Consider the following 43,339-nt stretch of genomic DNA (forward strand, 5'->3'; position numbering starts at 1 on the left):
GGAGCGCGAGCGGGAGGTCGCCGGCGAGCATCGCGACGAACCCCCTGTTGTGCAGGCACATCGCCGCCCGCCCCGGCTCGCCGATGGCCAGCAGCACCGTCTGCGCGGCCAGGAAGTCGGCCTCCGCCCTGGCGAGCTGACCGGCGTTGCAGCGGGCGATCCCGCGTCCGACCAGCGCGTTCGCCAGCCACCGCTCGTCGCCGTACCTCTTGAGCTCCCTGATCACCGCCGTCAGTTCCGCGATCGCCAGCCGCGGCTCGGCCGCCAGGTGCAGCCCACGCAGGCACCGGGCCCTGGACAGCTCCCGGCCGCGCAGGTGCGGCGTGGCCAGGTCGAGGTGCCGCAGACTCTGCTCGCGCCGCCCGCGGTCGAGCTCGATCCACGCGAGCGTGAGGTGGAACCGCGCCTGCCCGACGAGCCGCAACCCGCGCCGCGCGAGCCGGGCGGCGACGTCGAGGTGGCCGAGCTCGACGTGGGCGATGCTGAGGTCGTGCAACGCGTCCGCACGCTGGGCTTTCGTGCCGCGGACCTCGGTCAGGGAGATGGTGGCGCGCGGGTCGGCGCTGGCGCTCACGCGACGAACCACCCCGTCGTCAGGCCGAGCCCGGGCACGGTCACGCACACCGGTCCGGGCGGGACCTCGGCGCGGAACCAGCCCTCGGCGTCCGGCTGGAGCGACCGGGTCGAGCTCGGGGTGCGGACCTCGACGGGGACGACCTCGTCCAGCAGCCCGGTCAGGTGCGGGGAGTCGAGCTGGAGGTGGAGGCGGCCGGCGCCGACGTGGAAGACGAGCTGGCGGGACGGACCGCGCACCGGTTCTTGGACCGGCTCCATGGCAGCGAATCCGGTGGGGCGCGGGGTGAGGACGGGCGGCGGGGCGTCGGTGTGGAACAGGTCGGCGAGCTCGTCGAGCAACGGGTCCCTCATCGCAGCGCCTCCACCTTCCGGCGCAGCTCCGCCAGGCACCGGCTGCGGGTCGACCCGACGTTCCCCACCTTCATCCCCAGGGCGTCGGCAACCTGTGCATAACTCAGTTCCGGGCTGTGGGCAGCTATGCGCAGGAGCCGCTGGCAACGTTCGTTCAACGTCATCAGCGCGCTCCACAGCCGGCGCTGCCGATCGGTGGTGACGGCCACCTCGTCCGGGGTGGGCAGCGTCGACTCCGGCTCCCACAGGTCGTACGACACCTCGCGACCTCGGGTGCGCAGCACGGCGATCGACTGACGGGTGGCGGTACGGACCAGCCACACGCCCAGCGCCTCCGGCTGCCGGATGCGGGAGAGGTGTTCGGCCAGGCTGAGCCACGTGCACTGGTAGACGTCGGCCGCGTCCGCGTGGCTCAGGCGGAACGATCTGGGCACCGACCAGACCAGTCTGGAATAGCGCTCGACCAGGACGTCCCAGCCGCACGAGCCGGACCGCCAGCCGACGAGAACCTCTGTGTTCGAGTCCATGCCATTTGGAGTCGAACCCCGGCTCAGCCGCTCCCGCGCTCACCCGAAAGTGGTTTGTCCACAGGTGTGGAGGAACTCGTCCACACTTGTGGACAACTACAGCTTGTGGAGGCGCTCCACGGCCTCGTCGATCACCGCGTCCTGCTTGCAGAACGCGAACCGGATCAGGTGCTTCCAGTCGTCCGGGTGGTCCGTGAACACCTGGACGGGCACCGCGGTGACGCCGATCTTGGCGGGCAGGTCGCGGCACAACGCCAGTCCGTCCGTGTAGCCCAACGGCCGGACGTCGGCACAGATGAAGTACGTGCCCTCCGACGACCGGACCTCGAAACCAGCCGCACGAAGCCCCTCGGCCAGACGCGCGCGCTTCGACGCGAGGGAGTCGCGCAACGACGACACCCAGTCCAGCTCGGCGGTCAGGGCGTGCGCGACGGCGGGCTGGAACGGAGCCCCGCCCACGAAGGTCATGAACTGCTTGGCCGCGCGCACCGCGCCGACCAGCTCGGCCGGCCCGCACACCCAGCCGATCTTCCAGCCGGTGCAGTTGAACGTCTTGCCGGCGCCGGAGATCGACAGCGTGCGCTGCGCCATCCCCGGCAGCGAGGCCAGCGGGATGTGCACGAGCCCGTCGAACACCAGGTGCTCGTAGACCTCGTCGGTGATCGCCAGCAGGTCGTGCTCGACGCACAGCGCCGCGATCGCTTGGAGCTCCTCCAAGCGGAAGACGGTCCCGGTCGGGTTGTGCGGCGAGTTCACCAGGATCGCCCGCGTCCTGGGCGTCACGGCGGCGCGCAACGCGTCGACGTCCAACGCCAGCCGCCCCGACGCGTCCTCGCGCAGCCCGACGGACACCCGCGAGGCCCCGGCCATCGCCACCGAGGCGGCGTAGGAGTCGTAGTACGGCTCGATGAGGATGACCTCGTCACCGGCCTCGACCAGCGCCAGCAACGAGGCCGCGATGGCCTCGGTGGCACCGACCGTGACCAGCACCTCGGTGTCCGGGTCGTGGGAGAGCCCGTAGCGCGACCGGTGGGCGGCGACGGCCCGGCGCAGCACCGGCATGCCGGGACCGGGCGGGTACTGGTTGACCCCCGATCCGATCGCGGACTGGGCCGCCGCGAGCATCGACTCCGGACCGTCGGTGTCGGGGAAGCCCTGACCGAGGTTGACGGCGTCGTGCTGCACGGCCAGCGCCGTCATCTCCGCGAAGATGGTCGACGTGAACGGCTGCAACCGGGGAACTAGCGCTGGTACCCGCACAACTCAGGATCTTCACGGACAATGGTCGTGTGGAGCAACTGACCGCCGCTGACCAGCAGAAGCGCACGGACCTGCGCAAGATGAAGCTCGTCGCCACGAGCTTCCTCGTGGGCGCGACGGTCATCTTCTTCGGCACGCACGCCTTCGAAGGTGCCTGGGTCGGGTACGTGCGGGCCGCCGCCGAGGCCGGCATGGTCGGCGCCCTCGCCGACTGGTTCGCCGTGACGGCCCTGTTCAGGCGCCCTCTCGGCCTGCCGATCCCGCACACCGCGATCATCCCCGAGCGCAAGAACATGTTCGGCAAGACGCTCGGCGACTTCGTAGGCGTCAACTTCCTCAGCCCCGAGGTCGTGCAGGACAAGCTGCGCCGGGCGGGGATCGCCGAACGCGCTGGGGCGTGGCTCAAGCAGCCGGAGAACGCCGAGCGGGTCACCACCGAGATGGCCAACGTCCTCAAGGGCGCGATCACCGTGCTCAAGGACGACGTGGTCCAGGCCGTCGTCGAGCAGGCGATCGTCAAGCGGGTCACCGCGAAGCCGTGGGGGCCGCCGCTGGGCAAGCTGCTCAACCAGGTGCTCACCGACGGCGCGCACCACAAGCTCGTCGACCTCATGTGCGACCGCGCGTACGAGTGGGTGCGCGACAACCACGACAAGGTCAGCCTCATCGTCTCCGACCGCGCGCCCACGTGGTCGCCCAAGTTCGTCGACTCGCTGCTCGGCGACAAGGTCTACACCGAGCTCGTCAACTTCGCGTGGGCGGTGAAGACCGATGTCAACCACCCGATGCGGCTCGCCGTGGACCAGTTCCTGATCGAGTTCTCGAGCGACATGCAGACCGACCCGTCGACCATGCAGAAGGCCGAGCAGGTCAAGCAGCAGGTGATCAACCACCCGGACGTGCAGAAGCTGATCAGCAGCGCGTGGGGCACGGCCAAGAAGATGCTCATCGACGCCGCCGAGGACCCGTCCAGCGAGCTGCGCAGGCGCGTCACGCAGGGCCTGGTCACGCTCGGCACGAACCTGACCGACGACCCGAAGCTGCGCGCCAAGGTCGACGGGTGGCTGGAGCAGGCCGCCGGGTACGTCGTGAGCAACTACCGCGGGGAGATCACCACGCTCATCACCGACACGGTCGAGCGCTGGGACGCCGAGGAGACCTCGCGCAAGATCGAGCTGCAGGTCGGCAGGGACCTGCAGTTCATCCGAATCAACGGGACCGTGGTCGGCGCGCTCGCCGGCCTGGTGATCTACACCGTGGCCAACGTGCTGTTCTGAGACGACGCGCGGCTTCGTTTTCGGAACGTCCGCGCCTTCTCGCGGTTGCCGCACACCCGCATCGAGCACCAGGTGCGCGAGCGGTTGCGCGAACGGTCGAAGAACGCGCGCCCGCAGTCCTCGGCGGGACAGATCTTGAAGCGTTCCCAGGAGCCCAGTACCGCGAGCCGGGCCGAGGCGGCCAGCACCGCGCCCAGCGCGTCCGAGCTCGACAGCACCGGGACGCCGTCGGTGAGCTCGATGTGCACCACGCCGGCGGCCGTCTGCGGTCCCGACGACCCCTCGATGGACGACCTCAGGGCCGCACGGGCCGCGCGCGCCTGCTCGATCTCGCTGCTCCGCCCGAGGCCGCGCTCGGTCACCCACGCGCGCCAGGAGGCTTCACTGTCCAGTACGTGTCGAGTGTTCAGGAAGTCGAGCAGCAGCTCGACGTCGTGATCCCAGCCGACAGTCAGACCAGTCACCCCACCACTGTAGGCGCCACGGCGGTTGCCCGTCAGCGCGTTCGAGGAATACACCCGGTGTATACCTCGTGTGTATAGTGCTCGCCATGTCGATCGGACACGCACTGTTGGGGCTGCTCGAGGGCGGTCCACGGCACGGTTACGACCTCAAGCGCGCCTACGACGAACGCTTCGGTCAGGACCGGCCCCTGCACTACGGGCAGGTGTACTCGACCCTGTCGCGACTGCTGAAGAACGGCTTCGTCACCGAGGCGGGCGTGGAGGCCGGCGACGGCCCGGAACGCAAGCGCTACGCCATCACCGATGCCGGGGTCACTGATGTGGAACGCTGGCTCGGCACGCCGGAGAAGCCCGAGCCGTACCTGCAGAACACGCTGTACGCGAAGGTCGTGCTGGCCCTGCTCTCCGGCCGCAGCGCCACCGAGGTGCTCGACGCGCAACGGTCGGCGCACCTCGCCACGATGCGCGGGCTGACCAGGCGCAAGGTCGACGGAGACCTCGCCGACCAGCTCATCTGCGACTTCGCCCTGTTCCACCTCGAAGCCGACCTGCGGTGGCTCGAACTGACCGCCGCCCGCCTGGACCAGCTGGCCGTGGAGGTCACGCGATGAGCCTGTTGAGGGCCGAGGGCCTGACCAAGTCGTTCGGCAAGACCCGCGCGCTCGACGGCGCCGGCATCTCCGTCCGCGAGGGCGAGGTGGTCGCGGTGATGGGACCGTCGGGCTCCGGCAAGTCCACGCTGCTGCACTGCCTCGCGGGCATCCTCCCGCCGGACGAGGGCACGGTGCACTACGGCGACCGGGACCTGACGGCGATGAACGACGGCGCCCGCAGCGAGCTGCGGCGCACCGAGTTCGGGTTCGTCTTCCAGTTCGGCCAGCTCGTGCCGGAGCTGACCTGCCTGGAGAACGTCGCGTTGCCGCTGCGCCTGAGCGGTTTGAAGCGCAAGGACGCCGAACTGGCCGCGACGGACTGGCTCACCCGGCTGGAGGTCGACGGAGTCGCCGACCAGCGCCCCGGCGAGACGTCCGGAGGTCAGGGGCAACGCGTCGCGGTCGCCCGCGCCCTGGTCACCGCGCCGAAGGTGATCTTCGCCGACGAACCGACCGGCGCGCTCGACTCGCTCAACGGCGAACGCGTCATGCACCTGCTCACGACCGCGGCCCGCGAGACGGGTGCCGCCGTCGTGCTCGTCACCCACGAACCGCGCGTCGCCGCCTACTCCGACCGTGAGGTCGTCGTGCGCGATGGGCGTTCACGGGACGTGGAGTTCGCACGGTGAACCGCACGATCGCAGACCTCGCGCTCGGGGTCCGGCTGGCCGTCGGGGGCAGCCGGAAGTCGTGGGTGAGGCTCCTGCTCCAGGGCCTGGGCATCGGGCTGGGCGTGGCGTTGCTGCTGTTCGCGGCCGCGGTGCCGAGCGTGGTCGAGGCGCAGGACGTCCGGGAAGACGCGCGGAACCCGGTGTCCGAGGGCAGCGGACCGGTGCTGCTGCTGGCGGACCGGCAGGGGCACGCGTTCCGCAACGACTACATCCTCGGCTCGTACCTCAAGGCGCTCACGCCGGACGCGCCCCCGCCGCCCGGGATTCCCAGGGTGCCGGGGAACGGCGAGATCTTCGTGTCGCCCGCGCTCGCCGACCTGCTGGCGGCACCCGGCGTGGAGCTGCTGAAGCCGCGCTTCCCGCAGCGGGTCGTCGGCACGATCGGCCAGGCGGGCCTGCTCAACCCCGGCGAGCTGCTGTTCTACGCCGGCGACGACTCGCTCGTGGCGGACGAGGAGACCAACGTCGTCCGGAGCTGGGGCGTCACGCTCAACAGCGGGTCGGTCGACCCGCTGATGTGGATGCTCAGCGTCGTCGGCCTGGTGGTGCTGCTGTTCCCGGTGCTCGTGTTCGTCGGCGTCGCCACCCGGCTGTCGGCGGCGCAGCGCGACCGCAGGCTGGCCGCGCTGCGCCTGGTGGGAGCGGCGGCGAGCCGCGTGCGGCTGATCGCGTCCGGTGAGGCGCTGGCCGGTGCGGCCGCCGGGCTGGTCGTCGGCTTCGGGGTGTTCTTCGCGATCCGGCCGGCGGTCGACCGGATCAGCATCCGGCAGCTGTCCGCGTTCCCGTCCGACGTCACGCCGACGGTCGCGCTGACGCTCACGGTGGTGCTCGCCGTGCCGGTCCTCGCGGTGGTCACGTCGCTCTTCGCGATGCGCCGGACGATCATCGAACCGCTGGGCGTGGTGCGGGACCAGAAACCGGTGCGGCGCCGGATCTGGTGGCGCCTCGTGCCGGTCGCGGCCGGGGTGGTGCTGCTGGGCAGCCAGGTCGGCAGGCTCACCTCGACCACCAAGCCCGGCACGATGCCGGTGGTGGCCGGCGTGGTGCTGCTCATGCTCGGCATCCCGATGGTGCTGCCGTGGCTGGTCGAACGCGTCGTCTTTCGGATGCGCGGCCGCACGCCGGCGCTGCAGCTCGCCGTGCGCCGACTGCAGCTCGACAGCGGCACGGCGGCCCGTGTCGTCGGCGGTGTCGCCGTCGTGCTCGCGGGCACCGTGACGCTGCAGATGATGCTGGCCGGAGTCGAGCAGGAGGTGCGGGCCGAGCAGAAGCAGGAAGCGAACTACCGCTACCTCAACGTCTCCCCGAACCCGCTGGCGGACGTGGACCCCGGCGCTCTCGTCGCGACCCTGGAGAAGAGCACCGGCGTGACCCGCGTCCACCGGATCGACGAGGTCACCGGGCAGATCGGCGACGACCCGTACGTCCCGGTCGTCATCGGTTCGTGCGCGGCGCTGGCCGTCCAGTCGATCGTCCCGGACTGCACCGACGGCAAGGCCTACGTCGTCCCGTTCGCGGGCGGCAACCGGAACCCGCGGCAGGGCGACGTCCTGACCGTGCGGAAGTCCGGCGAGAAGTGGACCGTGCCCGCGGTGGAGACGATCAGGGGTTCCCGGCAGGGCCTGGTGCTGACCCCGGCGGCGGCCCGCGGTCTCACGCCGGCGCGGACCGAGTACCTCGCCGAGATCGACCGCGAGCTGCCCGACGCCGCCGAGCACGCGCGCAACGCCCTGGCGGGCTACGGCTGGCGGGTGAGCAGCTACTTCACGGGCCAGGACGGCACCTCGGAGGCGGAGCAGGCGTTCGGCGTGGTCCGCCGCGCGCTGCTCGCCGGTGCGTTCCTGACGCTGCTCGTCGCGGCCGGGTCGTTGCTGGTCGTGGCGCTCGAGCAGGTGCGGGAACGGCGCAGGCCGCTCGCGGTGATGGCGGCGAGCGGGGTGCCGCGCGGCACGCTCGCGAGGTCGTTGCTCTGGCAGAACGCCCTGCCGCTCGCGCTCGCGACGGTCGTGTCGCTCGCCACCGGCATCGGGCTCGGCGTGCTGGTGATGCGGGTCTTCGGGTCCGAGATCGCGTTCGACTGGGCGGGGATCGGCCTCATGACGGCGGTCATGACCGGCCTGACCCTCGCGGTCACCGCTCTGACGCTGCCCTCGCTGAGAAGGGCGACCGGAGCGCTGGGCCTGCGGACCGAGTAGTCCTGCTCGTCACCTCGTGCTCTGCCAGGCGGTCCTGCACCAGCCCGTGCCGGAACTGGTAGCAGGCCCCCGCCCGGCAGAGCACGCCGAGCTTGCGCGAGTCCTCCAGGAACACCATCAGCTCCCAGGGCAGCTTCCCGCGCAGCGCCAGCCAGATCCGCGCGACGGTGAACCACCACCAGCGCAGGTGCAGCACGGCGAGCGCGAACCCGAGCATCAGCCCCGACGCGAGCCCGAGCCCGACCATCCCGGTCTGGCCGGGGCCGAACACCAGTGCCGCCGCGGAACCGAAGACCACCGCCAGCACCAGGGACCCGGTCCACACCGCGATCCGGTCGCGCGCCATCGTCCACAGAGGACTGGAGGCCTGCGAGAGCTCGGCGGCGCTCGTCAACGCGAACCGCAGCGCGATCGCCACGGCGAGGCCGAGTCCGACGACGAGCCCGGCCGCGAGTCCGTACAGGGCACCGAAAACCAGTCCGCCGGCCAGTCCCACGACGCCGGGGACGAGCAGCAGACTGCGCCAGATCCCCAGTCGTGACTTGGCTTTGCGCTCGTGCGAGGCAGTCAGGGCGGCCGCGCCGACGGCGACGCCGGCGACCAGACCCGTGATGGGCGCGAGCTTCGGCGTGATCGAGTAGGCCATCAGCCAGGCGACGCCGAACCCGCCGATCGCGCCCAGCACGACGGCGCCGAGCACCGCGAGCCACGTGCTGCCGACCGACCGGCGCAGCTCCCACCAGGCCAGTTCGCGGATGCCGCGGTCGCGCATCTCGTGGGCGAGGAACTCGAGCCACTTGCGCGCCTTGTCCCGCGGCCACACCTGCGAGGCACCGGCGTGGTGCGCGAACGCCCTGTTGCCGAACGCCCGCGAGACCAGCTCGTCGCAGAGGTGGTCGGAGATCGCCCGCGCGTCGGGGAAGCGGCCGCGGTCGAGCAGTTCCGTCGGTTCGGCCTCGCTGTCGGCGTAGACCATGCTGGCGAGCCACATCGTGAGCGGCGTGGACAACGCCTCCGCGAGCCGGCCGTCCGGTTCCTCGCGCAGCTGGATGAACACCGGCTCCCACCGCGCCGCGCCCCGGCTGTCGGCGGTGGAGCGCAGGTGGGCGGCGACCTCCTCCAGGTCGAGCGGTGCCAGTTCGACGACGTCCGCGCCCGGCACGGCACCGGCGGCGTGGACCGCCTGCGCGAACTCGGCCGTGCGGCAGGTCAGCACCAGCGGCCGGTTCGCGGGGAACGCCTTGACGATGCGGGCCAGCGCGTCCGCGCGCTGGTGGCCTGGCAGGTCGTCCAGGCCGTCGAGCACCGGCAGCACGAGGCGTTGCTCGACCAGCAGGTCGCCGGCGTAGCTGCCGTACAGCTCGGTGTTGCGCAGCGCCGGGTGGTCCTCGTACAGCCGCCGGGTGAGCCACGTGCGGATGTCCTCGACCGCGGGGTTCCACGTCGACAGCGGCAGCAGGACGGGCACCATGCCGCCGTCGTAGCGGTCGAGCAGGCCGCACGTCAGCAGCATCGCGACGGTCGACTTGCCGGTGCCCGCGTCGCCGATGACCACCAGGCGGTGGTTGGGCTGCCGTTCGAACGCGCCGACGACCGCGTCGCTGCGTCCCGGCGGGGCGGTGCGCCCGTCGCTCACGTCCAGCTCGGGGGCCGTCCAGTGCAGGTCGAGCAGGTCGGGTTCGACGAGGCCGCGCGACCGCACCTCCTCGTTCCACTGCGACTGCAGACCGACGGCGAGCGCACGGCACGCGGCGTCGAGGTGCTCGTCCGTGCTCAGCGCGGCGTTGTGCCTGCGCCGGAGCCACGGGTCGAGCAGCGCCAGCAGACCCAGGAACGCCAGCGCGAGCGCGATCAGCCACAGGTGCGGGTCGATGCCGTGGTCGGTGACGAACAGACCCGCCGCGGTGAGCAGCGCGGTCAGCACGCAGCCGGTCAGCAACGCCTGCTGACGGAATCGGGACATGCGTCGAATCATGACGCACCGCTTGCACCCCGGGTCGATTCAGTGACCCGTGTCGTGACGTTCAGTTGTTGATCACAGATGCCAGTGCAGATCACCGAAAGTCAGGAACTGGCCGTCGTGCCGGATGCTGACCCCGAAGTCCTGCCGACGAGGTTCGCCCAGGTCACGCCACTGCTCGACGGCCGCTTCGGCCGCGTCCCACAGCCGGCGCGGACCGCCCTGGTCGACGTGCGAGCCGTGGTGGTACACCCAGGACCCGTCCGAATGGGCCAACCGGTCCTGGCCCGCGACGACGCCGGACAGCGCGATCCCGGCGAAGAACTCGAACGGACTGGCCGGGTCGGTCGCGGTCGCGAAAGGGAGCGTCGTCCTGCGGCGGTCGAACTCGCCCTCGCCGGCGAACTCGCCCTCGCCGGCGAGCGCGGGTGGGTGGGCGTGTGCGCGCAGCGGCATGAAACGCCCGTCCTCGGCCAGGACGCGGCCCTCGCCGGTGCCGTCGCCGTTCGACGAGACCAGCACGAGCCCGGCGCCGATCGGGCGGTGCAGCGTCGTGACGACCAGGCCGCCGGGCCGGGTCTGCTCCAGCCAGGCGGACGGGATCGCCGAGACGGAGCACGTCGCCAGCACGCGGTCGTACGGTGCGCGCCCCGGATGGCCGAGAGCGCCGTCGCCCGTGACGCACGTCGGCTCGAAACCGTTGCGGTGCAGTCGTTCGCGCGCCCGTCGCGAGAGGTTCGAGTCGACGTCGACCGTCGTCACGTTCGCGGAACCCGCCACGTGGCACAGCAGTGCCGCGTTGTAGCCCGTGCCGGTGCCGACCTCCAGCACCGACTGTCCTCTGTGGACGTCGAGCGCCGCCAGCATGATCGCCATGATCGTCGGCATGCTGGACGAGCACGTCGGTGTGCCTCCGGTCACCGTGTCGTCGCCGTCGAACTGGGTAACCCAGACCCGGTCGGCGTAGACCAGTTCCAACCAGTCCGGGTGTGCCGCGGTGACGCGTTCCCAGTCGCCGTCGTGGAGCTGGCGGTAGAAGTGCGGCAGGAACTCGTGCCGGGGAACGGCGCGGAAAGCCTTGAGCCACCGGGAGTCGTGCAGCACGCCGTCGCCGAGCAGGTGGTCCGCCAGCTCGGCCCGCAGGGCTCCGGCGTCGTCCATGTCACCCGTCACGGTAGTCCTGTGGCGGAGCCCACGCAGCTGCTGCTAGCAGAGTGCTTGCAACTGCTAGCACCCCTCGCTAACGTGGTCGGTGGCAGAGGAACGGGAGCGGGAACAGTGGACAAGTCCATCGACAAAGCAGTCGCGGACCTCGGCCGCAACATCGGTGAGTACATCCGCGAGCAGCGCAACACCGCCAAGATCTCCTTGCGGGAGCTGGCGAAGCAGGCGGGTGTCTCCAACCCCTACTTGAGCCAGATCGAGCGAGGACTGCGCAAGCCCAGCGCGGAGATCCTCCAGCAGATCGCCAAGGGGCTGCGCATCTCGGCGGAGGCGCTCTACGTCGAAGCCGGGATCCTCCAGCAGCGCGAAGGCGGTGCGCTGGCGGACGCCATCGTCGCCGCGACCGATCTGACCGAGCGGCAGAAGCAGGTGCTGCTCGACGTCTACGAATCTTTCAGGCGGGAGAACGCCGCCAAGAACTCAGAGGAGTGATCTCCATGCCGAAGCTCACCCAGGACGACGTCCGCAAGGCCGCCGAGCAGGGCGCCCACGCCGCGCGCCAGGCCCTTCTCGCCGCGCTCGGCGCCGGTGACCTCGCCGCCAAGGCCGTGGTCGAGGCCCTGACCAAGGCCAAGGAGCGCGCCGACGAGGCCCGCACCCAGGCCAAGGACCTGCCCGCCGAGCTGGACGGCCTGCGCGAGAAGCTGCAGCCGGCCGAGCTGAAGAAGCTCGTCGACGCCTACACCGCGTCCGCGGTGAACCTGTACACCTACCTCGCGGAGCAGGGCGAGCAGACGCTGGAGCAGATCAAGGCCCAGCCGCAGGTCAAGCAGGCCGTGGAGCAGGTCGAGCAGGCCGTCGGTGTCGCGCAGAAGCGCGCCGAGACCGCCGCCGCCGACGCAAAGGTGCTCGCCGACGACGTCCTCGGCAAGGTGACCCGCCGCACCCGTTCGGTCGGCGAGAAGGTCGCCAACCAGGTCGAGGACGGCGCCGAGAGGCTGGCCGAGGAGATCGTCGAGGTCGGTGGCGAGGCCGCGCACGAGGTGCGCAGCACGACCCGCAAGGCCGCGAACCGCACCGCGCCGCGCAAGCCGGCCACCACGACCCGCAGCACCACCACCGCTGCGAAGAAGACCACGCCGAACACCACCAAGTGATTCGGGTCTGAGGTTTTCCTCCGAGAGGGGAGCGGTCCGAACGGACCGCTCCCCTCTCGCCGTACCGGCACGTAGTCTGGGTGCGTGTTCGTAATCCCGCCCTTCAGCATCTGGTACCTCGACGGCTTCGTGTACTTCGTGCTCGACCTCGGGTTCACCGTCCTGGGGTTGTTCGCGTTCTTCCACGCGCTGACCCAGAAGGTGGACGCCTACACCGCGATCGAGCGCATGACCAAGCCCGCCTGGCTGGGCATCACCGGTGGTGGGACGGCGGCGATGCTGTTGTTCTCACCGGGTGGCATCGGGTCGATCTTCTGGCTGGCCGGCCTGGTCGCCGTGCTCGTGTACATGGTGGACGTGCGCCCCAAGCTGATCGAGGTGCAGCGCGGCGGCCCCCGCTGGTGATCACGCGGTCCTACGGCTCCGGCTCGCCGGTGACCCTGGTCGCCCACGGGCTCGGCGCCACGCCCGGCGAGGCGCGCATCCCCGCCTCCGGGCTGCCGGGAACGCGCGTCGTCGTGACGCTGCCGTCGCACGGGGACGCCCCCGACGCGCCGCCCGGCTACTGGGACTACGGCCGGATCGCGGCGGATCTGACGTCCGTTCCCGCTGACCAGGCCGTCGGTGTCTCGCTGGGAGCCGGGGCGTTGGTCAGGGTGCTGTCCGCCGAACCCGATCGTTTTCACCGCGTGGCCCTGCTGCTGCCCGCGGTTCTGGACCGGCCGCGTCCGTCGTTCACGTTGCAGCAGCTCTCCGACCTGACGGTCGGACCTCCCGCCTACGTCGCCGAACGCCGTGCCGCGTTGTCCCGCCTGGAGGCCGCGGCCTCGCAGCTGCCGGGCCAGGTCGCCGTCGCGGACGCGTCGGTGCTGAGCGCCGTGACGGTTCCAGTGCTGGTCATCGGGGCGGTCGGCGACCCGCTGCACCCCGAGGACGTGGCGGAGGAGACCGCCGCCGCGTTCCCCGCCGGTGAGCTGTGGCTGGTCGACTCGCCCGCGCCGATGATCACCCACCGCACGGAGATCCGCCACAGGTTGACGTCGTTCTTCGGCGGGTAGCCGGAGTGCATGGCTGAACAGAAGAAGATCGCGTTCCTGGTGGACATGGAGGGCATCGAGCAGGTCGAGCTCACCGACCCGTGGCAGCACGTCGAGAAGGCCGGTGGCGTTCCCCGCCTGCTCGCGCCGAAGCTCGGCGAGGTGAAGGGCTTCCACCACCTCACGCCCGCGGACTCGTTCCCCGTGGACGGCACCTTCGCCGACGCGTCCGCCGACGACTACGACGGCGCCGTCATTCCAGGCGGCGTGGCCAATGCCGACTTCCTCAGGATGGACTCCGACGCCGTGGCGCTGGTGAAGGCCCTGGTGGCGGCGGGCAAGCCGGTCGCGTCGATCTGCCACGGCCCGTGGCTGCTGGTCGAGGCGGACGTGGTGCGCGGCAAGATGCTGACTTCGTTCCCGAGCCTGCAGACCGACGTCCGCAACGCGGGCGGCGACTGGGCCGACCAGGAGGTCCGGGTCTGCGACATGAACGGGTGGACGCTCGTGACCTCCCGCAACCCCGACGACCTGCCGGCGTTCAACCGCGAGGCCCTGAAGGCGTTCGGTCTCTCCGAGTAACCGGGATCTGCAGCTCCCGGCACCGTTCTCTCCTAGAGGCGCGTCCGGGCGTAGTGCTTCATGGCGTCACGGGTCCACTCGGCCATGTTGCCGCCGCCTTCGACCTCGAAGTTGGCCCGGAACTCGTCCGAGTCGACGTAGAGGTCGCCCAGCCCCGAGTAGGACTCCCGGTTGGGCGTCCAGCTCAGGCAGATCCAGCGGTAGTGGCGGTCGATCTGCTCCTGCGTCTCGGGAGCGTCGACCGCCGAACCCGCGGTGTACAGGCCGCCGAGCTTCTCGGCGATGTCGCGCCACTCGGCCATGAACCGGTCCGCGTCGGCCCGCTTCCAGCCCTGCATCTTCTGGCGGCTCTCGGCGATGTGCTCCCTCGCACCCTCGCCGTAGCGTTCGACGAGCTCCGCCTCGTGCCGCTCCTGCTCCTTGGCGTCGAAGCCGTCGAACAGCTCCTCCATCTTCACCTCGTCCCCTCCTTCCAGTTCGGCGATGGTCCGCGCGACGGTGTTGGCGAGCCGGTCCAGCCGCTGCTTCTCGTCCTGCAGCCACCGGTGGTGGTCGCGCAGGACCGTGAGCTGGTCCGTGCCGTTCAACATCCGTGCCACCACGTCGAGGCCCAGGCCCAGGTCGCGCAGCAGCAGGATCTGCTGCAGGCGGTGGACCTGCTCCTTCTCGTAGTAGCGGTAGCCGTTGTCACCGATCCAGGCCGGTGGCAGCAGCCCGATCGAGTCGTAGTGCCGCAGCGTCCTGGACGTCACCTTGGACATCCGGGCCACCTGGGCGATCGACCAGGCCATGTCGGCTCCCTTCGCGCTCTGGAAACGACGGTAGGGGTTGACGCAGCGTCAAAGTCAAAGCGAGTTTGAGAGTATGGATCCCGTGTGGACCATCGCCGGGTCGTTGGACCCCCAACCAGTGCTTTCTCGCCTTGATCTGGTGCCTGCGCCCGTCGAGGCAGCTCTGAAGGTCTTGGACGGTGCCGACCGCGTCGCCGTCGCCGAGATCGACGCCTCGCTCGCGGACACCGCCGAGTTCTGCGCGCACTACGGCTCGCCCCTCGCCGCCTCGGCGAACTGCGTCGTCGTCGCCGGCAAGCGCGGTGACGTGGTCCGTTACGCGGCCTGCATGGTCCTCGCGACCATGCGCGCCGACGTGAACGGGGTCATCCGCAAGCGGCTCGACGCGCGCAAGGCGTCGTTCGCGCCGATGGACGAGGCCGTGGCGTTGACCGGCATGGAGTACGGCGGCATCACGCCCATCGGCGTGCCCGCGGACTGGCCGATCCTCGTGTCGCCCGAGGTGGCCGCCGCCCCCGAGCTGATCGTGGGCAGCGGCATCCGCGGCAGCAAGATCCTGATCCCCGTCGACGTGCTGATGAACCTGCCCGGCGCCGAGGTCCTGCCGGATCTAGCCCGCGTACTTGACCAGTAGCTCGATCGCCTCGTCGACGTCGTCCGTCACGAGGATCCACTGCTCGGCCTCCCGGCCCGCCGCCAGCTTCTGCACGAGCGGCGCGGCCGGGACCTCGTCGGTCCAGAACGCCTTGCCGAGGAACACCATGGGCGCGGCCGGGCCGACGCTGCCGTAGTAGTTCTGCGTGAAGTCCTGGAAGACCTCCTGGACCGTGCCCGCCTTGCCCGGCGTGTAGACGATGCCGCCGGTCGCGACGGTCAGCAGGCCCTCCTCGCGCACCGAGTTCGCGAAGTACTTCGCGTGCAGCTCGCAGGCCGGGTTGGGCGGCTCGTGGCCGTAGAACCAGGTCGGGATGCCGATCGTGCGCGGGATGTCGAAGTGCGGCAGCTCCGGGAACGCCGCCAGCCAGCGGCCGATCGACTCGTCGTCGCTGCCGAACGACGGGGCCTTGGCGATGTCGCGCAGGACCTCGGTGTCGGGGGAGCCGAGGCGCACGCCCAGCGGCACGGCCTCCATCGCGCCCGGTCCGCCGCCGGTCAGGACGGTGAAGCCGGACTTGCCGAGCGCGGCACCCAGCTCGACGGCGTTGCGGTAGCCGTCCGAGCCCCTGGCCAGCGCGTGGCCTCCCATGACCGCCACCGGCGAGCCCGTGAGCACCTCGTCGAGGGCCTCGGTGATCGAGTGGTCGTGCAGGCGTTCGGCTAGCGCGTGCAACGGGTCGGGGTGGTGGCCCTGGCGCTTGCTGTGGCGGTAGATCACCGCGTCCGGGGTGTCCGCGTACGACGCCGGGTTCGCCGGGTCGAAGCCCTCGAACAGCTCCGCCGGCGTGTAGAGCGACGACCGGTACACGTCGTAGGGCAGGTCGGGGATCACCGGGAAGATCAACGCTCCCGCGGCCTCCGCCCGCCGCTGCATGCTCTCGCCGAGCGTGCAGCCGAGGAACAGGGCGCCGTCCAACGGCACCCGCACGTCCTCGCGGGTGAGGTCCAGTCCGATGATGACGGCTTTGCGCAGGTCGGGCTGTGCCCGAAGCTGGTCGTGGCCGGTGATTTCGATCCGCACGGGAAAAAGACTAAGCCTCGGGCGAACCAACGGGGCCCGGTATCCGAATCACTGGTGGGAACCACAGGTCCGCTCGCCACCCCGACGAGCGGCCCCGCGGGCCGCTCTGCCCAGAAAGGTTCCCCGCAATGGTTGTCGAACAGCTGACCGGCTGCGCCGCCCGTGGTGCCCGAGTGGTGGACCCCCACCGCGTCGAGTACCTGGACTGCGGTGGCTACGGAGTCCCGCTGCTGGGCCACGCCCACCCCGAGGTCGTGCGTGCCGTGGTCGGCCAGGTGCGCAGGCCGTCCCTGCTGGACCGCCTGATGCTCGACCTGGTCACGCCCCACGGCCTGGACCACGTCCACACCTTCGCCTCGGCCTCCGAGGCCGCCCAGTTCGCCGTGGCCCTCGCACAGGCCAACGGCCGCCCACGCGTCCTGACGACGGGCGACGTCCCGTACGGCGGCATCGACTCGTTGCGCGCCACTCTCGCTGCCGGACCACCCGCGTGCGTGATGGTCGAACCGGTCCGCGGCGTCTCGCTGCCTCCCAACGGCTACCTCAAGGCCGTGGCCGAGGTGTGCCGCGAGCAGGGCGCACTGCTGGTGGTCGACGAGACCCGCTCGGGCCTGGGCCGGCTGGGCGTCTGGTGGGGCGCCGACCTCGACGAGGTGACGCCCGACATCCTGCTGGTCGGCGAGGGCCTGTCCGGCGGAGTCCTGCCGATCGCCGCCGTCGTCGCCTCCGCGGCCGTCGAGGTGCCGCTGTGGCGCGGCCACGACGCCGTGTCGCCGCTGGCCTCCGCCGCCGTCAACGCCTGCCTGCGCGTCATCGCCTCCGAGGGCCTGGTCGAACGGGCCAAGCTGCTGGGCGACGAGCTCCTGTACGGCCTGCGGGCCGTGGTCGCCGGCAAGGCCCACGCCACCGGGCGCGGTCTGCTGCTCGGTGTCGAGCTGCCGGACAAGAAGGCGGCCGACGTGTTCACCGGCGAGCTGCTGCGGCTGCGGGTGCTCGCCGACTTCCGCGGGCGGACCGTCAGCTTCACGCCGCCCGCGGTCATGTCGGCGGCCGACGCCGGGTGGATGGTGGAGGCCGTGGGCAGGGCGGCGAACAAGATCTGACGTCCGGTGGGGCGCGCCGCGGCGGGTGCGCCCCACCGGGCTCAGAAGATCACCGTCTGGTTGCCGTGCACCAGCACGCGGTCCTCCAGGTGCCACCGCAGCCCGCGCGCCAGCACCACCTTCTCGATGTCGCGCCCCTTGCGGACCATGTCCGCCACCGAGTCGCCGTGGTGCACGCGCAGCACGTCCTGCTCGATGATCGGCCCGGCGTCCAGGTCGGCCGTCACGTAGTGGCAGGTGGCGCCGACCAGCTTCACGCCGCGGCGGTGCGCCTGGTGGTACGGGCGGGCGCCGATGAACGACGGCAGGAAGCTGTGGTGGATGTTGATCGTGCGGCCGGCCCAGGCCGCGCACAGCTCCGGCGGCAGGATCTGCATGAAGCGCGCCAGCACCACGGCGTGCGGGTCGTGCTTCTCCACCAGCAGGCGCAGCTGGGCGAACGCCGCCTGCTTGCCCTCGGGGTCGTTCACCGGGAACCGCACGTGGTGGAACGGGATGCCGTGCGCGCGCGTGATGTCGCCCAGCTCGGGGTGGTTGCCGATGACGGCGGACACCTCGACGTCGAGCTCACCGGTCGCGACCCGCGCCAGCAGGTCGTACAGGCAGTGGCCCTCCTTCGACACGAGGATCACCACGCGCTTGCGCGACCCCGTGTCGGTCACCGTCCACGTCGACTGCGCACCCAGCGACGCCGCCACCTCGCCGAACCGCGCGCGCAGCTCGTCCACGCCGAACGGCAGCGAGTCCGCCCGCACTTCCTGGCGGGTGAAGAACCAGCCCGTACCGGGATCGGTGTGGTAGGCGGCCTCGACGATCCAGCCGCCGTTGTCCGCGAGGAAGGACGAGATCCTCGCGATGATGCCGGTGCGGTCCGGGCAGCCGAAGGTGATCACATAGCGACGTTCAGGCGATGACACGCAGCAGGAGTATTCACGCCTTCGGCAGCGCCGCCAACAACGACGCGTCGCCCGTCACGATCGCGTGACTCGGCCGGCCCCACAGCGCGCGGTAGACCGCGTCGGCGGTGCCCGCGACGGTCGTGTCCGCGTCCACGGCCGAGTCCAGCACGTCCGTCACGACGACGGGCTCACCGGCCGCCAGCCAGACCTGCCAGGTGCGGCCGGCGTCCGCGGCGTGCACGACCAGCCGCCCGGTCCTCTCGACGACCTGGCCGCGCACCAGCTGGCGGGGCACCATCACGGTCAGGTGCTCGTCGACGCCGTCGGCGGCGAACTCCGGGTCGAACAGCAGCGTCGGCGGTTCGTGACCGGTCGCGAGCTCCGCGTCGAGGCGGTGGACCGCAGTCTCGTGCGCCTGCCGGCGCGCCCAGAAGGCGGCGACCTGCGAGCCCTGGAACGTCCACGCCGGGCTGTCGGGCGATACCGAGCGGAGCCGGGAGACGAGCAGGCCGGCCGCGTCGTCCCACCAGGAGAGCGCCTCGTCCCACCCCTCGGGCGCCTGCACCCAGCCGGGACGGCCAGCGTCGGGCGCGGTGACGACGGCCTCCGCCGCCCACGCGTGCACCTCGCCGATGTGCCGCACCAGGTCCAGCACCGTCCACTTCGGACACGACGGGACGGCGGCGTCCGGTCCGGCCTGCACAGCGGCCGAACGCAACGCCGAAGCCTGCTTCTCGATCTCCGCGACGAAGTCCACGAAACCACCCTAGGGCGCGACGGCCGCCCATTCGAGCGTGATTTCGCCGAGCCGCCACCGCCGCCGGTCGTCGAGCACCGGCCAGCCGCGTTCCACCAGCAACCGCACCGACTCCACCCACCGCGCACGGGGACCGAACGGCGCGAACGGAGCCGCGGTCGCCCAGCACGCGTCCAGCTCGGCCAGCAGCGCGTGCACGCGCTCGCCGGGGACGTTCTTGTGGATCAGGGCCTTCGGCAGCCGCTCGGCGACGTCCGACGGCGTCTCGACCGCGGACGGCTTGAGCGCCAGCGTGAAGGTCTGGGGCCCGTCGGCCGACAGCGTCACCCACGTGCACCGGCGGCCGATCTCGTCGCACGTGCCCTCGACGACCAGCCCGCCGGGAGCCATCCGCGACAGCATGGTGTCCCACGCCTCGAACGCCTGCTCCTCGGTGTACTGGCGCAGCACGTTGAAGGCGCGCAACAACACCGGCCGCGCGCCCGCCAGCTCGAACCCGCCGCGCCGGAAGTCCAGGAAGGGCGGAGCGGCGACGGCCTTGCCCGCGTCCACCCGGTCCTGGTCGATCTCCAGCCCGAGCACGCGCACGTCGGGGCGGACGACCCGCAGCCGCGCGGCCATCTCGACGGTGGTGACAGGCGTGGCGCCGTACCCGAGGTCCACCACGAGCGGGTCGGCGGCCGAGGCGAGGAACGACGCCAGCGTGCCGGTCATCCAGCGGTCGACCCTGCGCAGGCGGTTCGGGTTGGTCGTGCCGCGCGTCGGCAGGCCGAGCGCGCGGGCCCGGCCGGCCGCTAGCCGCGGTTTGCGAGCCATTCGGAGGTGAACTCGCTCTCCTTGTCGAGCAGCACGGCGACCTGCTCCGCGATCAGCTTCTCGAGCTTGCCGCCCAGCAGCGGGATGCTGACCTTGACCTCCCCCGTGAGGGTGGTCTTGGAACCGGCGCCCTCTGGCAGGACGGTGAACGCGCCCTCGAGCCGGCCGGGCACGCCGTTGACGGCCACCTCGACCGTGCCGGCGCCCGCGGCCCACGTCTCCGTGCGCTGGATCACCAGGTCGCCGCCCAGTGCCGCCTTGACCGCCGACGGCAGGTGCTCGGCGGGCACGCCCTGCTTGAGCTGGTACGACGTCCGCTCGTCGGTCTTGTCGAACGACACCAGCGCGGCGTTCGTGCCGCCGATGGCGGCCAGCCGGTCCCGCAGGTAGGTCTCGTCGACCATGGCGGCGAAGACCTCGTCCGCCGAACGGGGTGACGTGGTGTGGTGCTCGATGCGGCGTGCCATGTCGCGGAGGCTACCGTTGACGTCTGTGACCACCACGCAGTCCGTACCCCTGGCCGAGCGCACGACGCTCCGACTCGGTGGGCCTGCCGCGCGGTTCGTCCACGCCACGACCGCCTCCGAGCTGGTCGAAGCCGTGCGAACAGCCGACGCCGCCGCCGACGAGAAGGTGCTCGTGCTCGGTGGTGGGTCCAACCTCGTGATCTCCGACGGGGGCTTCGACGGCACGGTCGTGCACGTCGCCACCAAGGGTTTCCGGCTCGACCCGCTGGGCGGCGGCATCGTCCAGTTCACCGTCGAGGCCGGCGAGGAGTGGGACGCGGTCGTCGCCGAGGCGGTCGCGCAGGGGCTCGGCGGCCTGGAGTGCCTGTCGGGCATCCCCGGCCTCAACGGCGCCACGCCCGTGCAGAACGTCGGCGCGTACGGCGTCGAGATCTCCCAGGTGCTCCAGTCGGTCGACATCCTCGACCGCCGCAGCGGCAAGGTGCACCAGGTGCCCGCCGCGAAGCTCGGCCTCGACTACCGCACCAGCACGTTGAAGGGCACCGACAACGCCGTCGTGCTGCGCACCCGGTTCTCGCTGACCGCGGGCGGCATGTCGGCGCCGATCCGCTACGGCGAGCTGGCGCGCGTTCTCGGTGTGGCGCAAGGGGATCGCGTTCCCGCGGACGAGGCCCGCAAGGCCGTCCTGGAGCTGCGCCGCGGCAAGGGCATGGTGCTCGACCCCGCCGACCACGACACGTGGAGCGCAGGCTCGTTCTTCACCAACCCGATCGTCGACGACTCGACGTTCGCGGGCGTGCTGATCCGCATCGCCGAACGCCTCGGCTCCGACGTCGACGTGCCGAGCTACCCGGCGGGCCACGGCCAGCGGAAGCTCTCCGCCGCGTGGCTGATCGAACGCGCCGGGTTCCGCAAGGGACACCAGGGTCCCGGCGGCCGGGTGTCGTTGTCCGGCAAGCACACCCTCGCGCTCACCAACCGCGGCGGCGCCTCCACCGAGGACCTGCTCGACCTGGCGCGCGAGGTGCGCGACGGCGTGCGGTCGGCGTTCGGGGTGGAGCTGCACCCGGAACCGGTCTTCGTCGGCGTCCGGATGTGAGCCTCCCGGCCCGAGGGCCGAACAGGTGACTCCATGTGACGAACCGCTACCCCACGTGTTTCATTGAGGTAGAGGGAACGGAGGTCGCCATGAGCTACCTCGATGAGAACGCGCGAGCGGCCATCAGGCCGGTCAAGCGGATGGTGGAGGACGAGTTCCTCTCCCGGCCGGGAGTCATCGGCGTCGACATCGGCGAGAAGGTCACCGCGGGCGTGCCGACCGGCAGGGCCGCGATCGTCGTCTACGTGTGCGCCAAGGGACCCGGCCACCCGCGGCAGATCCCGGTGGAGGTCGGCGGAGTGCCGACCGACGTCGTCGCCGAGTCGATCGTGCTGCACCGCGCGATGGTCACCCGCGCCACGGGATTCGTTGCGGTGGAACGGCATCCGGTGCTGCGCGGCGGCATCGGCATCGGGCCCGCCCGGTCGTTCCGGGTCGTGCCGCCGGAGGTGCCGAAGGCCGGCGAGTACGTGATCGCGGGCACGCTCGGCGCGTTCGCCGTCACCCGCGACGGGTGCGGGAAGGTGCTGGGGCTCACCACGTTCCACGTCGGCTGCGTCGACGACTCCTGGGCGGTGGGCGACGAGTTCGTGCATCCGTCCAGAGTGGACGGTGGGGTGCCCGGCGCGGACGTCGTCGCGGTGCTGGACCGCGCGGCGCTCGCGGGCCCGGTGTCCGCCGCCGGGCTGCGGATGGGCGCCAGGCCGTTCCGCGCGGAGGTCGTCGACATCGGCGCGATCACCGGCAGCGCGCGGGCCGAGATCGGGTCCACCGTGCGCAAACGCGGCCGCACCACCGAGCTCACGCACGGGGTGGTCGAGTCGGTCGACGCGACCGTGCGGCTCGACTTCGGCGGCGGCCTGGGCGTCCGGACGTTGCGCGACCAGATCCGCGTCCACTCGTCGGAACGCTTCGGCGACCACGGCGACAGCGGCGCGGTGCTCGTGGACGCGGACAACCGGGTCGTCGGCCTCTACGTGGCCGGCAGCGGCTCGACGGGGTTCGCGAACCCCATCGAGCCCGTCCTGCGCCAGCTCGACGTGGACCTGGTCACACCCGGTGCACCCGAGTCGCGGAGGCCTGCGCGCGGGGCTTGAGCACGATCTCGTCCAGGTTCACGTGCGACGGCCGGGTGACCGCGAACGCGATGACGTCCGCCACGTCGTCGGCGGTGAGCGGCGTGAGGCCCTCGTAGACCTTGGCCGCGCGTTCGGTGTCGCCGCCGAACCGGTTGGCGGAGAACTCGGTCTCGACCATGCCCGGCAGGACCTCGGTGACCCGCACCGGCTGGCCGAGCAGCTCGCCGCGCAGCGTCCGGTGCAGCGCCGACTGCGCGTGCTTGGCGCTCGTGTAGCCGGAGCCGTTGTCGTAGGCGTCGCGTGCTGCGACGGAAGTCACGGACACGACGTGCCCGTCGCCGGAGGCGATCAGCTTCGGGATGAAGGCCTTCGTGACCAGCAGGGTTCCGAGGACGTTCGCCTCCCACATCCAGCGCCATTCCTGCGGACTGCCCTCGGCGACGGTCGACAGACCGCGCGCGCCGCCCGCGTTGTTCACGAGCACGTTCGCGTGGGGTACTCGGTCGGCGAAGGCGGCGACGGAGGATTCGTCGGTGACGTCCAGCTCGATGGCCGTCCCGTCGATCTCCTTCGCGATAACGTGGAGGAGGTCCAGACGACGTGCGCCGAGCACGACGTGGAACCCCTCGGCGGCCAACCGCCGCGCGGTGGCCTCGCCGATGCCCGCGCTAGCTCCGGTCACTACTGCGACAGGTCGATTCACGACCCCGATCGTAGGCGGCCGGTCCGCGTGTGACCGACGTCACCCGCACCATCCCGTCGTGCTGGACGTCCTGTCTGTGGGAGGTCGAAACCGTGAAGAGAACACTTGTCGCGCTGGTCGCCGGGCTGACGCTGCTGACCGGCTGCTCGAGTGTCGAGGCGGGGTCACCGAAGGCGGACAGCTCGCTGCCGTCCGCGAAGGTCACCCTGTCCCCGGTCGACGGCACCAAGGACGTGCAGGTCACGAGTCCGGTGCAGGTCACCGTGGTGGACGGCAAGATCGAGTCCGTCGCGCTGAAGTCGCCGGAGGGCAAGGACGTCAAGGGCACCCTGACCGAGGACAAGGCGGGCTGGACGACTGCCGAGCCGCTGGGCTACGGCAAGACGTACAGCTACTCCGGCAAGGTCGTCGGCACCGACGGCAAGCCCGTCGACCTCAAGGGCTCGTTCACCACCGTGGCGCCCGGCGCGCAGACCCGCGCGACCCTCTGGCCGTCCGACAACCAGACCGTCGGCGTCGCGGCGCCGATCATGGTCAAGTTCGAGTCGCCGGTCGAGGACAAGGCGACCGTCGAGAAGGCCCTCAAGGTCACCAACTCGGCGAACGTCACCGGCTCGTGGGCCTGGCTCAACGCCCAGGAGGTCCACTACCGGCCGGAGAAGTACTGGCCGGAGAACACCACGATCAAGGTCGAGGCGAAGCTCTACGGCGTCAACTACGGCGGCGGCGCGTTCGGCAAGGCCGACGTGACCAGCGACTTCACCATCGGCCGCAACCAGGTCGTGAAGATCGACAACCCGACGCACCGGCTCAAGGTGTTCCGCAACGGCCAGCAGACCGCCGACTACCCGGCGTCGTTCGGCAAGGACGCGGACCCCGAGCTCACCACGCCGAACGGCACGTTCGTCGTCATGTCGAAGAACGACACGTTCTCGTTCGACAACCCGCGCTACGGCTACACCAACGTCGTGAAGAAGTGGGCCGTCCGGTTCTCCAACCACGGCGAGTTCATCCACGAGAACAACGACAACGCGGGCAACATCGGCAGCAACAACACCTCGCACGGCTGCGCGAACCTGCTGGAGGCCGACGCGAAGGCCTACTACGACTCGGCGCTGGTCGGCGACCCCGTCGAGGTGACCGGCTCGATCACCACGCTGCCGGCCCAGTTCGACTGGTACGACTGGCAGATCCCGTGGGAGCAGTGGAAGGGCAAGTCCGCCGTCAAGTAGGACGTGCGGGAATGCGTCCCCCGGCCAGGTCGTTTGCGCATGTGTGCATCTGACACGCGTGACGGCGGCCGGCGGGGGACGACTGGCCGTCCGTGAATCAGGTCCGGACGGCGCACCACCGGTGGTGTTGATCCACGGCTGGGCGCAGACAGGCGCCGTCTGGGACGTCTCCGGCTTCCGCGCCCACGCCGTCGACCTGCGCGGACACGGCGAGTCCGACGACTTCGGCGACTACCGCGACTCCGCCCGGTGGGCCGCCGACCTGCACGCCGTGCTCGGCCACACCGGTCCCGCGACGCTCGTCGGGTGGTCCTACGGCGGGCTCGTGATCGCCGACTACCTGCGCTTCCACGGCACCGCGAACGTCACCGCGCTCGTGCTGGTGGGCGCCATCACCGAGATCGGCCCCGGCCGCCCCGGCGGCTCCACGGGCCCCGTGATGCGGGCCGCGCTGCCCGGCGCGATCACCGACGACGAGGTGATGGCCGAGTTCTGCCGCGCCATGGCGCCCGGCCTGCCCGCCGCGACGGTCGGCGAACTCACAGCCGCGGCGGCGTCGGTGAGCCATAAAGTGCGAGGTGAGCTGTTCCGCAGGGATGTGGGCAGCGCTGACGTGTTGACCGCCGTCGACGTGCCGACCCTGGTGGTGCACGGCACTCGGGACGAGGTGGTCGCCCCTGCCGCCGCCGAGTACTCCGCCGCCCTGATCCCCGGAGCCGAGTTGAGCATGTACCCCGACACCGCGCACGCCCCGTTCCTGGAGCGGCCGGAGCAGTTCGCCCGCGACCTGGCCGGGATCGCCCGGTGAAGCGCGTCGCGGTGCTCTCGGTGCACACCTCGCCGCTCGAACAGCCCGGCACGGGTGACGCGGGCGGGATGAACGTCTACATCGTCCAGACGGCCACCAGGATGGCCCAGCGGGGCGTCGAGGTGGAGATCTTCACCCGGGCCACGTCGTCCGAGCTGCCGCCCGTCGTGGAGCTGGCGCCGGGCGTGCGCGTGCGCAACGTCGCCGCCGGGCCGTTCGAGGGGCTCGGCAAGGAGGAGCTGCCCGGCCAGCTCTGCGCGTTCTCCGCGGGTGTCCTGCGCGCCGAGGCCCGGCACGAGCCCGGCTACTACGACGCCATCCACTCGCACTACTGGCTGTCCGGGCAGGTCGGCTGGCTGGCGCGGGAACGGTGGGGCGTGCCGCTCGTGCACACCGCCCACACGCTGGCGAAGGTGAAGAACCTGGCGCTCGCGGAGGGCGACACGCCGGAGCCCAGGATGCGGGTGATCGGCGAGGACCAGGTCGTCGCCGAGTCGGACCGGCTCGTGGCGAACACGGACATCGAGGCGAGTGAGCTGATCAAGCTCTACGACGCCGAGCCGTCCAAGGTCGCCGTCGTGCCGCCGGGAGTCGACCTCGACCGGTTCACGCCCGGCGACCGGCGCGCCGCCCGGCAGTCGCTGGGCCTGCCGCAGGACGCGGTCGTGCTCGCGTTCGTCGGCAGGATCCAGCCGCTCAAGGCCCCCGACGTGCTGCTGAGGGCCGCGGCGGAGATGCTCGTGCGCGATCCGGGACTGCGGTCGAGGCTCGTCGTGCTGATCGTCGGCGGGCCGTCGGGCAGCGGGACGGAACGGCCGAAGGCGCTGGAGGAGCTGGCCGCGCAGCTGCGGATCGCGGACGTGACGCGGTTCCTGCCGCCGCAGCCGGGTCCGGCGCTCGCGGAGGTTTACCGGGCGGCCGACCTGGTGGCGGTGCCCAGCCACAACGAGTCGTTCGGGCTGGTGGCGCTGGAGGCGCAGGCCTGCGGGACGCCGGTGGTCGCGGCGGCCGTCGGCGGGCTGCCGGTCGCCGTCAGCGACGGGGTGTCCGGGGTGCTCGTGCACGGCCACGAGCCGGGCGAGTGGGCCGCGGCGATCAGCGGGGTGGCGCTGCCGCAGCGGGAGCACCTGGCGAGCAACGCCGTCGGGCATGCGCGACGCTTCTCGTGGGACCGCACGACTGACGCCCTGCTCGCGGGGTACCAGGAGGCGGCAGACGCGTTCCGCCGGGAGGTTTTCGCTTGAGTCTCGATGCTGTCATCAAGGAGTTCCTGGACGAGCGGGAGCTGGGGTACGACCGGCGCGAGCCGGGGAAGTTCTTCGTCACGCTGCCGGGCACCAAGAAGCTCCAGACCAACGTGTGGCTGGTCGAGACCTCGCACGCCCTCGTGGTCGAGGCGTTCGTGTGCCGGCGGCCGGACCAGTCGTTCGAGGACGTCTACCGGTTCCTGCTGCGGCGCAACGCCCGGCTCTACGGCGTGCACTACACCGTCGACGCCGAGGGCGACATCTACCTGGTCGGACGGGTCGGCAAGCACGCCGTGACGCCCGACGAGCTCGACCGCGTGCTCGGGCAGGTGCTGGAGGCTGCGGACGGCGACTTCAACCCGTTGCTCGAGATCGGGTTCGCCGACGCGATCCGCCGCGAGTGGGCGTGGCGGGTGTCGCGGGGCGAGTCGCTGGCGAACCTGGCCGCGTTCCAACATCTCGTTTCGGAGTAGCCGCCGACTCGTTTCGGCTTCCGCGGCAACTCCCCGCTCGCCCGATCCCGTCCCACCGGCATGCGTAGACCAGTGCTGTGGGTGGGAGTCGCGTTGCTGGCCCTGGTTTCGACGGGGTGCAGCAACAACATGAGCGGGTCGTCGGCGAAGGACGCCGCCGCCCCGCCGCAGGCGGCGCAGCAGAAGACGCCGCAGCAGGACAACGCGGGCAAGGCGGCCGTGCAGCCGGTGCAGGAGCAGGAACGGCAGCTCGTGCGCACGGCGACCGTCGACCTGCGCAGTGACGACGTGCTGAAGGCGATCGCCGAGGTCAAGAACCGGGCGCAGGCCGCCGGCGGGTTCGCGGGGCAGGAGAACTCGACCAAGAGCTCCGGGTCCGTGACCGTGCGGGTGCCCTCGACCGAGCTCGACCGGATCGTGCGCGACCTGCCGAGCGTGGGGGACGTCACGCGCAGCGAGGTGCGCAGCGAGGACGTCACCGACCAGCTCGTCGACGTCGAGGCGCGGATCGCGACGCAGAAGGCCAGCGTCGACCGGCTGCGGGTGCTGTTCGACCGCGCCGGGACGACGGCCGAGATCGCGCAGGTCGAGTCCGAGCTGACCAAGCGGCAGGCCGAGCTGGAGTCGATGCAGCGGCGCAGCGAGACGTTGAAGGGCAAGGTCGCCTTGGCGACGCTGACCGTGCAGGTGTCGACCGTGCCGGTCGCGCCGCCGAAGCCGGAGGAGGCCGGGTTCCTCAGCGCGCTCGCCGGTGGCTGGGACGCGCTGGTCACGGTGCTGGGCGGGATCCTCGTCGCGGTCGGCGCCGTGCTCCCGTTCGTGGTGTTCCTGGGAGTGCCCGCGGCCGTGGTGGTCTACCTGCTCCGCCGCCGGAAGCGTGTCACCCGGATGAACGAAGCAGCATGATCCAACTCTACTGAGAGTGTGCCTTTGATGATGCGCGGAACGGCTCGGGAGAGAGGGGGAGTCGCATCGAGCCGTCCCGCGTCAAAGGTCCCCGCTGCAGGGGATCGCGGACGGGGGGAGCCTGCGAATCCCAAGCGGGCCGCGCGATCCGACGGGGGATGACGAACCGCGCACGTGCCTCGCGCTCGTCGGGCAAGCGTGGGAGCCGGCTCGCGGAGGCGGTATCAACTTCTCAGATACGTCCTTGCGATCACAAGTGATTGTATTGCTCCATTCGAGTGTATTTAGTCGCGCTAAGTAACGTCTCTGTAGCGATCATGATGACCTTGACCTCCCCAGTGGGCTGGATCACGATGAGCCAGCAGGCTGGGCAGAGCGAGTGAATGAGGTCGCCGCATGGTTTTCCGCAGTCCGTTCCCCGACGTCGAGATCCCCGACGTGTCGCTCTACCAGCTCCTGTTCGGCGACATCGCCGACCGTGCGGACCGGGTCGCGCTGATCGACGGCATGTCCGGCGCCACGATGACGTACGGCCAGCTGGTCGGAGCCATCGACCGCCTCGCCGCCGCGCTCGCCGCGCGCGGCATCGGCAAGGGCGACGTGGTGGGCATCCTGAGCCCGAACACGCCCTACTACGCCGTCGTGTTCCACGGCATCCTGCGCGCGGGAGCCACGGCGACCACGATCAACGCGCTCTACACGCCCGACGAGGTCGCGCACCAGCTGCACGACGCGGGCGCGAAGATGCTGTTCACGGTGTCCGTGCTGTTGCCGAACGCCGCTCCTGGCGCGGCGAAGGCCGGCGTCACCGACGTCGTCGTGCTCGACGGCGCCGAGGGCTACCCGTCGCTGGGCGAGCTGCTGGCCAACGACCACCCCGTGCCGTCGGTGGAGATCGACCCGGCCGAGGACGTGGCGGTGCTGCCGTACTCGTCCGGCACGACCGCGCTGCCCAAGGGCGTGATGCTGACGCACCGCAACCTCGTGGCGAACCTCGTGCAGTGCGACCCGATCATGGAGGACGCCGGCGAGCACACCCGCGTCCTCGCCGTGCTGCCGTTCTTCCACATCTACGGCATGCAGGTGCTGATGAACGGCGGCCTCTACGTCGGCGGTCTCGTCGTGACGCTGCCGAAGTTCGACCTGCCGGAGTTCCTCCGGGTCATCGCGGAGCACAAGACCGACCGCGTCTACATCGCCCCGCCGGTCGCCGTCGCCCTGGCGAAGCACCCGATCGTCGACAACTACGACCTCTCCCCGCTCAAGACGCTCTTCTCGGGCGCGGCGCCGCTGGACGAGGAGCTGGCCGCCACCGTGCGCAAGCGCATCGGCTGCCGCGTCGTCCAGGGCTACGGCATGACGGAGATGTCGCCGGTCAGCCACGCCATCCCGGACGGCCGCGACGACATCTCGGTCGGCACCGTCGGCGTGATCATCCCGAACCTGGAGTGCCGCCTGGTCGACCCGGCCACCGGCGAGGACGTCGGCGTCGGCGACCGCGGCGAGCTGTGGTGCCGCGGCCCGAACGTCATGAAGGGCTACCTGAACAACCCGGAGGCCACCGCCGCCACCCTCGACGCCGAGGGCTGGCTGCACACCGGCGACGTGGCCGTGATCGACGAGAACGGCATCGTCTCGATCGTCGACCGGGTCAAGGAGCTCATCAAGTACAAGGGCTACCAGGTGCCGCCGGCCGAGCTGGAGGCCGTGCTGCTGACGCACGACGAGATCGCCGACGCGGCCGTCATCGGCGTGAGGGACGCCGACGGCGAGGAGATCCCGAAGGCCTTCGTGGTGCGCCAGCCGGACTCGTCCATCGACGCCGACGCCGTGATGGCGTTCGTGGCGGCGAACGTGGCACCGCACAAGAAGGTCCGCGTCGTGGAGTTCATCGAGGCGATCCCGAAGTCGGCGGCGGGCAAGATCCTGCGCAAGGACCTCAGGGCGCGCGAGCAGGCCTGAGTCAGGACGGACGCAGGGCCTCGGCGGGGTGCCGCCGGGGCCCTGCGGCGTTTCCGGACGGACCGCCGGCGGCGGACATGGCGCGGATCACGCCGCCCCGCCGGGGTACGAGGCCACGCCCGGCATGGCAGGCTAGCCGCCATGTCTGTCGGAACCTTGGTGCTGCTCCGCCACGGCGAGAGCACGTGGAACGCGGAGAACCTCTTCACCGGCTGGGTGGACGTCCCCCTGTCGGAGAAGGGCGAGAAGGAGGCCCGCCGCGGTGGCCTGCTCCTCAAGGAGGCCGGCGTGCTGCCGGAGGTCCTGCACACGAGCCTCATGCGCCGCGCGATCATGACCGCGAACCTGGCGCTCGACGCCGCCGACCGGCACTGGATCCCGGTCCGCCGCGACTGGCGCCTCAACGAGCGCCACTACGGCGCGCTGCAGGGCAAGAACAAGAAGCAGACGCTGGAGGAGTTCGGCGAGGAGCAGTTCATGCTCTGGCGCCGGTCCTACGACACCCCGCCGCCGCCCATCGAGCCCGGCTCGGAGTTCAGCCAGGACGCCGACCCGCGCTACGCGGACCTCGGCCCCGACCTGCCGCTGACCGAGTGCCTGCTCGACGTCGTGAAGCGGATGATCCCGTACTGGGAGTCGGCGATCGTGCCGGACCTGCGCACCGGCAAGACGGTGCTGGTGGCGGCGCACGGCAACTCGCTGCGCGCGCTCGTCAAGCACCTCGACGGCATCTCGGACGAGGCCATCGCCGGGCTCAACATCCCGACCGGCATCCCGCTGCGCTACGACCTCGACGAGGAGCTGAAGCCCCTCAAGCCGGGCGGCGAGTACCTCGACCCGGACGCGGCCAAGGACGCCATCGCCGCGGTGGCCAACCAGGGCCGTTAAGACGCATTCCGAGAAAGGCGCACCCGGTGTTCGGGTGCGCCTTTTTCCGTCGCGGGTTCGCGTCGGTCATCCGGTCGCCTCTTCGGGGCAACCGCCGAAGGCGATTCGTCCTGAAGCGGCGGCCGGATGACCGACTGAAAGGCGAACCCGCCGCCGTCTGCGGAGCAGCGGCCAACAAGCAGAGTCACGGTTGGGTGAACACCGTCTGGCCAGGGTGGGAACAACCGTCCACTGAGGTGTCGCGGGTATCACGGTTCACGCTTCCGCACTAGGCCAGGACACCTCTGAGCTGCTTACCATTCGCTTCGTGACCACAACGGGTTACCTCGCTGTGTCGATCGGCGTCGCGCTCATCGGCGTGATCGCCGCATTCTTCGTTGGCAGGTTCACCGCTCCGAAACACCCCCGCAAGCCGGAAGGCCTGACGGTCGGGGACCTCATCCAGCAGATCGTCCAGGATTCCCACGACGGCATCGTGGTGCTGAACCACTTCGGCGACGTCGTGCTGCACAACCCGCGGGCCGAGGAGCTCGGCGTCGTGCGGAACAACCGCGTCGACGACCGCGCCCGCAAGGCCGCGGAAGGGGTCCGCAGCAGCGACGAGGTCGTGTACGTCGACCTGTCGCCGCTGGACGGGCAGCGCGGTGGCCGGCAGCCGGAGGCCGTGCACGCGGAGGTCCGGCAGCTCGTCGAGGACTTCATCCTCGTGGACGCCACGGACGAGTCCGAGGCCGTGCGGCTGGAGAAGACGCGCCGCGACTTCGTCGCCAACGTCAGCCACGAGCTGAAGACGCCGGTCGGCGCCCTCGCGCTGCTGGCGGAGGCCGTGCTGGACGCGAGCGACGACCAGGAGGAGGTCCGCCGCTTCAGCGCGAAGATCATGCAGGAGGCCACCCGCCTCGGCGCGCTCGTCACCGAGCTCATCGCGCTGTCGCGCCTGCAGGGCGCCGAGAAGCTGCCGGAGCTGTCCGACACCGAGATCGACGTCGTGATCAACGAGGCGCTGTCGCGGTCCAAGCTCGCCGCCGAGTCGGTCAACATCTCGATCACCACCGACGAGCCGAGCGGGTTCGTCGTGCCGGGTGACCGGTCGTTGCTGGTCACCGCCCTGACGAACCTCCTGGACAACGCGGTCGCGTACTCGCCGCCGGGCAGCCCGGTGAGCGTGAGCCGCCGGCTCGTCGACGGGCACGTCGAGATCGCCGTCACCGACCGCGGCATCGGCATCTCCGCCGACCAGCAGCAACGGGTCTTCGAGCGGTTCTACCGCGTCGACAAGGCCCGGTCGCGGGCGACCGGCGGGACCGGTCTGGGGCTCGCGATCGTCAAGCACGTCGCCGCCAACCACGGCGGCGAGGTGAAGCTGTGGAGCCTGCCGGGAACGGGCTCCACCTTCACGCTGCGGCTGCCGGCCGCGGCGACCGAACCCAACCCGCCCCTCGTCCCCACCGGCGCGGGCGACACTGGAGGAGAGCTGTGACCAGGGTGCTCATCGTGGAGGACGAGGAGTCCTTCGCCGATCCGCTCGCCTTCCTGCTGCGCAAGGAGGGGTTCACCGCGGCGCTCGCGGCCACCGGCCAGGAGGCGCTCGAGGAGTTCGACCGCAACGGCGCCGACATCGTGCTGCTCGACCTCATGCTGCCCGGCATGAGCGGCACCGACGTCTGCAAGCAGCTGCGGCAGCGCTCCGCCGTCCCCGTGATCATGGTGACCGCGCGCGACAGCGAGATCGACAAGGTCGTCGGCCTGGAGCTGGGCGCGGACGACTACGTCACCAAGCCGTACTCGGCGCGCGAGCTCATCGCCCGCATCCGCGCGGTGCTGCGCCGCGGCGGCGAGTCCGAGGACCTCCTGCCGCAGATCCTGGAGGCCGGTCCGGTGCGGATGGACGTGGAACGCCACGTCGTCACGGTCGCCGGTCAGGACATCAGCCTCCCGCTCAAGGAGTTCGACCTCCTGGAGTACCTGCTGCGCAACGTCGGCCGCGTCCTGACCAGGGGCCAGCTGATCGACCGCGTGTGGGGAGCGGACTACGTCGGCGACACGAAGACGCTGGACGTGCACGTCAAGCGGCTGCGTTCCAAGATCGAACCCGACCCGTCGGCACCGCGTCACCTGGTGACCGTCAGGGGTCTCGGTTACAAGTTCGAGTCCTGACGGACACGACCAGGTACCGTTTCCGGCGTGCGCCTGGGCGTTCTAGACGTGGGTTCCAACACCGTCCACCTGCTGGTGGTGGACGCGCATCGTGGTGCCCACCCCATCCCGACCACGTCGGAGAAGACGATCCTGCGTCTGGCCGAACAGCTGGACGCCCAGGGTCAGCTCTCCAAAGCAGGCGCTGACCAGCTGGTTCGAGCCGTGGCCGCCGCGAAGGCGTCGGCCGCGCGGTCCGGCTGCGAGGACCTGATGGCGTTCGCGACCTCGGCCGTGCGCGAGGCGGGCAACTCCGCCGAGGTGCTCGACCGGGTGCGCACCGAGACCGGCGTGGACCTCAAGGTCCTCTCCGGCGAGGACGAGGCGAAGTACACCTTCCTCGCGGTCCGCCGCTGGTACGGCTGGTCCGCGGGCAAGCTGCTGTCCCTCGACATCGGCGGCGGCTCCCTGGAGCTCGCCATCGGCCGTGACGAGAACCCCGATCTGGCCTTCTCCGTGCCCCTGGGCGCGGGCAGGCTCACCAGGACCCGGTTCCACAAGGACCCGCCCCGGCGCTCCGAGGTCCGCGAGACCACCGAATGGCTCGCCGACCAGCTCGCGCCCGTGGCGCGGAAGCTGAGACGCGCGGGTGAACCCGATCGGGTGGTTGCGACCTCAAAAACTTTCCGAACGCTGGCGCGGCTCACCGGGGCCGCGCCATCGTCTGCCGGGCCCAGGGCACGACGCGTGCTCACCGACGCGGGCCTGCGGCAGCTGATCGCGTTCATCTCCCGGATGTCGGCCGGTGACCTCGCCGAACTGGAAGGCGTGAGCACCTCGCGCGCGCACCAGCTCGTCGCGGGGGCGCTGGTCGCGGAGGCAACGATGCGAGCCCTGTCACTCACGCAACTGGAGATTTGCCCCTGGGCGCTCCGGGAGGGTGTCATCCTCAGGCGGCTGGACCACACTGACGGGACGGACCAGAGCGATACTGGACGGACTGGACAGCCCGGGGCACGGTGGAGTTGATGAGTCGAGAGAGCGGATCGGACCAGACGCAGCGCACGGTCGCTGAGCTGCTCGCCCAGTACGGGGGCAGCGCAGAGAGTGCGCCACGTCGGCGACGCCGCCGGGCAGCTGACGAGGCCGACGAGGTCCAGCAGCCGGAGACCGCGCCCCAGACGATCATCGAGCGGGTCCTGTCCGACAGCGGCCGGCTCATGGCGATCCGCGACGACGACGTGGCTCCGTCCGGTCGTCGCGCGGCCCCCGAACCCGCCGCGCCGCCCGTCGCGCCGCCGCCCGCGGTCGGCGAGCGGACGGCCTACCAGCCGAAACCGCCGGTGGCGCCGCCCGTGCAGCCGCCGCAGGTGCGCAGACCGGCACCGGCGCCGCCCCCGCCTCCTCCCGCCGCGGCGGAGCAGACGAGGCAGGTGCCGCAGGTCCGCGACCAGCCGTCGCGCTCCGACCTGCCGCGGCCCGACGTCGTGCGCCCCGACGCGCCGTCGCGCTCTGACCTGTCGCGTCCCGACCTCAAGCGACCGGACCTGGCCCGCCAGGACCCGCCGCGGCCGGACCCGGTGAGCTCGCACCTGGACAGCGGTTCGCCGTCGCGCACGAACATCGTGCGGCCGACGCCGCCGCAGGTGAAGATGCCGACCCCGGCGCCGAAGCCCGGCATGCCCCCGCGCGAGGCGATGACCGAGCAGCTCCCGCGCATCCCGGCCAAGGCGCCGGTCGACAAGATCGCCGCGCTCGAGACCGAGTCCGTGCTGATCGTGCCGCCCGCCCCGCCGAAGCTGCCGGAACCGCTGCCGAACAACCAGCCGGACGCGTGGTTCGGCGATGACGACGACCCGGCGGCCAGGACCGTGCTGTCCATGCCGCCCATGGAGTCGACCGCGGCCCACCCCGGCCCGTACGTGGACGACGACTCACAGGAGTACGCCGCCTACCGCGCCGAGGACGACTACCTCGCGGACACCGACGAGGAAGAGGACGACGAGGACGAGGGTCCCGCCGGTCTCGACGACGCCGGCGAGGCCGAGGAGGACCTGGACGACGGCCCCCAGCGCTCCCCCGCCAAGGAGTGGCTGATCATGATCGCCCAGCTCGCCGTCGGCGTGCTCGGCGGCGCGGGCCTGTGGCTCGCGTTCAACTACCTCTGGCGCGCGGTGCCCGCCGCCGCGCTCGTGGTCGCGCTGGCCGTTACCGTGGGTCTGGTGCTGCTCGTTCGAAAGATCCGCCGGGCCGACGACCTCCAGACCACCGTCCTGGCCGTGCTCGTGGGCCTCATCGTGACCGTCTCACCAGCGGCGATGCTGCTGGTGAAGAGTTGACCTCCCGCATCCCGGTCGGGCTCTCGACGGCGTCGGTCTACCCGCAGCCCGCCGGAGCGGCGTTCGAGATGGCGTCCGAGCTGGGCTACGACGGCGTCGAGCTGATGGTGTGGGCCGACCCGGTGTCGCAGGACGTCCGGGCGGTCGACCGCCTGTCGGTCCGATCGGGCATGCCGGTGCTGGCCGTGCACGCCCCGTGCCTGCTGATCTCGCAACGCGTCTGGTCGCCCGACCCGTCCGAACGGCTGCGGCGCGCCGTGGAGGCCGCCGCCGAGCTCGGCGCGCCGACCGTCGTGCTGCACCCGCCGTTCCGGTGGCAGCGCAAGTACGCGGACGGGTTCGCCGAGCTGGTGTCGTCGCTGGAGGACGAGAGCGGCATCGCGATCGCCGTGGAGAACATGTTCCCCGTGCGCCGGCCGTTGGGGCGCGGGCGTTCCGTGGAGATGAACGCGTTCAAGCCGTCCGTCGACCCGACCGACGTCGGGCACCGGAACTACACGCTGGACCTCTCGCACTCGGCCGCCGCGCACATGGACGCGGTGGAGCTGGCCAAGCGGATGGGGGACGGCCTGCGGCACCTCCACCTCGCGGACGGGTCCGGGGCGCCCAAGGACGAGCACATGGTGCCCGGCCGGGGGACCCAGCCGTGCGCCGAGGTGTGCGAGCTGCTGGCCAGGGGCGGGTTCGACGGCCAGGTCGTGCTGGAGGTCAACACGCGCCGCGCCGCGTCCCCGGCGGCTCGGAAGGAGATGCTGGCGGAGGCGCTGCTGTTCGCCCGGCTGCACCTGGATTGGCCGGTCGAGGGCGCCGCGGGGAAGGACAGGCCGCGGCTGCCGCGCTGACCAGGTGGTCGTCCTGTCCGGGACAACCACAGCGAGTCACGCCCACTGAGAGTTGATCGGCGAGTTAGGGTTCGGGGTGTGAACCCGCTGCGAGCGTTGATCATGGCCGCGTCTCGCAACGAGGCGGTCCACCACCTCGTCGCCACCGCGCCGATCAGCCGGGACGTCGTGAAGCGCTTCGTCGCGGGCGAGTCCACGCGGGACGCGGTCGAGGTCGTGCGTAACCTCGGGCTCCCCGTGACGCTGGACTACCTGGGCGAGGACACCACCGACAAGGCGCAGGCCGAGAAGACCGTCCAGGCCTACCTGGAGCTCCTCGACGCCCTGCACGCCGCGGGACTGGCGGAGAACGCCGAGGTCAGCGTCAAGCTGTCCGCGGTCGGGCAGGCGCTGGACGAGTCGCTGGCGCTGACGAACGCGAGCCGGATCTGCGCGGCCGCCGAGCAGTGCCGCACCACGGTCACGCTCGACATGGAGGACCACACCACCACCGACTCGACGCTGCGCGTCCTGCACGAGCTGCGGCGGACGTGGCCGTGGGTGGGCGCGGTCGTGCAGACGTACCTGCACCGCACGCTCGACGACTGCGAGGCGCTGGCGGGGCCGGGGTCGCGGGTGCGGCTGGTCAAGGGCGCCTACGCGGAACCGCCCGAGGTCGCGATCCAGGACCCGCACGAGGTGGACCTCAACTACGTGCGGTGCGCGAACGTCCTGCTCGCGGGCGAGGGGTACCCGATGTTCGCCACGCACGACCCCCGCCTGATCGAGATCATCGGGGAGAGGGCACGCTGGTATGACAAAACGGAGTTCGAGTACCAGATGCTCTACGGCATCCGGCCTGAGGAGCAGAGGCGCCTCGGCACTCGGGTCTACGTCCCCTACGGCGAGCAGTGGTACGGATACTTGATGCGGCGACTTGCGGAACGGCCTGCCAACGTGACTTTCTTCCTGCGGTCGCTGGCCAGCCGCTCATGACCTTCTCGAAGTCCAGCGCGGTCCGGTCGCTCGGTGACGGAACGTTCACGGCGTCCCTCCCCGCCGAGTGGACCGTCGGTCCCAAACCCCACGGCGGCTTCCTGCTGGCCGTGATGACCCGTGCGGCGGCCCAGGTCGCCGACGGCGACCCGCTCGCGGTGTCGGCCCAGTTCCTGCGCGCGCCCGAGGTCGGGCCCGTGCTGGTCAGGACCGACGTGCGCAAGTCAGGGCGGACGGCGACGGTCGTCGCGGTGACGCTGGAGCAGCGCGGCCAGGTGTGCGTCGAGGCCTCGGTGACGACGGGGCGCATCCCCGAGCACCGCGCCGACTACGCGAACCTGCCGGCGATGCCCGCCGCCCCGCCGCCCGGCGCGGTGGAGATGGCGACGTTCCCGACCGGCGGTGCCTACAAGGTGGGCGCCCTCTGCGACCTGCGGGTGGACCGGGAGTCGGCGACGTTCCTCGACCGGCGCACGGACGGGCCGCTGACGCTCAAGCTGTGGGCGCGGCCGGTCGACGAGCAGCCGGACCCGTACTTCGCGCTGCTCGCGGGCGACCTGTCGATGCCGGTGACGTTCAACCTCGGCCGGTTCGGGTGGTCGCCGACGGTGCAGCTGACGGCGTTGCTGCGGGCGCGGCCGGCGCCGGGGTGGCTGCGCATCCACGTCACCTGCCAGGCGGTGCACGGCCAGTGGTTCGACGAGGACGCCACGGTCATCGACTCGGCCGGGCGGCTGGTCTGCCAGGCGAGGCAGCTGGCGCTGACACCCGCCGTGTGAGCGCCCTGTGTGAGACTTGACCGATGACGAAGATCGCGGTGCTCGGCGCGGGCAAGATCGGTGAGGCGCTGCTGTCCGGGCTCCTGCAGGGCGGCCGCGCGGCCACCGATCTGATGTTCACCGAGAAGCACGAGACCCGTGCGCGCTCCCTCACCGAGCAGTACGGGTTCGAGGCCGTCACGGTCGAGGGCGCGGCCGAGAAGGCCGACGTGCTGGTCGTCGCGGTCAAGCCGCAGGACATCGAGCCGCTGCTGACCGAGCTGAACCCGGTGCTGCGGGCCGGCACGCTGATCGTCTCGCTGTGCGCGGGCCTGCCGACGGCGTTGTTCGAGCGCAGGCTGCCGCAGGGCACGCCGGTCGTGCGGGTCATGCCGAACACCCCGATGGTCGTCGGCGAGGCCATGAGCGCCGTCTCCGGCGGGTCCAACGCCACGCCCGAGCACCTGCGGGTCGTCGAGGAGCTCCTCTCGGCCGTGGGCAAGGTCGCGGTCGTGCCGGAGTCGCAGCAGGACGCCGTCACGGCGCTGTCCGGCTCGGGTCCCGCCTACTTCTTCTTCCTGGTCGAGGCGATGATCGACGCGGGCATCCTGCTCGGCATCCCGCGCGACCTCGCGTCCCAGCTGATCATCCAGTCGGCCGTGGGGGCCGCGACGATGCTCAACGAGGGCTCGAACCACCCGGTCATCCTGCGCGAGGCGGTCACCTCGCCGGCCGGCACGACCATCATGGCGATCCGCGAGCTGGAGAAGCACGGCGTCCGCGCGGCGCTGCTGGCGGCCATCGAAAGCGCGCGCGACCGGTCCGTTGAGCTGGGCAGGCAGCACGAGGACTGACCGAAGTGAGGCGTCGGCCCCACTTGGACGTCGCAGGAGTCACACCAGTCCCGCTACTCTCAAGGCAGCACGTGCGTGTCGAACCGTCGGTGGGGAAGACCGACGGCACGACACGTGTCGAAGGATGCGGTGATGTATGCCTGCGAAGGAGAACGAACGAACAGGCCTCGCTCAGGTGCAGTTCCTGACCGTGGCCGAGGTGGCCTCGATGATGCGGGTCTCGAAGATGACCGTGTACCGGCTGGTGCACTCCGGAGAACTGCCCGCGGTGCGGGTGGGGAAGTCGTTCCGGGTGCCGGAGAAAGCGGTGCACGCCTACCTCGAGAACGCGTACTTCGACGCCGGCTAGAAGGCTGCTGAAGGCTGGCGAACCCCGCCGGGTAGACTGGTAGGCCGATCGTGCTTACCGGCGCGCCGTGCTTGACACGGCCAAGGCTGGGGCGCGCCAGTCAAAGCAACGTCTAGAGCTAAGGAACCCGCATGGGCTCGGTCATCAAGAAGCGCCGCAAGCGCATGTCGAAGAAGAAGCACCGCAAGCTGCTGCGCAAGACCAGGGTCCAGCGCAGGAAGCGCGGCAAGTAAGCCCGCTAGCGCTCTGCCGCCGCCGGTCTCCTCGTTCCGAGGAGGTCGGCGGCGGTTGCGTTTCCCGGGGCCTCCCAGCGGGCAATGTCACCCCTTGGGACGCTTGCGCGACACCGCGGGAACGGGGCCGCCGATCGGGTGATTGGCCTGTGAAGCCCGCGTGACCTGCGTCAAGACGGCGTTCCGGCCCCGCCCTGTTTCCGAATCGGCTTGTAGCATCGACCAATCGCACCGCCCTCGTGCTTGGAGTCGCATGACGCCCAAGGTCGTCCTCGTCACCGGAGTCAGCCGCTTCCTCGGCGGCCACCTCGCCGCGCGCTTCGCCGCGAACCCGGACGTCGAGCGCGTGCTCGGCGTGGACACCGAGCCGCCGCCGCGCGACCTCCTGCGCAGGATGGGCAGGGCGGAGTTCGTGCGGGCCGACATCCGCAACCCGCTGATCAGCAAGGTCATCTCCACCGCGAACGTCGACACGGTCGTCCACGCGTCCGTCACCGCCAACCCGGCCGGGCCCACCGGTCGCACGGCGATGAAGGAGATGAACGTCATCGGCACCATGCAGCTGCTGGCCGCGTGCCAGAAGTCGCCGAAGGTGCGCAAGCTCGTCGTGAAGTCCACGAGCGCCGTGTACGGGTCCAGCAGCCGCGACCCGGCGGTGTTCACCGAGGACATGGGCCCGAAGGACCTGCCGTCGTCCGGCTACGCCAAGGACGCCGTCGAGGTCGAGGGGTACGTGCGCGGGTTCGGCCGCCGCAGGCCGGACGTCGACGTCACGACGTTGCGCTTCACCAACTTCATCGGGCCGCGCATCGACACGGTGCTGACCCGCTACTTCGCCCTTCCGGTCGTGCCCACGGTGCTGGGCTACGACGCTCGTGTGCAGCTGCTGCACTCCGAGGACGCGCTCGCCGTCCTGGAGCGCGCGACGCTGCACGACCTGCCTGGTGTGTACAACGTGGGAGGCGACGGCGTGCTGCTGCTGTCGCAGGCGATCAGGCGGGCGGGCAGGCTGAACCTGCCGGTGCCCAGCGCGGCCGTGCCCACGGTCGGTGGCTTCTTCCGGAGCGCCCGGCTCGTCGACTTCTCGCCCGACCAGATGAGGTTCCTCAACTGGGGGCGCGTGGTTGACACGACCCTGCTGAAGAAGGACTTCGGGTTCACGCCGCGGTGGACCACCCAGCAGGCCTTCGACGACTACGTGAGCGGCCGGGGCCTGAAGCCGCTCATCGACCCGGAGGCGGTGGAGGCGGCGGAGCGGGGAATCCTCGGCGCCGCCGCCCGTTTCCGCTGATCTTCGCCTTGAGGAGATGAACGCAGTGGCAGGAGCACGCGTTATCCCGCTGCACGACCCGGAACGCGACGCCGCGCGCAGAGCGCGCCACGTCGAGGTGGTTCCCGAACCGGAGCAGCAGCAGTCCGCGACACCGGACTGGGAACGCAGGCTGACCGACCTGCTGGCGTTCGCGCGCAGGCGACTGGCGGGCGACTACGAGGTCGACGAGTTCGGCTTCGACCGCGACCTCACCGAGAACGTGCTGATGCCGCCGCTGAAGCCGCTCTACGAGAAGTGGTTCCGGGTCGAGACGATCGGCCTGAACAACGTCCCGGTGGCCGGTGGGGCGCTGATCGTGGCGAACCACTCCGGCACGGTTCCGCTCGACGCGCTCATGACCGCCTACGGCATCGCGTCCGAGCACCCGGCGCACCGGCCCCTGCGCGGGCTGGGCGCCGACCTGGTGTTCCGCACGCCGGTGCTCGGCGCGCTCGCCCGCAAGGGCGGCCAGACGCTCGCCTGCAACGCCGACGCCGAGCGGCTGCTGTCGTCCGGTGAGCTCGTCGGCGTGTGGCCGGAGGGCTTCAAGGGCATCGGCAAGCCGTTCAAGGACCGCTACAAGCTCCAGCGCTTCGGCCGCGGCGGCTTCGTGTCGGCGGCGTTGAAGACCGGCGTGCCGATCATCCCGGTCTCGATCGTCGGTGCCGAGGAGATCTACCCGATGATCGGCGACGTGAAGGCGCTGGCGCGGCTGCTCGGCTTCCCGTACTTCCCGGTGACGCCGTTCTTCCCGCTGCTCGGACCACTGGGCGCGGTCCCGCTGCCGTCGAAGTGGTACATCGAGTTCGGCGAGCCGATCCGCACCGACGTCTTCGGCGAGAACGCGGCGGACGACCCGATGCTGGTCTTCAACCTCACCGACCAGGTGCGCGAGACGATCCAGCAGACGCTGTACCGGCTGCTCACCCAGCGCAGGAACGTGTTCCTCGGCTGACCAGGTCCTGGACCTCGGCGTAGCCGAACGCGTCCGGTGGGGTCCTGCCGTCGCGCACCGCCTCCGCGGTGGCGACGGTGTGCCGCAGGGCCGCCCTGAACAGCAGCGACCCGGTGCTGATCCGCTTCACGCCGAGGTCGCCGAGCTGCTTCGGCGTGCGGGCCTGGGCCAGGACGTTCAACGGCGCGAGCGTCGCGAGCCGTTCGACGTCGCGCGGCTCGGTCAGGCCGGCCACGAAGATCCCGTCCGCGCCGGCGTCGACGTACCGGCGTGCGCGGTCCTCGGTCTCCTCGGTCGCGATGCCGAGCCAGTGGGTGTCGATGCGGGCGTTGAGGAACACGCCCGGTGCGCGCTCTTTGACGGCTCGGATGAGCTCGGCCTGGCGGTGGGGATCGGCGAGGCCGTGCGGCCGCCCGTCCTCCAGGTTGACGCCCGCGACGCCGAGCCCGGCGACCAGTTCGGCCACCTCGTCCGGCGCCCCGCCGAAGCCGGACTCCAGGTCGGCCGTGACGGGGAACGGCAGATTCGCGAGCATCCGCGCGAGCCGGACGGTCTCGTCGCCCGCGAGTCCAGCGCCGTCCTCGATCCCGTGCGCCGCCGCGACGCCGAGGCTGGTCGTGCCGACCGCTCTGAAGCCGCTCGCGTGCAGTGCGACCGCCGACGCGTGGTCCCAGGCGTTGGGGAGCACGAACGGCTCGTCCTGGTGGTGCAGCGCCCGGAAGGCGAGGTTCTTGGCGATCCGGGTGGCGACGTCGCGGCCGGGGCAGGCGTGCGGGCCGTGGCCGAACGGGTGCGCGTCGAGCCCGACCTCGACCACGCCGCCCTGAGCGGCCCTGCGCGTGACCGGAACGGGTGGGCCGGGGTTGCCGGTGCGGAGGTGCTCCGCGAACGCGCGGGTGGCCGCCCAGGCCTGCACGAGCAGCCCGATCCGTGCCGCGGTGTCCTCGTCGTGGTTCCGGGCCAGCCGTTCGACGGCCGCGTCGGCCTCCGCCGTGACGGGTTCGTGCGGCTGGTAGCAGGGGGCGATCGTCGCGATGTCGTCGAGCGACCCCGGCAGCCCGAGCACGGCCGCCAGCTCGTCGAGCGAGGTGACCTGGACGTTCTCGATGAGCTTGGTCGTGAGCGCGCGCCTCCGCGCGTGCTCGGCACCGTTGCTGAAACGGACGACGTGCGCGCGCAGCCACGCCACGCCTCTGTCCCCGTGGGGCACGGACGGCACGGGCAGGCTCAGCAGCTCCTCGGTCATGCCTGCGAAGCTAGGGCGCGGACACTTCGGCGCCGGCCGAAGCGCGCCGGCCGCAGAATGGCGGGCATGGAGGCACTGGCGGCTCTGCTGGCGGACCGGACGCGAGCGGCGTTCTGCGGGGCCCTGCTGGACGGCAGGGCGTGGACGGCCCGCGAGCTGGCCGACCACGCCGGAGTGGCCCCGTCGACCGCCAGCGAGCACCTGACGCGCCTGGTGCGGGGCGGCCTGCTGGTGGAGCACCGCCAGGGACGCCACCGCTACGTGGCGCTGGCCGGCCCGCACGTGGCGGAGCTGCTGGAGGCGATGACGGCCTTCGCAGGTCCTCCGCCGGCCCCGCGCACGCTGCGAGCAGCGTCCGCCTCACAGGCGATGGTGCGCGGCCGGACCTGCTACGACCACCTCGCGGGCAAGCTCGGGATCGCGCTGAAGTCGGGCCTGCTGGAGCTGGGTGTGGTGACGGCGGAGCTGGCCGTCACCGAGCCGGGCATGGTGTGGCTGAAAGAGCTCGGGTTCGAGCCGTCGAAACGCCAGGTGAGCCGCGCGTGCCTGGACTGGACG

General features: G+C 71.1%; 47 protein-coding genes and 1 pseudogene. 33 read left to right on the plus strand and 15 right to left on the minus strand.

Annotated features, from left to right (window positions below):
• From VF330_RS06515 to VF330_RS06530, 4 genes and pseudogenes are all read right to left on the minus strand, one after another.
• Positions 1-574: pseudogene (locus tag VF330_RS06515) on the minus strand (hypothetical protein); the annotation flags it as partial.
• The gene (locus tag VF330_RS06520; RefSeq protein ID WP_330850587.1) at positions 571-927 is read right to left on the minus strand and encodes a hypothetical protein; all 357 of its coding nucleotides are present in this window, start codon (positions 925-927) and stop codon (positions 571-573) included. The gene VF330_RS06520 and the pseudogene VF330_RS06515, both read right to left, overlap by 4 nt.
• The gene (locus VF330_RS06525) at positions 924-1,454 is read right to left on the minus strand and encodes a sigma-70 family RNA polymerase sigma factor (protein ID WP_330850588.1); all 531 of its coding nucleotides are present in this window, start codon (positions 1,452-1,454) and stop codon (positions 924-926) included. Before VF330_RS06525 ends, VF330_RS06520 begins: the two co-directional genes overlap by 4 nt.
• A gap of 96 nt (positions 1,455-1,550) precedes the next feature.
• A complete protein-coding gene (locus tag VF330_RS06530; protein ID WP_330850589.1) occupies positions 1,551-2,714 on the minus strand; it encodes a pyridoxal phosphate-dependent aminotransferase in 1,164 nt (387 codons plus the stop codon).
• 29 nt (positions 2,715-2,743) lie between these two features.
• Between VF330_RS06530 and VF330_RS06535 the strand changes: the two genes are divergently transcribed.
• On the plus strand, positions 2,744-3,991 hold the full coding sequence (locus tag VF330_RS06535; protein ID WP_414675347.1) for a DUF445 domain-containing protein: 1,248 nt from the start codon (positions 2,744-2,746) through the stop codon (positions 3,989-3,991).
• Here VF330_RS06535 and VF330_RS06540 read toward each other — a convergent pair.
• Positions 3,964-4,455 (minus strand): CGNR zinc finger domain-containing protein, encoded by a 492-nt coding sequence (locus VF330_RS06540; protein WP_330850590.1) that lies wholly within the window; start codon positions 4,453-4,455, stop codon positions 3,964-3,966. The two genes, VF330_RS06535 and VF330_RS06540, sit on opposite strands and share 28 nt — an antisense overlap.
• An 86-nt stretch (positions 4,456-4,541) precedes the next feature.
• On the opposite strand from VF330_RS06540, the gene VF330_RS06545 reads away from it, so the two are divergent.
• Genes VF330_RS06545 through VF330_RS06555 form a run of 3 tightly spaced genes read left to right on the plus strand, consistent with a single transcriptional unit; the run spans position 4,542 to position 7,974 of the window.
• A complete protein-coding gene (locus tag VF330_RS06545; RefSeq protein ID WP_330850591.1) occupies positions 4,542-5,066 on the plus strand; it encodes a PadR family transcriptional regulator in 525 nt (174 codons plus the stop codon).
• Complete coding sequence (locus tag VF330_RS06550) at positions 5,063-5,737, plus strand: ABC transporter ATP-binding protein (protein ID WP_330850592.1); 675 nt, start codon at positions 5,063-5,065, stop codon at positions 5,735-5,737. Before VF330_RS06545 ends, VF330_RS06550 begins: the two co-directional genes overlap by 4 nt.
• Positions 5,734-7,974, plus strand: coding sequence for an FtsX-like permease family protein (locus VF330_RS06555; RefSeq protein WP_330850593.1), 2,241 nt, complete (start codon positions 5,734-5,736; stop codon positions 7,972-7,974). Before VF330_RS06550 ends, VF330_RS06555 begins: the two co-directional genes overlap by 4 nt.
• Here VF330_RS06555 and VF330_RS06560 read toward each other — a convergent pair.
• On the minus strand, positions 7,910-9,937 hold the full coding sequence (locus VF330_RS06560; RefSeq protein ID WP_330850594.1) for a hypothetical protein: 2,028 nt from the start codon (positions 9,935-9,937) through the stop codon (positions 7,910-7,912). The genes VF330_RS06555 and VF330_RS06560 overlap by 65 nt on opposite strands.
• Positions 9,938-10,009: 72 nt before the next feature.
• A complete protein-coding gene (locus VF330_RS06565; RefSeq protein ID WP_330850595.1) occupies positions 10,010-11,095 on the minus strand; it encodes a methyltransferase domain-containing protein in 1,086 nt (361 codons plus the stop codon).
• Positions 11,096-11,212: 117 nt separating this feature from the next.
• On the opposite strand from VF330_RS06565, the gene VF330_RS06570 reads away from it, so the two are divergent.
• From VF330_RS06570 to VF330_RS06590, 5 genes are all read left to right on the plus strand, one after another.
• Positions 11,213-11,590: a helix-turn-helix domain-containing protein gene (locus VF330_RS06570; protein ID WP_330850596.1), complete on the plus strand. Its 378-nt coding sequence runs from the start codon at positions 11,213-11,215 to the stop codon at positions 11,588-11,590.
• A 5-nt stretch (positions 11,591-11,595) separates the two neighbouring features.
• Positions 11,596-12,255 carry a hypothetical protein gene (locus VF330_RS06575; RefSeq protein WP_330850597.1) on the plus strand — a complete coding sequence of 220 codons (660 nt, stop codon included), beginning with the start codon at positions 11,596-11,598 and terminating at the stop codon, positions 12,253-12,255.
• Between the two features lie 108 nt (positions 12,256-12,363).
• Positions 12,364-12,660 carry a DUF2516 family protein gene (locus VF330_RS06580; RefSeq protein WP_330850630.1) on the plus strand — a complete coding sequence of 99 codons (297 nt, stop codon included), beginning with the start codon at positions 12,364-12,366 and terminating at the stop codon, positions 12,658-12,660.
• Positions 12,657-13,313 (plus strand): alpha/beta hydrolase, encoded by a 657-nt coding sequence (locus tag VF330_RS06585; protein WP_330850598.1) that lies wholly within the window; start codon positions 12,657-12,659, stop codon positions 13,311-13,313. The genes VF330_RS06580 and VF330_RS06585 overlap by 4 nt, the downstream gene beginning before the upstream one ends.
• A 9-nt stretch (positions 13,314-13,322) precedes the next feature.
• A complete protein-coding gene (locus VF330_RS06590; RefSeq protein WP_330850599.1) occupies positions 13,323-13,874 on the plus strand; it encodes a type 1 glutamine amidotransferase domain-containing protein in 552 nt (183 codons plus the stop codon).
• A 32-nt stretch (positions 13,875-13,906) separates the two neighbouring features.
• Here VF330_RS06590 and VF330_RS06595 read toward each other — a convergent pair whose 3' ends face one another.
• Positions 13,907-14,665 carry a MerR family transcriptional regulator gene (locus VF330_RS06595; RefSeq protein ID WP_330850600.1) on the minus strand — a complete coding sequence of 253 codons (759 nt, stop codon included), beginning with the start codon at positions 14,663-14,665 and terminating at the stop codon, positions 13,907-13,909.
• A gap of 73 nt (positions 14,666-14,738) precedes the next feature.
• Here VF330_RS06595 and VF330_RS06600 point away from each other — a divergent pair, with 73 nt between their 5' ends.
• Positions 14,739-15,299, plus strand: coding sequence for a YbaK/EbsC family protein (locus tag VF330_RS06600; RefSeq protein ID WP_330850601.1), 561 nt, complete (start codon positions 14,739-14,741; stop codon positions 15,297-15,299).
• Here VF330_RS06600 and VF330_RS06605 read toward each other — a convergent pair.
• Complete coding sequence (locus tag VF330_RS06605; protein WP_330850602.1) at positions 15,276-16,343, minus strand: hypothetical protein; 1,068 nt, start codon at positions 16,341-16,343, stop codon at positions 15,276-15,278. The two genes, VF330_RS06600 and VF330_RS06605, sit on opposite strands and share 24 nt — an antisense overlap.
• Positions 16,344-16,471: 128 nt before the next feature.
• Between VF330_RS06605 and VF330_RS06610 the strand changes: the two genes are divergently transcribed.
• Positions 16,472-17,446, plus strand: a complete 975-nt coding sequence (locus VF330_RS06610) for an aminotransferase class III-fold pyridoxal phosphate-dependent enzyme (protein WP_330850603.1) — start codon at positions 16,472-16,474, stop codon at positions 17,444-17,446.
• 41 nt (positions 17,447-17,487) lie between these two features.
• Here VF330_RS06610 and purU read toward each other — a convergent pair whose 3' ends face one another.
• Genes purU through VF330_RS06630 form a run of 4 tightly spaced genes read right to left on the minus strand, consistent with a single transcriptional unit; the run spans position 17,488 to position 20,385 of the window.
• Entirely contained in the window at positions 17,488-18,339 is an 852-nt protein-coding gene (gene purU / locus VF330_RS06615) for a formyltetrahydrofolate deformylase (RefSeq protein WP_330850604.1), read from the minus strand.
• A 37-nt stretch (positions 18,340-18,376) separates the two neighbouring features.
• Positions 18,377-19,102, minus strand: a complete 726-nt coding sequence (locus tag VF330_RS06620; protein ID WP_330850605.1) for a maleylpyruvate isomerase N-terminal domain-containing protein — start codon at positions 19,100-19,102, stop codon at positions 18,377-18,379.
• 9 nt (positions 19,103-19,111) lie between these two features.
• Complete coding sequence (locus tag VF330_RS06625) at positions 19,112-19,918, minus strand: class I SAM-dependent methyltransferase (RefSeq protein WP_330850606.1); 807 nt, start codon at positions 19,916-19,918, stop codon at positions 19,112-19,114.
• Positions 19,897-20,385 carry a DUF2505 domain-containing protein gene (locus VF330_RS06630; RefSeq protein WP_330850607.1) on the minus strand — a complete coding sequence of 163 codons (489 nt, stop codon included), beginning with the start codon at positions 20,383-20,385 and terminating at the stop codon, positions 19,897-19,899. Before VF330_RS06630 ends, VF330_RS06625 begins: the two co-directional genes overlap by 22 nt.
• Here VF330_RS06630 and VF330_RS06635 point away from each other — a divergent pair.
• Together VF330_RS06635 and VF330_RS06640 are read left to right on the plus strand one after the other, a co-directional pair.
• The gene (locus tag VF330_RS06635) at positions 20,384-21,484 is read left to right on the plus strand and encodes a UDP-N-acetylmuramate dehydrogenase (RefSeq protein ID WP_330850608.1); all 1,101 of its coding nucleotides are present in this window, start codon (positions 20,384-20,386) and stop codon (positions 21,482-21,484) included. The two genes, VF330_RS06630 and VF330_RS06635, sit on opposite strands and share 2 nt — an antisense overlap.
• An 89-nt stretch (positions 21,485-21,573) precedes the next feature.
• The gene (locus tag VF330_RS06640; protein ID WP_330850609.1) at positions 21,574-22,581 is read left to right on the plus strand and encodes a hypothetical protein; all 1,008 of its coding nucleotides are present in this window, start codon (positions 21,574-21,576) and stop codon (positions 22,579-22,581) included.
• Here the strand turns inward: VF330_RS06640 and VF330_RS06645 are convergent.
• Positions 22,535-23,266, minus strand: coding sequence for an SDR family NAD(P)-dependent oxidoreductase (locus tag VF330_RS06645; protein WP_330850610.1), 732 nt, complete (start codon positions 23,264-23,266; stop codon positions 22,535-22,537). The genes VF330_RS06640 and VF330_RS06645 overlap by 47 nt on opposite strands.
• Before the next feature lie 92 nt (positions 23,267-23,358).
• Between VF330_RS06645 and VF330_RS06650 the strand changes: the two genes are divergently transcribed.
• From VF330_RS06650 to VF330_RS06740, 19 genes are all read left to right on the plus strand, one after another.
• Positions 23,359-24,498: a L,D-transpeptidase gene (locus VF330_RS06650; RefSeq protein ID WP_330850611.1), complete on the plus strand. Its 1,140-nt coding sequence runs from the start codon at positions 23,359-23,361 to the stop codon at positions 24,496-24,498.
• Positions 24,499-24,541: 43 nt separating this feature from the next.
• Entirely contained in the window at positions 24,542-25,306 is a 765-nt protein-coding gene (locus VF330_RS06655; protein WP_414675348.1) for an alpha/beta fold hydrolase, read from the plus strand.
• A complete protein-coding gene (gene mshA / locus VF330_RS06660; RefSeq protein WP_330850613.1) occupies positions 25,303-26,550 on the plus strand; it encodes a D-inositol-3-phosphate glycosyltransferase in 1,248 nt (415 codons plus the stop codon). Before VF330_RS06655 ends, mshA begins: the two co-directional genes overlap by 4 nt.
• Positions 26,547-27,026 carry a YbjN domain-containing protein gene (locus tag VF330_RS06665; protein WP_330850614.1) on the plus strand — a complete coding sequence of 160 codons (480 nt, stop codon included), beginning with the start codon at positions 26,547-26,549 and terminating at the stop codon, positions 27,024-27,026. The genes mshA and VF330_RS06665 overlap by 4 nt, the downstream gene beginning before the upstream one ends.
• A gap of 60 nt (positions 27,027-27,086) precedes the next feature.
• The gene (locus VF330_RS06670) at positions 27,087-27,932 is read left to right on the plus strand and encodes a DUF4349 domain-containing protein (RefSeq protein ID WP_330850615.1); all 846 of its coding nucleotides are present in this window, start codon (positions 27,087-27,089) and stop codon (positions 27,930-27,932) included.
• Positions 27,933-28,328: 396 nt separating this feature from the next.
• On the plus strand, positions 28,329-29,894 hold the full coding sequence (locus VF330_RS06675; RefSeq protein WP_330850616.1) for an AMP-binding protein: 1,566 nt from the start codon (positions 28,329-28,331) through the stop codon (positions 29,892-29,894).
• A gap of 141 nt (positions 29,895-30,035) precedes the next feature.
• Entirely contained in the window at positions 30,036-30,782 is a 747-nt protein-coding gene (locus VF330_RS06680; RefSeq protein ID WP_330850617.1) for a phosphoglyceromutase, read from the plus strand.
• A gap of 307 nt (positions 30,783-31,089) precedes the next feature.
• Positions 31,090-32,262, plus strand: coding sequence for a sensor histidine kinase (locus VF330_RS06685; protein WP_330850618.1), 1,173 nt, complete (start codon positions 31,090-31,092; stop codon positions 32,260-32,262).
• Complete coding sequence (locus VF330_RS06690; protein WP_030477953.1) at positions 32,259-32,939, plus strand: response regulator transcription factor; 681 nt, start codon at positions 32,259-32,261, stop codon at positions 32,937-32,939. The genes VF330_RS06685 and VF330_RS06690 overlap by 4 nt, the downstream gene beginning before the upstream one ends.
• A 27-nt stretch (positions 32,940-32,966) precedes the next feature.
• A complete protein-coding gene (locus tag VF330_RS06695; protein ID WP_330850619.1) occupies positions 32,967-33,947 on the plus strand; it encodes a Ppx/GppA phosphatase family protein in 981 nt (326 codons plus the stop codon).
• Positions 33,947-35,257 carry a hypothetical protein gene (locus VF330_RS06700; RefSeq protein WP_330850620.1) on the plus strand — a complete coding sequence of 437 codons (1,311 nt, stop codon included), beginning with the start codon at positions 33,947-33,949 and terminating at the stop codon, positions 35,255-35,257. The genes VF330_RS06695 and VF330_RS06700 overlap by 1 nt, the downstream gene beginning before the upstream one ends.
• Positions 35,254-36,099: a sugar phosphate isomerase/epimerase family protein gene (locus tag VF330_RS06705; RefSeq protein ID WP_330850621.1), complete on the plus strand. Its 846-nt coding sequence runs from the start codon at positions 35,254-35,256 to the stop codon at positions 36,097-36,099. Before VF330_RS06700 ends, VF330_RS06705 begins: the two co-directional genes overlap by 4 nt.
• Positions 36,100-36,177: 78 nt before the next feature.
• Entirely contained in the window at positions 36,178-37,074 is an 897-nt protein-coding gene (locus VF330_RS06710) for a proline dehydrogenase family protein (protein WP_330850622.1), read from the plus strand.
• Complete coding sequence (locus tag VF330_RS06715) at positions 37,071-37,853, plus strand: thioesterase family protein (protein ID WP_330850623.1); 783 nt, start codon at positions 37,071-37,073, stop codon at positions 37,851-37,853. Before VF330_RS06710 ends, VF330_RS06715 begins: the two co-directional genes overlap by 4 nt.
• 23 nt (positions 37,854-37,876) lie before the next feature.
• Positions 37,877-38,686, plus strand: a complete 810-nt coding sequence (gene proC, locus VF330_RS06720) for a pyrroline-5-carboxylate reductase (RefSeq protein ID WP_330850624.1) — start codon at positions 37,877-37,879, stop codon at positions 38,684-38,686.
• A 136-nt stretch (positions 38,687-38,822) separates the two neighbouring features.
• A complete protein-coding gene (locus VF330_RS06725) occupies positions 38,823-39,035 on the plus strand; it encodes a helix-turn-helix domain-containing protein (RefSeq protein ID WP_030477960.1) in 213 nt (70 codons plus the stop codon).
• A 131-nt stretch (positions 39,036-39,166) separates the two neighbouring features.
• Positions 39,167-39,268, plus strand: a complete 102-nt coding sequence (locus VF330_RS06730; protein ID WP_015105422.1) for a 30S ribosomal protein bS22 — start codon at positions 39,167-39,169, stop codon at positions 39,266-39,268.
• 253 nt (positions 39,269-39,521) lie between these two features.
• Entirely contained in the window at positions 39,522-40,559 is a 1,038-nt protein-coding gene (locus tag VF330_RS06735; RefSeq protein WP_330850625.1) for an NAD-dependent epimerase/dehydratase family protein, read from the plus strand.
• Positions 40,560-40,575: 16 nt separating this feature from the next.
• The gene (locus VF330_RS06740) at positions 40,576-41,535 is read left to right on the plus strand and encodes a lysophospholipid acyltransferase family protein (RefSeq protein WP_330850626.1); all 960 of its coding nucleotides are present in this window, start codon (positions 40,576-40,578) and stop codon (positions 41,533-41,535) included.
• On the opposite strand, the gene VF330_RS06745 is transcribed toward VF330_RS06740, so the two are convergent.
• A complete protein-coding gene (locus VF330_RS06745; RefSeq protein WP_330850627.1) occupies positions 41,504-42,781 on the minus strand; it encodes an isocitrate lyase/phosphoenolpyruvate mutase family protein in 1,278 nt (425 codons plus the stop codon). The genes VF330_RS06740 and VF330_RS06745 overlap by 32 nt on opposite strands.
• 66 nt (positions 42,782-42,847) lie before the next feature.
• Here VF330_RS06745 and VF330_RS06750 point away from each other — a divergent pair.
• Positions 42,848-43,339 (plus strand): ArsR/SmtB family transcription factor (locus tag VF330_RS06750; protein ID WP_414675349.1); only part of this gene is annotated, 492 nt, incomplete at its 3' end.

Source organism: Lentzea sp., assembly GCF_036380075.1.
Classification (GTDB): Bacteria; Actinomycetota; Actinomycetes; order Mycobacteriales; family Pseudonocardiaceae; genus Lentzea.

Excerpts from the sequence above, each read along its gene's own strand:
- VF330_RS06520 (WP_330850587.1), bottom strand. The coding sequence starts at position 927 with ATGAGGGACCCGTTGCTCGACGAGCTCGCCGACCTGTTCCACACCGAC.
- VF330_RS06525 (WP_330850588.1), bottom strand. The coding sequence starts at position 1,454 with ATGGACTCGAACACAGAGGTTCTCGTCGGCTGGCGGTCCGGCTCGTGC.
- VF330_RS06545 (WP_330850591.1), top strand. The coding sequence starts at position 4,542 with ATGTCGATCGGACACGCACTGTTGGGGCTGCTCGAGGGCGGTCCACGG.
- VF330_RS06550 (WP_330850592.1), top strand. The coding sequence starts at position 5,063 with ATGAGCCTGTTGAGGGCCGAGGGCCTGACCAAGTCGTTCGGCAAGACC.
- VF330_RS06560 (WP_330850594.1), bottom strand. The coding sequence starts at position 9,937 with ATGTCCCGATTCCGTCAGCAGGCGTTGCTGACCGGCTGCGTGCTGACC.
- VF330_RS06565 (WP_330850595.1), bottom strand. The coding sequence starts at position 11,095 with ATGGACGACGCCGGAGCCCTGCGGGCCGAGCTGGCGGACCACCTGCTC.
- VF330_RS06575 (WP_330850597.1), top strand. The coding sequence starts at position 11,596 with ATGCCGAAGCTCACCCAGGACGACGTCCGCAAGGCCGCCGAGCAGGGC.
- VF330_RS06590 (WP_330850599.1), top strand. The coding sequence starts at position 13,323 with ATGGCTGAACAGAAGAAGATCGCGTTCCTGGTGGACATGGAGGGCATC.
- VF330_RS06595 (WP_330850600.1), bottom strand. The coding sequence starts at position 14,665 with ATGGCCTGGTCGATCGCCCAGGTGGCCCGGATGTCCAAGGTGACGTCC.
- VF330_RS06600 (WP_330850601.1), top strand. The coding sequence starts at position 14,739 with ATGGATCCCGTGTGGACCATCGCCGGGTCGTTGGACCCCCAACCAGTG.
- VF330_RS06610 (WP_330850603.1), top strand. The coding sequence starts at position 16,472 with ATGGTTGTCGAACAGCTGACCGGCTGCGCCGCCCGTGGTGCCCGAGTG.
- VF330_RS06625 (WP_330850606.1), bottom strand. The coding sequence starts at position 19,918 with ATGGCTCGCAAACCGCGGCTAGCGGCCGGCCGGGCCCGCGCGCTCGGC.
- VF330_RS06635 (WP_330850608.1), top strand. The coding sequence starts at position 20,384 with ATGTCGCGGAGGCTACCGTTGACGTCTGTGACCACCACGCAGTCCGTA.
- VF330_RS06630 (WP_330850607.1), bottom strand. The coding sequence starts at position 20,385 with ATGGCACGCCGCATCGAGCACCACACCACGTCACCCCGTTCGGCGGAC.
- VF330_RS06640 (WP_330850609.1), top strand. The coding sequence starts at position 21,574 with ATGAGCTACCTCGATGAGAACGCGCGAGCGGCCATCAGGCCGGTCAAG.
- VF330_RS06670 (WP_330850615.1), top strand. The coding sequence starts at position 27,087 with ATGCGTAGACCAGTGCTGTGGGTGGGAGTCGCGTTGCTGGCCCTGGTT.
- VF330_RS06675 (WP_330850616.1), top strand. The coding sequence starts at position 28,329 with ATGGTTTTCCGCAGTCCGTTCCCCGACGTCGAGATCCCCGACGTGTCG.
- VF330_RS06680 (WP_330850617.1), top strand. The coding sequence starts at position 30,036 with ATGTCTGTCGGAACCTTGGTGCTGCTCCGCCACGGCGAGAGCACGTGG.
- VF330_RS06700 (WP_330850620.1), top strand. The coding sequence starts at position 33,947 with ATGAGTCGAGAGAGCGGATCGGACCAGACGCAGCGCACGGTCGCTGAG.
- VF330_RS06715 (WP_330850623.1), top strand. The coding sequence starts at position 37,071 with ATGACCTTCTCGAAGTCCAGCGCGGTCCGGTCGCTCGGTGACGGAACG.
- proC (WP_330850624.1), top strand. The coding sequence starts at position 37,877 with ATGACGAAGATCGCGGTGCTCGGCGCGGGCAAGATCGGTGAGGCGCTG.
- VF330_RS06725 (WP_030477960.1), top strand. The coding sequence starts at position 38,823 with ATGCCTGCGAAGGAGAACGAACGAACAGGCCTCGCTCAGGTGCAGTTC.
- VF330_RS06730 (WP_015105422.1), top strand. The coding sequence starts at position 39,167 with ATGGGCTCGGTCATCAAGAAGCGCCGCAAGCGCATGTCGAAGAAGAAG.
- VF330_RS06735 (WP_330850625.1), top strand. The coding sequence starts at position 39,522 with ATGACGCCCAAGGTCGTCCTCGTCACCGGAGTCAGCCGCTTCCTCGGC.
- VF330_RS06740 (WP_330850626.1), top strand. The coding sequence starts at position 40,576 with ATGAACGCAGTGGCAGGAGCACGCGTTATCCCGCTGCACGACCCGGAA.
- VF330_RS06745 (WP_330850627.1), bottom strand. The coding sequence starts at position 42,781 with ATGACCGAGGAGCTGCTGAGCCTGCCCGTGCCGTCCGTGCCCCACGGG.